This is a genomic window from Rathayibacter sp. PhB151 (assembly GCF_004366415.1).
GTDB classification, from domain to species: Bacteria; Actinomycetota; Actinomycetes; order Actinomycetales; family Microbacteriaceae; genus Rathayibacter; species Rathayibacter festucae.
The window spans coordinates 399598-457268 of sequence record NZ_SOEN01000008.1 but is presented as its reverse complement, the minus strand read 5'-3'; the positions used below and the strand labels follow the sequence as shown (position 1 = coordinate 457268).

Here is a 57671-nt window from a genome sequence, read left to right as displayed (position 1 = left end):
CCTTTCGCACGATGACAGGCAGCCCCGCGGTGCGTAGCGTTCCCCCGTGCCGCACACTCCGCTCGCCCCCGTCCTGACGGGACTGCGCGCGGGACTGCACCTCCTGGTCGGCGGCCTGCTCGCCCTGGTCGCCGTGCGCACGGTCGTCGAGCCGGCGCCGCGCACCCCGGCGGTGCTCCTGCTCTGCCTCCTCCTGCTCGGCGCGTACCTCGCCGGGCCGCGCTGGACGGCCCGCTCGCGCCGCCGCGGGATGCTGTGGCTAGCGGGAGTGAACCTCGCCTGGGCCGCTCTCGTCCTGCTCGAGTCCGACGCCGCCTACCTCGCGTTCCCGCTGTTCTTCCTGGCGATGCACGTGCTGCCCCCGCGAGCGTCGATCGCCGCGGTGCTCGGGCTCACCGGCATCGCCGTCGCCGCCCTCGGCTGGGACGGCCGCTGGAGCATCGGCGGGGTCGTCGGCCCGGTGATCGCCGCCGGGATCGCGATCCTGATCGGCCTCGCCGCGCGCGCCCTCGCCCGGGAGGCGCGCGAGCGGGAGGAGCTGCACGCCGAGCTGCTCGCCACCCGCGACCGGCTCGGCGCGAGCGAGCGCGCGGCCGCCGTCGCCGAGGAGCGCTCGCGGCTGGCCCGCGAGATCCACGACACCGTCGCGCAGGGCCTGTCGAGCATCCAGATGCTGCTGCATGCGGCCGAGCGCGCGGACCCCGGGCGGCCGGGCATCGAGCACGTCCGTCTCGCCCGGGAGACGGCCGCGGCGGATCTGGACGAGACCCGGCGCTTCATCCGCGAGCTCGCGCCGCCCGCGCTCGACGACGAGAGCATCGACGGAGCGCTGCGGCGACTGGCCGCCACGCACTGGGAGCGCTCGGGAGTCGTCGTGACGGTCGACGCCGAGGACGGTCGCGCGCTGCCGATGCAGACGCAGACGGCGCTGCTCCGGCTCGCCCAGGGCGCGGTCGCGAACGCGCTGCAGCACTCGGGAGCGAGCACGGTCGCGCTGACGCTCCGCAGCGACGGGCGCACCGCCCGCCTCGAGATCGCCGACGACGGGACCGGCTTCGATCCCGAGGCGGACACTCCCTCGGCGCGACCCGACTCCTTCGGCCTGCGCGCGATGCGCGAGCGCGCCGAGCAGCTCGGCGGGCGGCTGGACGTCGACTCGTCGCCGGCCGGGACGACGGTCCGCGCCGCGCTCCCCGCGGGAGGCGCCCCGTGATCCGCGTGCTCCTCGTCGACGACCACCCCATCGTCCGCGCGGGGCTGCGCGCGCTGATCGGCGCGGAGGACGGGCTGACCGTGGTCGGCGAGGCCGGCTCCCCCGCGGAGGCGATCGACGCCGCCGCCCGCCTGCTCCCGGACGTGGTGCTGATGGACCTGCGCTTCGGCACCGACCGCGAGACCGGCGTCGACGCGACGCGGGCGCTGCGCTCCTCCCCCGAGCCGCCCTCCGTCCTCGTCCTGACGACCTACGACACCGACGCGGACATCCTGGGCGCGGTGGAGGCCGGCGCGAGCGGCTACCTGCTCAAGGACGCGCCGCCGGAGGAGCTGCTCGCGGCGATCCGCGCGGCCGCCGCCGGCGAGAGCGCACTCGCCCCCGCCGTCGCCGCGCGACTGTTCGAGCGGCTCCGCTCCCCCGCCCCGCGGCTCAGCGCCCGCGAGACCGAGGTGCTCGCCCTCGTCGCCCAGGGCCTCAGCAACACCGAGGTCGCCGCCCGTCTGTTCGTGACCGAGACCACCGTCAAGTCGCACCTCGCCCACGTGTTCGCGAAGCTGGGCGTCGCCTCCCGCACGGCGGCCGTCTCGGCGGCCCGCGGCCTGGGGATCGTGCGCTGAGCCGTCCGCTCCGGAGGCGTCTCGCGACACTCGCGGAGCCGCGATCCGTTGACACCGCCCTGCGCGGCTCCTTAGTGTGTGCTCAGATTGAAGCGCTTCAGGACTTCGATCGACTCAATGGTGAGGATCAGCACATGCAACTGAAGCCCCTGCGACCGATGAACGTGCCGCGCCCCGCGCGCCGGCGGGGACGGTGGGCGCTCGTCGCCGCCACCGCGCTCGCCCTGACCGCTCCGACCTTCGTCGGCGCGACCGCCCCCGCCGCCGCCGTCGACTGCTCGAGCGTCCCGTGGATGGACGCCTCGAAGACCCCCGAGCAGCGCGCCGACGCGCTGCTCGCCGCGAGCTCGCCGCAGCAGAAGTACCGCTGGCTGGTGGAGCAGCCCGCCAACGCGCCTCAGCAGACGGTCTTCTCCGGGGTCGAGTACCCGGTGCAGGTGCCGTGCACCCCGCTCGTCACGTACACCGACGGCCCCGACGGGGTCCGCTTCACCGAGGGCGTGACCGCCTTCCCCGCGCCGATCTCGGTCGCAGCGACCTGGAACACGGCGCTCGCCGAGCAGAAGGGCGCGGCCCAGGGCGCCGAGGCCTTCGACAAGGGCAAGAACGGCGTGCTCGGCCCCGGCCTGGCCGGTGGGCGCGACCCGCGCTCCGGACGCACGCCGGAGTACTTCGGCGAGGATCCGCTGCTCACCGGTCTGCTCACGGCCGCGACCGTGAACGGCCTCGAGGACGGCAACCCGGACAAGCCGGTGATCTCGGACCTCAAGCACTACGTCGCGAACGAGCAGGAGCTCGACCGGCAGACCAGCTCCTCGAACGCCGACGAGCGCACGCTCAAGCAGGTCTACGAGCTGCCGTTCGAGATCGCCCTGAGCAAGAGCTCGCCCGAGAGCGTCATGTGCTCCTACAACCAGATCAACGGCGTCTACGCCTGCGAGAATCCGCTGCTGACCACGAACCTCAAGGACGACCTCGGCTTCGACGGCTACGTGGTCTCGGACTTCGGTGCCGTGCACTCGACGGCGGCCTCGCTCGTCGCCGGACTCGACCAGGAGCTCAACCGGCCGCGCTTCTACACTCCCGCCCTGCTCGACGCCGCGCTCGCGGCCGGCGAGATCACCCAGGACCACATCGACGCGGCGGCGAAGCGGGTCGTCGCGGCCTACGTGCGCGGCGGGCTCTTCGACAACCCGGTGCCGACGACGCCCGTGGCGGACGCCTCCACCGCGGAGCACAAGGCCGTCGCCCGGACGCTCGCGGAGCAGGGCACGGTGCTGCTCAAGAACGACGGCGTCCTGCCCCTCTCGGTCGAGAAGGGCGCCACGATCGCCGTCATCGGCGCGACGGCGTCGAGCACGGTCACCGACGGGATCAGCGCCGCCTCGGTCTGCAGCATGGCCTGGCGCTTCAACAACGCCGGCACGCTGAACTGCGAGGACCTGGTCTCCCCCGAGACCGCGATCCGCGAGCGGGCCGCCGCGGCCGGCGCGAGCGTCGTCTTCGACCCGGGCACCGATCCGGCGAGCGCCGCCGCGACCGCTGCAGCCGCCGACGTCGCGATCGTCTTCGGCTACCAGCGGATGGGCGAGTTCAACGACCTGGCCGACCTGCGCCTGGCCGGCAACGGCGACGCGCTGATCGAGACCGTCGCCTCGGCGAACCCGTCGACCGTCGTGGTGCTGAACACCGGCTCCGCGGTGGAGATGCCCTGGCTCGACAGCGTCTCGGGCGTCTTCGAGGCCTGGTACGGCGGCGAGCAGGTCGGCCCGGCACTCGCGGGCCTGCTCTTCGGCGACGTGAACCCCTCGGGCAAGCTGCCGATGACGTTCCCGAAGTCGCTCGCGGACGTCCCCGCGAGCACTCCCGCGCAGTACCCCGGCGTCTTCGCCGACGGATCGACGGAGCGCCCCGCGGGGAGCACCGAGATCCGCCAGGTCGACTACGCCGAGGGACTCGCGGTCGGCTACAAGTGGTACGAGTCGCAGGGGATCGAGCCGCTCTTCGCGTTCGGCCACGGCCTCTCCTACACGACCTTCGACTACGCGAAGGCGAAGCTGACGCCGACGATCACGTTCGACAGGTCCGCGAAGTTCGGCATCAAGGACATCGGGATCGACATCTCCTTCCGCGTGACGAACTCGGGCGACCGGGCGGGCACCGAGGTCGCGCAGGCGTACCTCACCCTCCCGAGCTCGACCGGTGAGCCGGCGCAGCGCCTGGTCGGCTTCGAGCGGGTGACCCTGCAGCCCGGCGAGTCGAAGACCGTGAAGGTCTCGCTCTCGGCCAAGGACGTGGCCGACCTGCGCCTCCTGCAGTACTGGGACGTGAAGAGCGACTCCTGGGTCGCCGCCCGCGGCACGTACACCGTGTCGGTCGGCGGCTCCGTCGACGCGTCGCGCACGACCACGGTGCGCATCCCCTAGGCGCTCCCGCCACCACGGCCCGCGGTCGGGATCGCTCCCGGCCGCGGGCCTCGCCGTGCCGAGCGCGCTGATACCGTGACCTCCGACCGCCGGACGGCGGACGCGACGGAGGCAGGGATGACCGCGGCAGAGAGCTCGCCCGCGCGGCGCCCGCCCGCCCGCATGCAGGACGTCGCCAGCCTGGCGGGAGTCGCACTCGGGACCGTCTCGAACGTGGTGAACCGACCGCTGCTGGTCGCGCCGGCGACGCGCGAGCGGGTGCAGCGGGCGATCGACGAGCTCGGCTTCACCCCCAACCGCGCGGCCCGCGCGCTGGCCGCGGGGACGAGCAGCACCGTCGGCTTCGTCGTGATCGACCTCAGCAACTCCTTCTTCCTGGACATGGCGCGCGGTGCCGAGCACGCCGCCGAGGCCGCGGGGATGAGCGTCGTGCTCGGCAACGCCGACATGCGCGCGGCCAAGCAGGGCACCTACCTCGATCTCTTCACCGAGGAGCAGGTCGCCGGGATCCTCCTGGCCCCGCTGCCGGGGACGGCGCCCGACGTCGTCGCCGAGCGCCGCGGCGGGCGACGGGTCGTGCTGCTCAACGACGCCGCCGTCGACGGCGCCTGCACGGTCAGCGCCGACGACGAGCACGGCGGCTACCTCGCCGCGCGGCACCTGATCGACCTCGGCCGCCGCCGGCTCGCCTTCGCCGGTGACCCGAGCATCGCGAACCCCGTCCGCGAGCGCCTGCGCGGGGTCGAGCGCGCGATCGCCGAGACGAACGGCGCGGTCTCGCTCGAGCTGGATCCGACCGCCGAGGTGCAGGTGGAGGACGGCCGCCGCTTCGGCCACCTGATCGCCGCCCGCGCACCGGAGGACCGCCCGGACGGCATCGTCGCGGCGGCGGACCTGCTCGCGCTCGGCATCGTGCAGTCGATCCTGTCGGAGTCGGACATCCGGCTCCCGGTCGATCTCGCCATCACCGGCTACGACGACAACCGCTCCGCCTGGGACAGCCTCGTGCCGATCACGACCCTGGCTCAGCCCGGCGAGGCGATGGGGGCGGCCGCGATCCGGCTGCTGCTGGACGAGCTGCTGCACGGGCCGGAGCACGAGCACCGGCACGAGGTGCTCGAGCCGACGCTGATCGTCCGCGGCAGCACGGTCGAGGGAGCCCGCGGCAGCCGCTGACCGGCGCCGACGGGGCGCCCGCGGCGGGCCCCGAGTAGACTCCCCTACCGTGACCGACGAGACCCGCCTCCCCCGAACCACCGTCAGCAAGCTCGCCGCCCTCGAGGACGGCCCGGTGCGCGTCGCCGGCTGGGTCGAGACCGTGCGCGACCAGAAGAAGGTGCAGTTCGTCGTCCTCCGCGACGAGTCCGGCGCCGTGCAGCTGGTGAACCCGGCCGTCCGCGAGGCGGTCGAGGGCGACGACGCCTCCGCCGCGAAGCTCGCGATCACCGAGGCGATCTCCGGACTCGCGCAGGGCTCGTTCGTGAGCGTGACCGGTCAGCTCAAGCACGACGAGCGCGTCAAGCTCGGCGGCCTCGAGGTCAAGCTCGAGTCGCTCGAGATCGTCAGCGCGTCGATCCCCGAGGCGCCGATCGCGGCCGACTCCGGCATCGACAAGCGGATGGACTGGCGCTTCCTCGACCTGCGCCGCCCCGAGCAGAACCTCATCGCCCGGGTGCAGACCACGTTCGAGCACGCGCTGCGCACGTACTGGATCGAGCACGACTTCATCGAGATCCACACCCCGAAGCTGATGGCGAGCGCCTCCGAGTCGCGCGCCGAGCTCTTCGAGGTCGAGTACTTCGAGACCAAGGCGTACCTCGCGCAGAGCCCGCAGTTCTTCAAGCAGATGGCGCAGCCGGCCGGCTTCGGCAAGGTCTTCGAGGTCGGGCCCGCGTTCCGCGCCGACCCCAGCTTCACCTCCCGGCACGCGACCGAGTTCACGAGCGTCGACGCCGAGGTCTCCTGGATCGACTCGCACGAGGACGTGATGGAGCTGCACGAGCAGCTCATCGTCGCCGGCCTCACCGCGGTCGTCGAGAAGCACGGCGAGGCGATCAAGGCGCTCTTCGACATCGACCTGCGCGTGCCGACCACGCCGTTCCCGCGCATCCCGCTCGCCGAGGCCAAGCGGATCGTCGCCGAGCGCGGCTACGAGGTGCCCCGCGCCGACGACGACATGGACCCCGAGGGCGAGCGCCGCATCGCGGCCTACGTGCAGGAGGAGTTCGGCCACGACTTCGTCTTCCTGACCGACTACGCCTCGAGCATCCGGCCGTTCTACCACATGCGCCGCGAGGGCGACGGGACGATCACCAACAGCTACGACCTCATCTACAACGGCGTCGAGATCTCCACCGGCGCGCAGCGCGAGCACCGCGTCGACGTCCTCGTCGAGCAGGCGCGCGAGAAGGGCCTGGAGCCGGAGGAGCTCGAGTTCTACCTCGACTTCTTCCGCTACGGCGTCCCCCCGCACGGTGGCTTCGGCATGGGCCTCTCCCGCGTCATCATGCTGATGCTCGGGCAGGCCAACCTCCGCGAGGTCACCTACCTCTTCCGCGGCCCGACGCGCCTGCTGCCGTAGGCGCCGGGGTCTCGTCCCCTGCTGATCGAGTAGCCCTCGCAGAGGGCGTATCGAGATCCGCGCGTCAGCGGGGCAGGCGCTCGTACGGGACGCGGCGGCTGAGCCAGGCGAGCAGGCCGGCGACGAGCGCCGCGACCGCCGCGGGGACGAGCAGCAGCCAGAGCGCCGACGTCACGGCGACGAGCGCGAGCGCCACCGCGGCGACGCCGGCGCCGATCGCGAAGTTCCAGCGCACGTCCGTCGCCACCCCGGCCTCGGGTCGTGCCCAGAGCACGACGAGCGCCGTGGCGATCGGGCCGAGCAGCAGCCCGAGCACGAACCAGCGCCAGCGCGAGCGGCCCTTCTGTTCCGCGAGACCGGCCGTGACGATCGCGAGTCCGAACCAGAGCCAGCCCGAGTCCTGGGTGAGAGTCATGCCCGGAGCCTACGGCGCGGGCAGGATCATCAGGTCGAGGTAGTCGGTCAGGCAGGCCACCATGTCGACCGCGTCGTTCTCCAGCAGCCACTGCAGCTGGATGCCGTCCCAGAGCGCGATGATCGACGCGGCGACCCGGTCCGGATCCGCGCCCTCGCGCAGCCGGCCCGCGGTGCGCAGCTCCCGGAGCTGGCCGGCGTAGTCCGCGCGCAGCCGCTGGAAGCGCGACGCGAAGAAGTCGCGCCCCGGGTGCTCGTCGGTCGTCGACTCCCCGCAGAGCACCGCGTAGAGCTCGATCACGCCGGGCGCCGTCTCGTTGTAGCGGGTCTGGCGGACGATGCCCTCGACGAGCCCCTCCTCGGGATCGACAGGGGTCGAGCCGTCGCCGGTGATCCGGTCGCGGTGCTGCAGCACGGCCAGCAGCAGGTCGGTCTTGGACGGGAAGTAGTGCAGCAGGCTCGTCTGGCTGAGCCCGACGCGGTCGGCGACGTCCTGCAGCGAGCCGCGGGCGTAGCCGCGGGCGGCGAAGACCGCGTGCGCCGCCTCGATGATCGCGCGCCGGCGCTCGGCCGACTTCGCGTAGGGGCCGCGGCGCGCGCTCCGGGTGGTGCCCGCCTCCGCCATCGGCCGCTCCTCGCCCTCGAAGTGCCGGCTGCGCAGCCGGTCGATCGCCCAGCGTAGCGCGCGCTCGGAGCGACCGAGCGATGCCGCCCACCAATTTCGAGTACGCACTCGAAATTGTGGTAGCGTCCGGATCAGCCGGGCGGACTGGTCCCGGACTCCACCACGATGAAGTGAGGGACACATGCATCCGTTCACCCGGCGACAGCTGCTCGCCGCGGGCCTCGGCACCGCGGCACTCGGCGGCCTCACCGCCTGCTCCACGCCCGGCACCGTCTCGGTCAACGCCGGCGCGGCGATCCCGGCGGCCAGTGGGCCGATCCGGCTCCAGTACTGGGCCTGGCTCAAGGACCTGCAGAAGGTCTGCGACGTCTGGAACGCCTCGCACCCCGAGGTCCAGGTCGACGCGGTCTGGATCCCCGGCGGCAACGCCGGCGGCTATCAGAAGCTCTACTCGGCCCTCGCGGCCGGCGGCGGCCCCGATCTCGGCCAGGTCGAGATGCGCTCGCTCCCCGAGTTCCTGCTCGTCAACGGCCTCGTGGACCTCAACCGCTACGGCGCCGAGGAGTACGCCGACCGCTACGACCCCACTCTCTGGGGCCAGGTCAGCTACACCGGCGGCGTCTACGGGATCCCGCAGGACAGCGGCCCGATGGCGCTGTTCTACCAGCCGGAGATCTTCGACAGCGTCGGCGCCGAGACGCCCACCACCTGGGACGACTGGGCCGCGGTCGCGACCGAGCTGCGCGGCGTCGACTCCTACATCGACTGCTTCCCGCTCGCCGACGCCTCCGTCTTCGCCGCCTTCGCGACGCAGGCCGGCGCGCAGTGGCTGAAGGCGGAGGAGGACGGCTGGGTCATCGACATGACCGACGAGGCCACGACGAAGGTCGCCGCCTTCTTCGACACCGCGATCGACCAGGACCTGGTCGAGGTCGGCTACGGCGCCTACTCCCCCGCCTGGTTCGCGGCCGCCGCGAACGGCGGCATCGCCTCCTGCACCACCGCGAGCTGGGGCGATGCGCTGATCGAGGGCGTCAGCGGCGGCGCCGGCAAGTGGCGCGCGGCGCCGATGCCGGTCTGGGAGGGCGCGGGCTACGGCTCGAGCTTCCTCGGCGGCTCGACGGCCGCGGTCTTCGCGAACAGCAAGCACCCGAAGGAGGCCCTCGAGTTCGCCGTCTGGATGACCACCTCGCAGGAGGGCATCGACGCGATGATCGCCAACAGCGGCATCGGCTGGTCCCCGGCGGTCGGCGAGATCGGCTCGGTCCGGAAGGGTCCGAGCGACTTCTTCAGCGGCCAGAACTACAACGAGGACGTCTTCGTCCCCGCGGCCACGGAGCAGAACCCGGACTGGTCCTGGTGGCCGGTGACGCAGCAGTCGTTCAACATCCTCAGCGACGGCTTCCGCAAGAAGGCGTCCGGGCTCTCGCTCGTCGACGCCGTCGCGCAGGCGGAGCAGCAGATCATCACGGTCTTCCAGAACAAGGGCCTCAGCATCAGGAAGGCCTCCGCATGACCACCACGACCTCCCCCGCCGCCGCCGCGGTCGCGGCCACCTCGAAGGCGCCGGGCGCCTCGAAGCGGAGCCGCTCCGTCACCCGCGCCCCGTGGATCCTGCTCGCGCCGTTCCTGGCGCTCTTCGTCCTCACCTTCATCATCCCGATCGTCGTCGCCATCGGCTCGAGCTTCACGAAGGTGACCCGTTCGGGCCTCTTCGGCGAGGCGGGCGTGACCAGCGGCTTCGCCGGCTTCGACAACTACGCGCAGGCCCTCGCCGACGGCAACTTCATCGCCTCGATCGGCCGGATGTTCCTCTTCGGCATCGTGCAGGTGCCGATCATGATCGCGCTCTGCACGGTGCTCGCCCTGATGCTCGAGTCCGCCTCCGCGCGCTTCCCCGGCTTCTTCCGCGCCGCGTACTTCCTGCCCTACGGCGTGCCCGGCGTCATCGCCACGATCCTGTGGTCCTTCCTCTACGTGCCCGGGCTCAGCCCGATCATCGACGCGGCGAACGTGGTCGGCCTCGACCCCGACTTCCTCGGCGCGAACTCGGTGCTCTGGTCGATCGCGAACATCTCGCTCTGGAGCTACACCGGCTACAACATGCTGATCATCGTCGCTCAGCTGAAGTCGATCCCGGTCGAGCTCTACGAGGCCGCGAAGGTCGACGGAGCCTCCACCTGGCGGGTCGCGCGGAGCATCCAGCTCCCGCTGATCCGCCCGGCCCTGGTGCTCACGACGATCTTCTCGATCATCGGCACGCTCCAGCTCTTCGCCGAGGCGCAGGTGCTGAAGACGGTCGCGCCCGCGATCGACAGCCAGTACACGCCGAACCTCAGCGCGTACACCACCGCCTTCGCCTACAACGACTACAACGTCGCCGCCGCGCAGGCCGTGCTGATCGCGCTCGTCGCGTTCGCCCTCTCCTTCACGTTCCTCTCGATCTCGAACAGGAAGTCCTCATGAGCACGACGGAGCGCGCCACCGCCGATGCGCCCACGACCACCGGCATCGTCACCGCAGAACGGCCCGCGAAGGCCGGCCGCGGCCCCGACCGCTCGGCCGGGCGCAACCGCGCCTCGACGATCATCGTCACCGCGATCCTCGTCGTCGTCGCGATCTACTTCCTGATCCCGGTCTACTGGGTCGTCGTCGCCGCGACGAAGACCACGGGCGACCTCTTCGCCACCTACGGCTTCTGGTTCGCACCGACCTTCGCGCTCTGGGACAACCTGGGCCAGGTGCTGACCTACGACGGCGGCATCTTCGTCCGCTGGTTCCTCAACTCCGTGCTCTACGCGGGCGTCGGCGCACTGCTCGCGACCTACCTCGCGGCCGCGGGCGGCTACGCGCTGGCGAAGTACGAGTTCAAGGGCAGCAAGCTCGTCTTCGGCACGATCCTCGCCGGCGTCCTCGTCCCCGGCACCGCCACCGCGCTCCCGCTGTTCCTGCTCTTCAGCCAGATGGGCATCGCCAACACCTACTGGAGCGTGCTGATCCCCTCGCTGGTCTCGCCGTTCGGCCTGTTCCTCTGCCGGATCTACGCGCAGGCGACGGTCGACACCGCGATCATCGAGGCGGCCAGGATCGACGGCCCGAGCGAGCTGCGGATCTTCCACACCCTCGGGCTGCGGATCCTCACGCCGGCGCTGGTCACCGTGTTCCTCTTCCAGCTGGTCGGGATCTGGAACAACTACTTCCTGCCGCTCGTGATGCTCTCGGACACCGAGCTCTTCCCGATCACCCTCGGCCTGAACAACTGGCTCAGCCAGGTGGACCGGCTGCCCGAGTTCTACGAGCTCACGACCGGCGGCGTCCTGCTGTCGATCATCCCGCTCGCCATCGCCATGATCGTGCTGCAGCGCTTCTGGCGCGGCGGCCTGACCGAAGGATCCGTCAAGTGACCCTCGCCCCGACGTCCTCCCACTACCTCACCGATACCGGCCCCGGCTCCGGCCGCCGCCGCGCCGCCCGCTCGTGGCTGCACACCGACGCACCGACGCTGTCGCTCGACGGGGACTGGCGCTTCCGCCTGCTGCCCGCGGCGCCGGGAACGCCCGGCGGCGCCGATGCGCTGCCCGTGGGCGAGGGGGTGGACGACGTCGGGGCGGAGTCCTTCGACGACTCCGGCTGGGACGTGCTGCCCGTCCCGTCGCACTGGGTCCTCCAGGGCGACGGGCGCTACGGACTCCCCGCCTACACGAACGTGCAGTTCCCCTTCCCGACCGAGCCGCCGTTCGTCCCGGACGAGAACCCGACCGGCGACCACCGCCGCAGCTTCGAGCTGCCGCAGTCCTTCGCCGGCGCCGAGGCGGTCGTGCTCCGCTTCGACGGCGTCGAGTCGCGCTACCGCGTCTGGGTCAACGGCGTCGAGATCGGCATCGGCTCGGGCAGCCGGCTCGCGCAGGAGTTCGACGTCACCGAGGCGGTGCGGCCGGGTGAGAACCTCGTCGTCGTCCGCGTGCACCAGTGGTCCGCCGCGAGCTACGTCGAGGACCAGGACCAGTGGTGGCTGCCGGGGATCTTCCGCTCGGTGCACCTGATCGCCCGCCCCGTCGGCGGCGTCGAGGACGTCTTCGTGCGCGCCGCCTTCGACGCCGGCGCGGGCCGGATCGAGACCGAGCTGACGGCGGGCGACGCGGCCTTCCCGGTCACCCTCCGCGTCCCCGAGCTCGGCATCGAGACGGTCTGGGCGAGCGCCGGCGAGGTCGCTCCGATCGAGGTGCCGGCCGTCGAGCCGTGGTCGGCGGAGGCGCCCCGGCTCTACGACGCCGAAGTCGCCTCCTCGGGAGAAACGGTCTCGCTCCGCCTGGGCTTCCGCACCGTCGAGATCCGCGGCGACCGCTTCCTGGTGAACGGCGAGCGCGTCGTCTTCCACGGCGTCAACCGCCACGAGACGCACCCCGACCGCGGCCGGGCCTTCGACGAGGAGTTCGCCCGCGCGGACCTCGCGATGATGAAGCGGTTCAACGTCAACGCGATCCGCACCAGCCACTACCCGCCGCACCCGCGCCTGCTCGACCTCGCCGACGAGCTGGGCTTCTGGGTGATCCTCGAGTGCGACCTCGAGACCCACGGCTTCGAGCGCTACGGCTGGAAGGGCAACCCCAGTGACGACCCGGCCTGGCGCGAGGCCTACCTCGACCGGATCGAGCGCACCGTCGAGCGCGACAAGAACCACCCGAGCATCGTGATCTGGTCGCTCGGCAACGAGGCCGGCACCGGCGCGAACCTCGCCGCGATGTCCTCCTGGGTGCACGGCCGCGACCCCGAGCGCCCCGTGCACTACGAGGGCGACTACACCGGCGCCTACACCGACGTGTACTCGCGGATGTACTCGTCGATCCCCGAGACCGAGCAGATCGGCCGCGACGACTCGCGCACGCCGCTGCTCGGCTGCTCGGCCGGCGAGTCGGCGCGCCAGCGCTCGAAGCCGTTCCTGCTCTGCGAGTACGTGCACGCGATGGGCAACGGGCCCGGAGCGATCGACCAGTACGAGGACCTCGTCGACCGCTACCCGCGGCTGCACGGCGGCTTCGTCTGGGAGTGGCGCGACCACGGCCTGCGCGCTCGCACGCCCGAGGGCGTCGAGTACTACGCCTACGGCGGCGACTTCGGCGAGGTCGTGCACGACGGCAACTTCGTGATGGACGGCATGGTCCTCTCCGACGGCACGCCGAGTCCGGGGCTGTTCGAGTGGAAGCAGATCGTGGCGCCGGTGCGCGTCACGGTCGAGCCCGACGCCGTGCTGGTCGAGAACAGGCGTCACGACGCGTCGACCGCCGACCTGCGCTTCGCGTGGCGGGTCGAGCTCGACGGCCGGGTCACCGCGGAGGGCGTGCTCGACGCTCCCGCGATCGCGGCCGGCGGCTCCGCGCGCCTGGCGCTGCCCGTCTTCGACGTGCCGACCGGCGGCGAGGCGTGGCTGACCGTCGACGCGGCGCTCGCGTCGAGCACCGTCTGGGCCGAGGAGGGGCACGTGATCTCCACCGGTCAGCGCCGTCTCTCCGCGCTCGCACCGATGCCCGCTTGGGCCCGCTCGCCCCGCGGCGGCGCTTCCGTCGAGGGCGCTCTGGGGCTCGCGAGCTTCCGGAACGGCCGGCTCACCGCGCTGGCCGGGCTGGCGGTCGACGGACCGCGCGCCGAGCTCTGGCGCGCCCCGACCGACAACGACGAGGGCGACGGCTTCCCCGCCTACACCGAGGGCGACCCGCGCACCGGCAACGGCAACGGCGTGCCTGCGCCGTCCTCCGCGTCGCGCTGGCGCGAGGCGGGACTGGACCGGCTGGTCGGCCGGGTCGAGTCGGTCGACACCTCGGCGGGAGTCCGCCGGCGCACCCGCTGGTCCGCCGCCGACCTCGACGCGGCGCTCCTCGTCGAGGAGCACTGGAGCCTCGACGGCGACGGGGTCGTCCTCCGCGTCGACCTGGTGCCGACCCGCGGTTGGGGCTCGGTCTGGCCGCGGCTGGGCATCCGGCTCGACCTCCCGGCGTCGGTCGACGGCGCGGAGTGGTTCGGCACCGGTCCGCGGGAGTCATACCCCGACAGCATGCGCGCGACCAGGGTCGGCCGCTTCTCGGCCGGCATCGACGAGCTGAAGACGGAGTACGCGCGCCCGCAGGAGAACGGTCACCGCAGCGCCGTGCGGGAGCTGGTCCTCAACGAGGGCGGGTCCGCTCGCCTGCGCATCGAGGCGGCGGCCGACCTGCACGGCCGGCTCCCCGGCTTCACGCTCGCGCGCCACACCGCGCACGAGCTGACGGCGGCGGGTCATCCGCACGAGCTGCCCGCCTCGACCCGCTCGGTGCTCACGATCGACGCCGCCCAGCACGGCCTCGGCTCGCGCGCCTGCGGCCCGGACGTCTGGCCCGACTTCCAGCTGCGCCCGGAGGCCCGAACGATCCTGCTGCGCTTCACCGCCGCCGCCTGACCGCGCACCGGGCAACGCCTCCGTGAGCAGCCCGCGCAGCTCATGCAGCTCAAGCGGCCGGCGCGGCTCATGCTGATCGAGTAGACCTCGCAGAGGGCGTATCGAGATCCACCCACCGAACTACCGTGGGTCTCGATACGCCCCTGCGGGGCTACTCGACCAGCATGGGTACGCACCTGCGGGGCTACTCGACCAGCATGGGTACGCACCTGCGGGGCTACTCGACCAGCAGGGAGACGCCCGTGCGGAGCTACTCGACCAGCATGGGCAGGCCCTGCGGGGCTGCCCGACCAGCAGGAAAGGTGCCGGCTCGTCGAGCGGAGCCGACGCCCTCTTCCGGACATGTCCGCAAGCGGCGCTTGCGGCGGGGAGGCCCGACTCCGGACACTGGGGACTGCCTGGTCGGCGCAGACGACCACTGGGGGCGACCCGAACCCTCCCCGAGTGGTCGGGACCTTCTCGGCACCTGGGCCGGGAAGCCCGGACCGGAGCCGCGCCGCTACTGCTCGGCCGGTCCCTCCGGGGCCGCCCGGCCCTCCTCCGCCGACCAGGCCGCTCCCAGGGCGAAGAGAGTCGGAGCGCCGTAGTGCTCCATCGCGGCGGAGATGCGGCGCCGGCCCGTGCGCGGGTTGATCCCCAACCGGTGCGAGGCCGTCTCGAGGGTGAGGCCCGTCCGCATCAGCCGGAGCAGCGACGTCCAGCTCTGCTCGGCCGCATCGACCGGCAGCGCCTGCCGCCACAGCTGCTCGAAGTACGCGCTGACGAGTCCGGCGAGCGCCTCGTGCCGCACGCCCAGCACGCTCGTCGGCCGGGTCTCGCCCCACTCGAACGGCACGGCCAGGTACTCGCCGTCGACCCAGAACCAGCTCGGCATCGTCTCGAGCAGGCGGTACTCCACCCCGGCCTTCTGGTACGCCTCGATCCGGGCGAGCACCCGCGGGTCCCGGACGCCCTCGGCGGGGATGATGACCCGCACCCGGTCCTTCGCCGCCAGCGCCTGGCCGAAGCGCAGCGCCCGCTCGGTCGGCGGATCGAGGAAGCGCTGGACGTCCGGGAGCACCGCGATCAGCGTCCCGGAGTCCCTGCGGACGAGGTCGAACCAGAGGTCCTCCGAGGCGTGCGGCCCGTGACGCTGCAGCGTGGGGACGAGATCGTCGGCGGCGGCACCGACCGACCACGCGCCGAGCAGCGAGGGCAGGTCGCCGATGAGGCGCTCGATGCCGTCCAGCGCCTCGAGCGTGGCGCGGCGAGCCGCCACGGTGTGCCGGAGGACCGCGTCGGCCGCCCAGTCGGCGGGCGGGACGTAGGCGATCTCCTCGCCCTCGCCGCCGAGGAGCCCCAGAGCGCGGAACCGGTCGACGGCGATCCGCACGTCGCCCGGCGCCAGGTGGACCAGCTCCGCCGCCGCCGCGATCGTCCGAGGACGACCGCGGTGCAGCGCCGCGATCAGACTGTCGTCACGCACCGGGCGCAGCGCCTCACTGCTCCGTCGGGTGCGGGAGCGGTCCGCCGATGAGCAGGTCGTCGTTCTCGCGGCGACGGCGCAGGACGACGGTGGTCACCAGGCCGGCGATGAGCAGCGCGACGAGCACGCCCGCGCCGATGGTGAGCCCGACCCCGGCCGAGAGCCCGCCGGTGCTGGAGGCTGCGGGCGGCACGGTGCCGGCCTTGGCGGAGGTGATCGCGATGCCGCAGACCTGCGCGGCGTCGGGAGCCGTCGCGGTGGAGCCCTCCGCCGGGTAGGCGACCGTGACCGCGGCGGTGCGCTTGCTGATCGAGCCGACCGCGACGATGCAGTAGACCTCGGCCGTGGGCTCCGCGACGACGGCCTCGCCGAGGTCGAGGTCGGACCAGCCGAGCGCGTCGACGCGGACCGCGAGGTCGCCCGCCGCGAGGTCGGCCTGGACGCCGGCGGTCGTGTACGCGCCGACGGTGACGCTCTCGACCGGACCGAAGCCCCAGACCGCGCCGCGCGGCATGGCCGCCTCGGCGCTGGAGGACTCGCGCGGCTCGACGAGGATGCCGGGAGCGGAGGAGGCGGTCAGCCCGAAGGTGCTGGTCGCGGACGAGCCGCGGTCGCCGCTGATCGTGACCGTGTAGGTGCCGATGGAGAGGAGTGCCGCGGTGGGCACGGTGGCCGATCCGGTGCTGGTCGACTCGCCGTCCTGGCGGTTCTCGACCGTCAGCGCGGTCTCCGTCCCGGCGGGAGCGCGCAGCGTCGCCGTGGCGTTCTCCTCGCGCTGGAACCCGGCGTAGGCGACGCCCACCCCGTAGAAGCGGGCGAGATCGACGGTCAGCGATCCGGGGTCGACTCCGGCGTCACGCGTGAGGAACACCGAGACGGCGGGAGGGCTGCCGACGGTCTCCGCACCGGGGACGGGTGCCGCGGCGGGGTCGGCCGCGGAGGTCGAGAGCAGCGTCCGTCCGGGCGCGGAGGCGCGCGGCGCCGTCGTGCCGGCCTCGGTGGTCGCGGTGCCGCGGGAGTTGCCGCCGCCACCACTCGAGCCGCTTCCAGTGCCGCCGCTTCCGCCGGTTCCGCTGCCGCCGTTGCCGCTGCCGCTGCCGCTGCCGCCGTTGCCGCCGCCGTTTCCGCCGTTCCCGTTGTTGTTGCCCGGAGCGGGAGCACCCCCTCCTGAGCTCGGCGTGGGGTCGGACGTCGCAGGGGATCCAGTGCCGGACGTGGGCTGCGTTCCCGGCGAGGGGCTCGTCTCGGGCGAGGCAGTCGTCTCAGGCGAGGGGTCCGGTGTGCCGACAGGCGGGTCGGTGGTCTGCTCGGGCTCCGGGACCGGATCGGTCGTCGGCTCACCGGTGCCCGGGCTGGTCGTGGGAGGCGGCTCCTCGGTGGGCGTCGTATCGATCGGGCCCGGCTCGGTCACGACGGGCACCACCGGATCGGTCAACACGGGATCCGGCGGTGCCGGCTCGCTGGTCGTCGGAGAAGGGTCGGGCAGCGGCTCGGCCTGGGCCGAGGCGGGCAGCGCGAGCCCGGCGAGGAGCAGGGCGAGCGCGAGCGCGGACGCCGTGGAGCGGCGACGCTGCTGCAGCAGACGCTGTCGAGTCATGGAAGTTCCTCCCCCGCGAGACGCCGAACGCACCCCGAACGCGGGGAGCGAGCCTCCCCGTGAAGAGACTATGCGCGAACCGGCACCGCTCGACAGCAGTCCAGTCCCCCGTCCGAGGGGCCTTCTACAACATTCGCATCACGGCGGAAGCCCACCGATGCGCGGCGGTCAGGCGCGCTCGAGCAGGGCTCGGCGCAGGCGATCTGGCTCGACGCGCCAGTAGGTGTGCACGCGTCCGTCGATCAGGACGACCGGGATCTCCTCGACGAACCGCTCGTGCAGCTCGGCGTCGTCCAGGATCGAGGCCTCGGCGAGCGAGACGCTCGGAGCTCCGGGCACGTCCGCGAGCTCGGCGAGGACATGCTGCACGACGGCGCGGGCGTCGTCGCAGAGATGGCAGCCGGGCTTGCCCACGAGAGTCAGTGCCACATCCACCCGGTCAGTGTAGACGCGTCGCGGCGAGCCGATCGGGCCGGGGAGCGCACGGCGCGAACGCAGACGGCCCGAACGCCGAAGGGCCCGGAAACGCAGACGAGCGCCCGACCCCAGAGGGGCGGACGCTCGAAGGGTGAAGAGGCGCGAGCCTACTTCTTGTTGCGACGCTGGTGACGAGTCTTGCGAAGCAGCTTGCGGTGCTTCTTCTTCGCCATACGCTTGCGACGCTTCTTGATGACAGAACCCACGAAGACCTCACAACGTTCAGGGGGTCGACCGCCCGACGGACGGCCGCTTACGAAAAACTGGCTCCCGCGAGCTTACACGACGCGGCCCCCCACGAGAATCCGCGCCGTCGCGCCACCCCTGGCGGCGACCGACGCGGCCTCACTTGCGGATGCGCAGCGCCTCCGCGACCTTCGTCGCTCCCTCGCTCACGCCGCGCTGGATGTCCTGCACCACCGCGCTGACCTGGTGCGTCCGGTCGGCGAGCGCCCGCCCGAGCGACTCGGCTCGGGCGGCCGCGGCCGCGTCGAGCACAGCGGCGCCCTCGTCGGCCTCGTCCGCCGCGCCGAACGGCAGCAGCCAGTCCTCGACGGCGACGAGCGGCCCGTACTGCAGTGCGTAGATGCGGTGCTGCCCGCTCTCGCGGACGGTGACGAGCCCCGCCTCGCGCAGCACCTTGAGGTGCTTGGACACCGTCGGCTGGCTGAGCTCGAGCTTCGCGACGATGCGCGAGACGCTCATGCCGCCGGCGCCCCCGGCACCCTCGATCCGCTGCTCCAGGAGGAGCGAGAGGATGTCGCGGCGGGTGCCGTCCGCGATCACCGCGAAGATGTCAGCCATCCCCCCAGGGTAGTCAGCGCCCTCCGCCGCGGGCAGGGTGTCGCCCGTGCGTATGCCGCGCGGCGCATGGTGTCCGGGCGCCCCGGGAGCCGACCGGCGAGCGGGTAGCATGGCCGCGATCGAGTGGAGGGCCCGCCGTGGTGGTTCGGCAGCAGTTCCGCAGCCCCGTGGGCGTCTCGCCGGCCTCGCCGTGGTCGAGCTTCGCCCGGGCCCGCGACCTCGTCGACGACTTCGCCGGCCGGTCGCCGTCGCGCTTCGCGATCATGATCTTCTCGGGCCTGATCCTCGTCTTCACCCTGCTCTTCTCGCTGCCGGTGTCGAGCACGACCGGCACCGTCACCCCGCTGCACGACGCCTTCTTCACCGCGATGTCGGTGATCTGCGTCACCGGCCTCGCCACGGTCGACATGGCCACGCACTGGTCCGCGTTCGGCCACTCGATCGTCTTCATCGGCGTGAACATCGGCGCCCTCGGCGTGCTGACGCTCGCGTCGATCATGGGCCTGGCGATCTCGCGCCGCCTCGGGCTCCGCGCGAAGCTGATGGCCGCGAGCGACTCGAACCCGCTCCGCATCCACTCCGGTCCCGTCGCCGAGGGCCAGGCCGTGCGGCTCGGCGAGATCGGCGGTCTGCTCGCGACGGTCGCCATCAGCGCCGCGGTGATCGAGATCGTGGTCGCCCTCCTCCTCTTCCCGCGGATGCTGATCGACGGGATCCCGATCGGCGAGGCGATCTGGCACTCCTTCTACTACTCCGCGATGGCGTTCACGAACACCGGCTTCGCCCCGAACGCCGCCGGCCTGACGCCGTTCGAGGACGACTACTGGTTCCTCGGGATCCTGATGATCGGCGTCTTCCTCGGCTCGATCGGCTTCCCGGTGATCTACGCCTTCTCGCGCGGCTGGCGGCGCCCGCGCAAGTGGTCGGTGCACGTCAAGCTCACGCTGGTCACCTCGCTGATCCTGCTCGTCGCGGGCGCGGTGCTCTACATCGTGCTCGAGTTCGACAATCCGACGACCTTCGGCACCCTCGACGCCGGCGACACCGTCTTCCAGTCCTTCTTCCTCTCGACGATGACGCGCTCGGGCGGGTTCTCGACCATCTCGATCCCCGATCTCAACGGCTCCAGCCTGCTCGTCACCGACATGCTGATGTTCATCGGCGGCGGCTCGGCCTCGACGGCCGGTGGCATCAAGGTCACGACGCTCGCGATCCTCTTCCTCGCGGCGTTCGCCGAGGCGCGCGGCAACAACGACATGGAGGCGTTCGGCCGCCGGATCCCCAACGACGTGCTGCGCCTCGCGGTCTCCGTCGTGCTCTGGGGAGCCACCACCGTCGCCGTCTCGTCGGTCCTGATCCTGCACATCACCAAGGCGCCGCTCGACCACGTCCTCTTCGACGTGATCTCGGCGTTCGCGACCTCCGGTCTGTCGACGGGGCTCACCGCCGAGCTGCCGACCTCCGGCGTCTACGTGCTGGCGCTGACGATGTTCATGGGCCGCGTTGGTACCGTGACTCTCGCTGCCGCGCTCGCCGCGAGCCAGCGCAGGCAGTTGTTCAGACGACCGGAAGAGAGGCCCATCGTTGGTTGACCGCATCAGGTACGACGCCCCGGTGCTGGTGATCGGCCTCGGTCGCTTCGGCGCCGCGACGGCCGGCCAGCTCGACCGGCTCGACCGCGAGGTGCTCGCGATCGACGCCGACGCCGGGCTCGTGCAGAAGTGGTCGGAGCGGGTCACCCACGCGGTCCAGGCCGACGCCCGCTCGCTCGACGCCCTCGCCCAGATCGGCGCGCAGGACTTCCAGGTCGCCGTCGTCGCCGTCGGCTCCTCGATCGAGGCGTCGGTGCTGATCACCGCGAACCTCGTCGACCTCAAGATCCCGCAGATCTGGGCCAAGGCGATCTCGCGCTCGCACGGCAAGATCCTCGAGCGGATCGGCGCGAACCACGTGATCTACCCGGAGGCCGAGGCGGGCGAACGCGTGGCGCACCTGGTCTCGGGCCGGATGCTCGACTTCATCGAGTTCGACGACGACTTCGTGCTGGCCAAGATGTACCCGCCGAAGCCGATCCGCGGTCTGACCCTCACCGAGTCGGGCGTGCGCCGCAAGCACCGCGTCACCGTCGTCGGCGTGAAGAGCCCGGGCAAGCCGTTCACCTACGCGACCGAGCAGACCGTCGTCTCCAACCACGACCTCATCGTCGTCAGCGGCACCCCCACCGACATCGAGCGCTTCGCGGCCCTCGGCTCCTGACCCCCGCGCGGGTCCGACCCCCTCCGCGAGATGCCACTTATGAGCTCCCGTCACGGCGTGTCGGGCTCATAAGTGGCATCTCGCGGAGGAGCGGCGGGCGTCAGGAGGCGGCGAGCTCGCGGGCGCGGGCCAGGGCCGCGTCCGTCGCGCGGGTGAAGAGGGCGGCGAGGTCCGCCTCCTGCAGGACGGCGATCGCGCGCTCGGTCGTGCCGTTCGGGCTGGTGACCCGGCGGCGCAGCTCGGCCGGCTCCTCGCCGGAGTGCACCAGCAGCTCGGCGGCACCCCGGAAGGTGCCGGTGACCATCGTCGCCGCCTGCTCGGGCGTGAAGCCCTTGGCGAGCGCCGCGGCGGTCAGCTCCTCGACCAGGAGGAAGACGTAGGCCGGGCCCGATCCCGAGATCGTCGACAGCGCGTCGAGCTGCGACTCCGGCACCTCCACCACCTCGCCGACGGTCTCGAACAGCCGGCGCACCAGCGCCAGGTCGTCCTCGCTCGAGCGGGTGCCGGCGCTCAGGCCGGTGACCGCGCGGCCCACGACGGCCGGGGTGTTCGGCATCGAGCGCAGCACGGACACCGAGGCGGGCAGGTGCGCCTCGAACGTCGCGACCGTCACGCCCGCCGCGACGCTGACCACGATCGTCCCGGGGGCGAGGGCGTCGGCGATCTCGTCGAGCAGCGCGGGCACCATGTGCGGCTTCACGGCCACCAGCACCACGGCGGCGCCGTCGACCGCGCGCCGGTTCGCCTCCGGGTCGTCGGCGGTCGCGAACGCGGTCACCACCGGGTGGCCGCTCCAGCGCGCCGCCTTCTCCGCGTCGCGGTTGGTCACGCGGACACCGCCCTGCACCTCCACGCCGGGGGCGAGCAGTCCACTGAGGATCGCGCCCCCCATCGAGCCGAGCCCGAGGACGGCGATGGACGGGAGCTGCACGGGTGCGTCGGTCATCCGCCCATCGTACGAAGGCGATCTCCGCGCAAGGGGCACGACTCGGTCGACGGCGGGAGCCTGCTGCCCGGCGCACGCCTCCTAGGATGGGCCGACCACCCCCGAGCACCAGCACCCCGACGAGTCACCCCGAGGAGACCCCGTGAGCGCATCCGGAGGCGGTTCCGCCATCATCGCGGCGCTGGCCGCGAACCTCGGCATCGCGCTGACCAAGCTCGTCGCCTGGTTCTTCTCGGGCTCGGCCTCGATGCTGGCCGAGGGCGTGCACTCGCTCGCCGACTCCGGCAACCAGCTGCTGCTCCTGCTCGGCGGCCGCAAGTCGCGGAAGGCCGCCGACGAGGAGCACCCGTTCGGCTACGGCCGCGAGCGCTACGTCTACGCCTTCGTCGTCGCGATCATCCTCTTCTCCGTCGGCGGCGTGTTCTCGATCTACGAGGGCGTCGAGAAGATCGCCGAGCCGCACGAGCTCGAGAACGCCTGGCTGCCGATCCTGGTCCTCGTCGTCTCGATCTGCCTCGAGGGCTACTCGCTGCGCACCGGGGTCAAGGAGTCGAACAAGGTCCGCGGGCAGCAGTCCTGGCTGCAGTTCATCCGCCGGGCGAAGGCGCCGGAGCTGCCCGTCGTGCTGCTGGAGGACGTCGCCGCGCTCACCGGTCTCGTCTTCGCGCTGCTCGGCGTCGGCCTCTCGGTGATCACCGGGAACACGGTCTTCGACGCGATCGGCACCATCATGATCGGCACCCTGCTGGTCGTCGTCGCGATCGTCCTCGGCGTCGAGACCAAGAGCCTGCTGGTCGGCGAGGGCGCGACCCCGGCCGACGCCGCGGCGATCCGCACGGCCATCGAGGCCGGTCCGGACGTCGAGCGCGTCATCCACATGAAGACCCTCTACCTCGGTCCGGACGAGATCCTCGTCGCCGCCAAGCTCGCCTTCCCCGCCGCCGAGACGATGGCCGAGCTGGCCGCGGGGATCGACGCGACGGAGAAGCGCATCCGCGACGCGGTCCCGGCCGCCCGCGTCATCTACCTCGAACCCGACGTCGACCGCGGGGCGCAGCCGCCCTCGGCGGAGCCGACCGCCGCCGCCGGGAGCGCCGGCTGATGCGCCGGGTCCTCGCGATCGTCAACGAGCGCGGCGCCGGACTCGGCGCCCTCGAGCCGATGCTGCGCGACCGGGGCTTCGCGGTCGACGCGGTCGCCGGCACCGACCTCGACTCCGTCGACATCCTCGCGCCCGACCTCGTCGTCACCCTCGGCTCGAGCGCCGGCGTCTACGAGACCGCGCGGCACCCCTTCATCTCGCCCGAGATCGCCCTGCTGCAGGACCGGCTGCACCACCGCCGGCCGACCCTCGGCGTCTGCTTCGGCGCGCAGCTGATCGCCGCCGCGCTCGGCGAGGAGGTCCGCCCCGGCCCGACCCGCGAGGTCGGCTTCCGCGGCATCGTCGCGACCGAGGCGGGGCTCCGCTCGCCGCTGCGCCACCTCGCCGAGGTCCCGGTGATGCAGTGGCACAGCGACACCTTCGATCTGCCGGCGGGGACGACCCTGCTCGCCTCCTCGCCCTCCTACGCCGTCGAGGCCTTCGCGATCGACGGCTGGCTGCTCGGCGTGCAGTTCCACCCGGAGCTCACCGGCGAGCTGGCCGGGCGCTGGCTCGAGGGCGACGCCGAGTACGCCGCGGGAGCGGGATACGGGCACGAGCAGCTCGAGGACGACGTGCGCGAGGGCCGCTTCGAGCGGATGCGGACGGCGACGGAGGCCGCGCTCGGCGAATGGGTCGGCGCGCAGGGCTGAGTCGCGTGCTCCGGAGTCTCGCGCTCCGGGCCGCTCAGCGCTTCGCCGCGAAGAAGTCGAGCAGCAGCCGCGCACCCTCGTCGGCCCGCAGCCCCGGGTACACCTCGACCACGTGGTGCAGCCGGCGGTCCCGGAGCAGGTCGTGCACCGAGCCGGCCGCGCCCGCCTTCTCGTCCCACGCCCCGAAGACGACGCGCTCGAGCCGGGCGGCGAGGATCGCCCCGGCGCACATCGCGCACGGCTCGAGGGTGACCACGAGGGTGCAGCCCGCGAGCTGCCAGTCTCCGCGGGCGGCAGCGGCCTCCCGCAGTGCGACCACCTCGGCGTGCGCCGTCGGATCCGTGCGCAGCTCGCGCTCGTTGCGGCCGCGCCCGATCACCGCACCGTCGGGGTCGACGACCACCGCGCCGACCGGCACGTCGCCCCACCCGGCGGCCCGGCGGGCCTCGTCGAGCGCGAGCCGCATCCAGGCGTCCGCCTCGGGAGGGAGGGGGAGGTCGCTCTCGCGCATCGCGCCCCCTCGTCCGGCTCCGGCCGGCTCCGACCGGCAAGTAGATTGAGCTTATGCGCGTCCACGTAGCCGACCACCCGCTGATCACGCACAAGCTCACCGTGCTGCGCGACAAGCGCACCCCCTCCCCCACCTTCCGGCAGCTCGCCGAGGAGCTGATGACCCTGCTCGCCTACGAGGCGACCCGCGGCGTCCGCACCCGCACCGTCACCATCGAGACGCCGGTCACCACGACCACCGGTCTCGCGCTGAGCGACCCACAGCCTCTGGTCGTGCCGATCCTGCGCGCGGGCCTCGGGATGCTCGAGGGCATGGTCAAGCTCATCCCCACCGCCGAGGTGGGCTTCCTGGGCATGGCACGCAACGAGGAGACCCTCGAGCCGACCACCTACGCCGAGCGCCTGCCCGACGACCTGTCCAACCGCCAGTGCTTCGTGCTCGACCCGATGCTCGCCACCGGCGGCTCGCTGATCGCGGCCATCCAGTTCCTCTTCGACCGCGGCGCCGAGGACGTCACCGCCGTCTGCCTGCTCGCCGCCCCCGAGGGCCTCGCGGCCGTGGAGAAGGCGTTCGTCGGCAAGGACGTGACCATCGTCCTCGGCTCGCTCGACGAGAAGCTCAACGAGCTCGGCTACATCGTCCCCGGGCTCGGCGACGCGGGCGACCGCCTCTACGGGCTCGCCGGCTGAGCCGTTCCGGGCGCCCGGCGCGGCGCCCGGAACGTGCCAGTCCGGGCGGATCTGTTGACGGGGTCCGCCGCCATCCGCTTTACTTTCGGACATGACTGACAACGCGCACGCCCTGACCTCCCTTGAGGCCATCGGGGATGCCGGCATGATGATGGCCGGCGGCCTCGTCCTGCGCTGTCGAATGTGCGCCTGAGGAATGACCCTCGCCGGTTCTCCGCACAGCCTCCGCCCCCGATCGCACTGATCGAGCCGATCCTCTGATCGGCCGGGCGTCGCAGGCGCGGTGAACCCCTGGATGCCCCGCATCCGCCCCTGCCGGCCCGCACCTCGTGCACCGGCTCTCGCGCGCACACCCGGATCCGCTCCCGGACACTCGTCCCGGATCCGACCAGCCCAAGGATTCGTCATGTCCCTCCTCCACGCCCGTCCCGTCTCCACTCCCGTCGCCGCCCCCCGCCTGCAGGCCGCCCTCGAGGCGGCGCCCGCCGCTCCCCGGCTCCGCGCCGTGCCGCAGGGCACCGAGGCCCGCGGCTTCGCCCTCTACGTCGGCATCGACGAGGCCAAGGCCCGCGCGGCCGGCATCGACCTCGGCCGCCTGGTCGAGGAGCTCAAGCGCGTCACCGCCGAGTTCGCTCCCGACGCCGAGACCTACGCCTCCGTCGCCCTCGCCCCGCAGGGCGCCGGCGGCCGCGACGTCGACGTCGTCCGCCTCGCCCTCCAGGACCCGGCCGCCGTCGCCCGCCGCCGCTCCGAGACCGAGCCCGACCTCGACCGCGCCCCCGGCGGCGTCGTCATCGACATCTCGCGCAAGCGCGTCATCCTCGACGACGAGACCACCGCCCTCACCTACAAGGAGTTCGAGCTGCTGCAGTACCTCGTCCTCCGAGAGGGCCGCACCATCGAGCGCGCCGAGCTGATCTCCTCGCTCTGGGGAGCCGCCGACGACGACGCCCCGAACGAGCGCACCATCGACGTGCACGTCCGCCGCCTCCGCGCCAAGCTCGGCCGCTACGAGGACATCGTCCGCACCGTCCGCGGCGTCGGCTACCGCTTCGACCGCCACGCGGACGTCGCCATCCGCTACGCGTCCACCCCTAGCCCCGATCTGTTCTGAATTGCTGCGCGAGCGCGAGCGCTCGCTCCGCCGCGGTCGGCTCCTCAGGTGGTCGCGTTCCATAGAGCGTCCTGCGTACGGCTCGTGGAAAACGCTGACACGCGTTTTCCACCTGACGCCTCGCGGGCGGCCGCTGGTCGTTCGGCCCGAGTCGGACGAGGGGTCGGCGGCACCACATGCTGGTCGAGTAGCCGCGGGACGCGGCGTATCGAGACCCACGCCTCTGCGGTGGGGGGATCTCGATACGCCCGCGGAGCGGGCTACTCGATCAGCATGAAAGGGACAGCGGCGCTTCGCGCGTCCGCAAGCGGCAGCGCTCCGCGTGCCTGCGGGTCCCGCGCTCGGTCGACGGAGGCCGCGCCATCATGCTGGTCGAGTAGGCGCGGGACGCGGCGTATCGAGACCCCGCCTCCGGGGCGACGCGGGGTCACAGGGAAACTTCAGGAAATCGGTCCTTGCGGCGTTATCGATCCGTTATATAGTTCAAGTGCGTCGACCGTTTGCTGTGGCGGGAAGCGCAAGAAGTGATTGCAGGACACTCTTGGTGCAAGGGAATGAAGGCCGGCCGCTCGCCTCAGCGGCCGGCCTTCTGTCGTTCCAGGACTGAGCACCGCCTCCGCGCGACACCCGCCGGACGACCCCGCGCCCCGGGCGCCGGACGACCGTCGAGACGCCGTATCCTGAACGGAACACAAGGAGGATGCGTGAGCTCGAGACGTGCGGTCGCCGCGTGGGAGTCGCTGTTCCGAGCGCAGGTGCACGTGATGCGGGCGCTGAGCACCGACTTCCCGTCGAAGGAGATCTCGCTCAACGAGTACGACGTCCTCTTCAACCTCACGCTCCAGCCCGAGCGCCGGGCCCGGCTCCGGGACCTGAACAAGCACGTCCTCCTGACGCAGCCGAGCGTCAGCCGCCTGATCGACCGCCTGGTCGCCCGCGGCTGCGTGACCAAGAGCGAGGACCCGACCGACGCCCGCGGCACGGTCATCCAGATCACCGACGAGGGCTACGCACTCTTCCGACGGGTGGCGATGACACACATGCAGACGATCTCCGACCACGTCGGCGCGGCGCTCGACGACGACGAGCTGGACCAGCTGACCGCCCTCTGCGACAAGCTGCGCGAGCGCGTCGCCTCGGCCTGAGAGCTCCCGTCCTCCGCTAGCACGCCCCGCCGCCGCGCGGCCAGCACTTCGCAGGGGCGCCGCGCTCGCGGATCATGGAGGCACCATGAGCAGCTCCTCCCCCACTCTCGTCTGGCTCCGCGACGACCTGCGTCTCGCCGACAATCCGGCACTCCGGGCCGCGATCGACCGCGGCGGCCCCGTCGCCGTCTGCTACGTGCTCGACGAGGAGTCCGACGGCATCCGACCGCTCGGCGGAGCGGCCCGCTGGTGGCTGCACGGCAGCCTGCTCGCGCTCGCGAGCGACCTCGAGGAGGCGGGAGCGTCCCTGATCCTGCGCCGCGGACCGGCCGAGGCCGTCGTGCTGCAGCTCGCCGAGGAGCTGGGCGCGGGCGCGGTGCACTGGAACCGCCGCTACGGCAAGGCCGAGCGGACCGTCGACGCCGCGATCAAGGAGGCGCTGCGCGACCGGGACGTCGAGGCGGAGAGCCACCAGGGCTCGCTGCTCTTCGAGCCGTGGACCGTACAGACCGGCGGCGGCACCCCCTACTCCGTCTACACCCCGTTCGCGCGCGCCTGCCGCAACCGGGACACTCCGCGCGCACCGCTGCCGCGACCGCGCGAGATCGACGGGATCGCCACCGAGGCGGCCTCCGACGTCCTCGACGACTGGCAGCTGCTGCCGACCAGCCCCGACTGGGCCGGCGGGCTCCGCGAGCGCTGGGTGCCGGGCGAGAAGGCGGCGGCGAAGCGGCTGCGCGCGTTCCTCGCCGAGCAGCTCGACGACTACGCCGACGACCGGAACCTGCCGGCGCGCGACGCCACCTCGAACCTGTCGCCGCACCTGCGCTGGGGCGAGATCAGCCCGTTCCAGGTCTGGCACGCCCTGGAGGAGGCGCACGCGAGGGGGCAGCACCGCGGTGAGGGCAGCGACCGCTTCCTCGCCGAGGTGCTCTGGCGCGAGTTCTGCTACCACCTGCTGTTCCACTGGCCCGACCTCGCGACCGCCAACTTCGACTCCCGCTTCGACTCCTTCCCCTGGGGCCACCCGGGCGAGGACAGGATCGACGCCTGGCACCAGGGCCGTACCGGCTTCCCGCTCGTCGACGCGGGGATGCGCGAGCTGTGGAAGACCGGCTACATGCACAACCGGGTCCGGATGGTCACCGCCTCGTTCCTGATCAAGAACCTGCTGGTCGACTGGCGGGTGGGCGAGGACTGGTTCTGGGACACCCTCGTGGACGCGGACCCGGCGAGCAACGCCGCCAACTGGCAGTGGGTCGCGGGGTCCGGCGCCGACGCGTCACCGTTCTTCCGCGTCTTCAACCCGGTGACGCAGTCGAAGAAGTTCGACCCCGAGGGCGGCTATCTGCGCGAGTACGTGCCGGAGCTGGCCGAGCTCGACCGCACCGTGATCCACGAGCCGTGGACGCTCGGCGACACGCTGACGCCGGAGGCGGACGGCTACCCCGCACCGATCCTCGACCTCAAGGAGACGCGGGCGCACGCCCTGGACGCGTTCGCGGTGATCAAGAGCGCGAAGCGCGACATCTCGCGCCCCGACGACGACGACTGACGACGCCGCACCCCGCCGCTAGATGTACATGGCGGGGTCGATCCAGAAGGCCGGATCCGCCAGCGCGTCCTCGGCCCGGCCCAGCGCACGCAGGTCGCGGGCGGGGATCCCGACCAGCACGGCGTGGTCCGGGGCGTCCTTCACCACGACCGCGTTCGCGCCGACGCTGACGTCCGAGCCGAGCACGATCGGCCCGAGGATCACGGCCCCCGCGCCGACGACCACGCGGTCGCCGAGCGTCGGGTGGCGCCGCTCGCGCTTCGCCGACTTCCCGCCCAGCGTGACCGAGTGGTAGAGCATGCAGTCGTCGCCGATCCGCGCCGTCTCGCCGATCACCACGCCCATGCCGTGGTCGATGAAGAGCCGGCGGCCGATCGTCGCGCCGGGGTGGATCTCCACCCCGGTCGCGGCACGGGCCGCCTGCGCGAGCAGCCGCGCAGGCAGGCGTGCGCCGCGCCGCCACCACCGGTGCGCGAGGCGGTGCACCCAGACCGCGTGCAGCCCGGGGTAGGCGAGCACCACCTCCGCCGCGCTCCGGGCTGCGGGATCGCGCAGGCGCGCCGCCGCCACGTCCTCGCGGAGGCGCGCGAGGGCCGTGAGGCGTCCCGTCGTGCCGCGGCGGGGTCCGGCGGCGCTCAGCTGCGGAGGTCCTCGTAGAGGACGGTCGAGATGTACCGCTCGCCGAAGTCGCAGACGATCGCGACGATGGTCTTCCCCGCGTTCTCGGGGCGCTTCGCGACCTCGAGCGCCGCCCACATGATCGAGCCGGAGGAGATGCCGCCGAGGATGCCCTCCTGCGCGGCCATCTCGCGTGCCACGCGCACGGAGTCGTCGAGGGTGACGTCGATGATCTCGTCGTAGACGTCGCGGTCGAGGTTGGCGGGCACGAAGTTCGCGCCGATCCCCTGGATCTTGTGCGGGCCGGCCGTGCCCTGCGTGAGCAGCGGCGAGTCGATCGGCTCGACGCCGATGATCTGCACGCCGGGCTTGCGCTCCTTGAGGACCTGGCCGACGCCGGTGATGGTGCCGCCCGTGCCGATGCCGGCGACGAAGACGTCGACCTCGCCGTCGGTGTCCTCCCAGATCTCCTCGGCCGTCGTGCGGCGGTGCACCTCGGGGTTGGCGGCGTTCTCGAACTGGCGGGCGAGCACGGCGCCGGGGGTCTCGGCGACGATGGCCTGCGCCCTCTCGACCGCGCCGCGCATGCCCTCGGAGCCGGGGGTCAGCACGATCTCGGCGCCGTAGGCGCGCAGCAGGACCCGGCGCTCGGTCGACATCGTCTCCGGCATGGTCAGGATCACCTTGTAGCCGCGGGCCGCGCCGACCATGGCCAGCGCGATGCCGGTGTTGCCGCTCGTGCCCTCGACGATGGTGCCGCCGGGCGGGAGCTCCCCCGACGCCTCGGCGGCGTCGACGATCGCGACGCCGATGCGGTCCTTCACGCTGTTCGCGGGGTTGTAGAACTCGAGCTTGGCCAGGACGACGGCGCTGTCCGCTCCGTCGAGGCGGTTGATGCGGACGAGCGGGGTCCTGCCGACGAGCTGCGTCACGTCGTCGTGGATGCGTGCCATGGTGTGTGCTTTCTGCCGGGGCCGACCGCCCCGGGGCCCCGGGGCGACTGGTGGTGCGGTGATGCCGACGCTCCCCTCGCGGGGACGCACCCTCCACGATACGGAAGCGGCGTGCCCGGGGGCGCCTTCCGACGGTCACGCGCGCCGGATTCCCACCTCCGGGTCGCCTCCGATCAGAAGGTCGCGGACGGCTCGTCACAGGTGCATCTCGTCCTCTCGGAGGACCCCCTCCTCCCGGGCGCGTCGCGTACCATGACCGAGGGGGATCGCACGACCGGCGCGACGACCCGCCACCCTGCATTCGCGCGGCATCACCGCGCCGGAAGGACCTCCCGCTCCATGGCTCTCCCCACCGCATCCCGCAGCTCCGCTCGACCGCTGGGGATGTCGTTGCGGGCAGTGCTGGGCTTCATCGGGATGAGCGCCGTGGCGGGCGTCCTGATCACCGTCGGCGTCACTCCGGCCCTCGCGCTGACGGGCCTCGCGACGAGCAACACGATCGGCATGTTCCAGAACCTGCCCGGCTACCTCGACGCCGGCCAGCTGATGCAGCGCACCAACATCTACGCGGGCGACGGCACGACCCTCCTCGCCTCCGTCTACAACCAGAACCGCGTCGAGGTCGGCTGGGACGAGGTCGCCCAGACCGCGAAGGACGCCGCGGTCGCCGGTGAGGACCCGCGCTTCTACGAGCACGGCGGCATCGACCTGCAGGGCACGCTCCGCGCGCTCGCGGTCACGCTGACCGGCGACGACCTGCAGGGCGGCTCCTCCATCACGCAGCAGTACGTCAAGAACGTGCTCGTGCAGAAGGCCGAGTCGATCACCGACGAGGCCGAGCGCGACGCCGCCTACAAGCTCGCGACCGACCCCACCCCCGAGCGCAAGCTCAAGGAGATGCGCCTCGCGATCGGCCTCGAGAAGGAGACGTCGAAGGACGACATCCTTCTCGGCTACCTCAACATCGCGCTCTTCGGCGGCACGGTCTACGGCATCGAGGCCGCGGCCAACTACTACTACGGCATCCCCGCGAGCCAGCTCTCGACCTCGCAGGCCGCGTCACTGCTGGCGATCGTCAACAACCCGTCGAAGTTCCGCTTCGACGACCCGACCGACGAGGCCAACGGCGCCGCGAACGGGTACGCCGCGACCAAGGAGCGCCGCGACTACATCCTCGGCGAGGAGCTGAAGTACTCGAAGATCAGCCAGGAGGTCTACGACGCGGCGATCGCCGAGCCGATCACGCCGAACATCACGGAGCCCTCCACCGGCTGCGCCACCGCCGGCGACGCGGCGTACTTCTGCGAGTACGTGCTCAACGTTCTGCGCAACGACGAGGCGTTCGGCGCCGACGACGACGAGCGCTACCAGCGGATCCGCCAGGGCGGCTTCGACATCGTCACCACCCTCGACCTCGACATCCAGCAGGTCTCGCAGGCCGCGATCAACGCCTACATCCCGTCCTACGACTCCCGCTTCCAGGTCGGTGCCACCGCCGCCTCGGTCCAGGCCGGCACCGGCCGCGTGCTGTCGATGGTGCAGAACACGAAGTACAGCCAGGACGAGGAGTTCCTCGCCGCGAACCCCGGCTTCAGCGCGATCAACCTCAACGTCGACGTCGACATGGGTGGCACCGCCGGCGTGCAGACCGGCTCGACCTACAAGGTCTTCACGCTCGCGCAGTGGCTGCAGGCGGGCCACACCCTGAACGAGTCGTTCCCCTCGCCGACCTCGGGCTTCCGCTCGTACCCGATGAAGTGCAATGTCGCGAACGACGGCTACTACTCCGGCGAGCGCTTCACACCGAAGAACGACACTCCCTCCGAGGACGCCTCGTCGATGACCGCGATCCAGGCCACGGCGAACTCGATCAACACCGGCTTCATGGGCATGGCCAACCAGCTCGACGTCTGCGACATCCGCACCACCGCGGAGTCGTTCGGCATCCATCGCGCCGACGTCAAGGAGCTGGAGAGCAGGCCTGCGTCAGTTCTCGGCACCAATCCGATCGCGCCGCTCACCCTCGCCAACGCCTACGCCGGCATCGCGAACGACGGGGCGACCTGCGACACGATCGTCATCGACCGGATCACGGACAGCACCGGTGCAGCGGTCGCGCCGCCCGCCTCGTCCTGCACGCCGTCCGTCACCCCCGAGGTCGCGCGGGGCATGCAGTACGCGATGCAGCGGGTCATCACGTCCGGCACTGCCACCGCCTCGGATCCGCGCGACGGCATCGAGCACATCGCCAAGACGGGCACCACCGACGACGCGGCCGACGTCTGGACGGCCGGCGCCAGCAGCGCCGCGTCGCTCGCCGTCTGGGTCGGCAGCATCAAGGGCTTCGAGGACGAGACCAAGCAGAACCTGCGCCGCACGACGCTGACCGGCGAGAAGGGCTCGATCAGAGCAGCGGACGCGCGCCACGCGATCTGGAAGCCGATCATGACGGCGCTCGATCAGAAGTACGGCGGCGACGACTTCATCGCCCCGCCCGCCTCGATGCTCGCGTCGTCTCCGCGCACCGCCACGCTGACCGAGGTGCCGGATGTGACCGGACTGACGGTCGCTGCGGCCACCGCCACGCTCACCGCCGCGGGCTTCACCGTCGGCAGGAGTGAGCCCGTCCAAGTGGCGAGCATCCCCGCGGGCTCCGTCGTCTCGACCACGCCCAGCGCGGACGAGACGGTTCTCCGCGGAGCCATCATCCCGCTGCAGGTCAGCACCGGCGAAGCGCCGACGAACGTCAACGACATCGCCGACCTCAAGGGAGACCTGCTCGAGTAGGGACGCCGGTGGGCAGGCCGCGCCTGACGACGCGCGCCATCCGAGCGGGCGTCTCATGCCATCGGTGACCATGCAGGACGACGGCAACCTCGTGTTCACGAGCGATACGCCTGGTGACTTCACGAGTCCGCACCAGTACACGGTGAGATGGTCGTCTCGCGGCGGCACCGTGCGCAACTGATTCCCGCCCGTGGTCGGGCGTGTTCCGCGCCGCGCGGGAGGAGTCCGGGCGCGCCTGGGCGGGGATGTCGGAGACGTCGCCTAGGGTGCTGGTGCACCGAGAGGATCCATCCTGAAGCGTCCGAACGTCCCCGTCTTCCAGCCCCGTCGCACCGTCCACGGGGCTCTCGGCGCGCTGTTCGGATTCGTGATCGTCAGCGTGCTGGCCGGACTGCTCGCGACCGTCGTGGTGGCCCCGGCCTTCGCGCTCACCGGGGCCGCCACCTCGAGCACGATCTCGGCGTTCCAGTCGCTGCCGAGCTACCTCGAGGTCGGCGAGCTGATGCAGAAGACGGACGTCTACGCGGGCGACCCCGACGACCCGACGCTCCTCGCCTCCTTCTACGACCAGAACCGCATCGAGGTCACCGCCGACCAGATCGCGGCGCCGGTCTTCGACGCCCTGGTCTCGAGCGAGGACCCGCGCTACTACGAGCACGGCGGCATCGACCTGCAGGGGACCCTGCGCGCCGTCGCCAGCACCTACCTCCTCGACGCGGCGCCGCAGGGCGGCTCCTCGATCACCCAGCAGTACGTCAAGAACGTCCTCGTGCAGAAGGCCGAGTCGATCAGCGACGAGAGCGAGCGCGATGCGGCCTACACGGAGGCGACCGCGACGACGCCCGAGCGCAAGCTCAAGGAGATGCGTCTCGCGATCGGGGTGGAGAAGGAGTACTCGAAGGACGAGATCCTCCTCGGCTACCTCAACATCGCGCTCTTCGGCGGCACCGTCTACGGCATCGAGGCCGCGGCCGAGTACTACTACGGCGTCCACGCCGCCGACCTCTCGGTCGGGCAGTCGGCCGCGCTGCTGGCGATCGTCAACAACCCGGAGAAGTTCCGCTTCGACCGCCCGGACGACCCCGACAACGGCGAGGCGAACGGCTACGCGCTGACCACGAGCCGGCGCGACTACATCCTCGACCGGATGCTCGAGTACGGGAAGATCGACGCCGCGACCCGTGACGCCGCGCAGGCGGCGCCGATCGAGCCGGTCATCACTCCCCCGTCGACCGGCTGCCAGACCGCGGGCAGCGCCGCCTACTTCTGCGACTACGTCTCGCACGTGCTGCGCGACGACCCCGCCCTCGGCGACACCGCCGACGAGCGCTACGCGGCGCTCAAGCGCGGCGGGCTCAAGGTCTACACCACGATCGACCTCGGGCTGCAGGAGACGGCGCAGGCGCTGATGGACGAGCAGATCCCCGCCTCGGACCCGCGCTTCGACGTCGGCGCGACCGCCGTCGCGGTGCAGACGGGGACGGGGAAGGTGCTGACGATGGTGCAGAACAAGCGCTACAGCCAGGACCCGGACGTCATCGCGAGCGGGCAGGAGTACTCGGCGATCAACCTCAACGTCGACGCGGACATGGGCGGTGGCAACGGCTTCCAGCCCGGTTCCGGCTACAAGGTCTTCACCCTCGCGGAGTGGCTGAGGTCCGGGCACACGCTGCTCGAGCAGTTCGACTCGAAGCGGAAGAACTGGACCGGCTTCACGGACAGCTGCGAGGGGAGGCAGGACTACGCCTCCTACAACCCGAAGAACGCCGGCGACGGCGCCTACTCCGACACGCAGACCGCGCTGAACTCGACGATCTGGTCCTTGAACACGGGCTACACCGGGATGTCGCACCTGCTCGATCTCTGCAGGATCCGCACGACCGCCGAGTCGTTCGGCATCCACCGGGCGGACGGCGGTGAGCTGAGCCAGTCGGCCGCGTCGGTCATCGGCACGAACGAGGTCGCGCCGATGACGATGGCCGTTGCCTACGCGGCGATCGCGGACGACGGGACGCGCTGCACCCCCGTCGTGATCACCGAGATCACCGGTCCGGACGGCGTCTCGATCCCGCCGAGCGAGTCGGAGTGCACGCGGGCGGTCTCGTCGTCGGTCGCCCGGGCGATGCAGTACGCGATGCTCAGGGTGACCGCGGAGGGCACCGGCACGCAGGCCGACCCGAAGGACGGCGTCCAGCACATCACCAAGACCGGGACCTCGGACAACTCCGCCGACACCTGGGCGCTCGGCGCCTCGAGCTCCGTCTCGCTCGCCGTCTGGGTGGGCAGCATCAAGGCGCAGGACAGCGGCTCGCGGGTGAACCTGGAGTCGATCGACTTCGCGAGCGGCTGGGCGCCGAGCGCGCGCCACCGGATCTGGAAGCCGCTGATGACCGAGATCGACTCGCTCTACGGCGGGTCGGACTTCGCCGCCGCCGATCCGGCGATGATCGCGGCGCCGCAGGTCGTCGTGCCCGACCTCGCGGGCCGCAGCAGCGACAGCGCGACCCGGACGCTCACCGACGCCGGCTTCACGGTCGGGTCGATCACGCAGGTGGACTCGACCCAGCCGCAGGGTGCGGTCGCCGGCACCGTCCCCGCGGCCGGCACGACGGTCGACAAGGGCTCCGTCGTCGGCGTGACCCTCAGCACCGGCACTCCGCCCCCGGCCGACTCGCCCCCGCCCGCCTCGCCCCCGCCCGCCGCCGCGCCGCCCACCGGCTGAGGCCGACCGGCCGCCATCACCTCGACGAGGAGCGGACCCGCGACACGCCGTCGCGACGGAGGGAACCGTTCCGCCCGATCGGACATCTCTGAGCATGACCGCTTCCTCACCGCCTCGAGAAGCCGGAGTGTCGTGGGCGACCGCGCTCTCAGGTGACCCCGACGACTTCGGCCGCCTCTACGACGCCTTCCGGCAGCGCGTGTTCTGGCACGCGCTCCGCCACACCCGCGCCCTGCACGACGCCGAGGACGTGACGGCGCTCGTCTTCCTGGAGGCGTGGCGCCGCCGGGCGTCCGTCCGGCTCGTCGACGGGTCCCCGCTCCCCTGGCTGCTCGCCACGACGAACAACGTCGCCCGGAACGCCGGACGGTCGGCACGCCGGCACCGGCTGGCTCTCGGGCGCCTGCCCGAGCCGGAGCACCAGGACGACTTCTCCGGCGACTCCGACCGGCGGATCGACGACGAGCCGCGACGCGAGGCGATCCGCCTGGCGTTCGGAGTCCTCGGCCTCCGCGACCAGGACGTGCTGTCGCTGTGCGTCATCGCCGAGATGCCCGTCGCCGACGCCGCCGCGGTGCTCGGCGTCCCCGAGGGAACGGTCAAGTCCCGGCTCTCCCGGGCCAAGGGGAAGCTCGCAGGGCTGATCTCCGATCTCACCGCCGACGCAGCCACCGATGGAGGTGCACGATGAACGACAAGCCCGTGATCGATCCGGAGCGCGACCGCGCCTTCCGTCGCATGATTGTCGAGAACGCCCGTGCCGACCGGGCTCGGCGGCCGCTGCGCCACCGCGCCTCCTTCCTCGTCGGCCTCGTGACGGCGGCCGTGCTGCTCTCCGGCGGCGGGGTGGCGGTCGCCCTGACCGGCGCGTTCGACCCTCCGGAGCCGGCGCCCGTCGAGACGGCGGCGCCGGAGCCCGTCCCGACACCGACCGAGACGCCGACGGCCACGGCCACGGCCACCGCCGCGCCCGTGCCGGCGCCGACCCCCGTGCCGACGGAGACCGCGGCGACCGCCGACCTGTCCGCCTGGGTGATCGGGTTCGACGGCATCGGGCCGATCGCGTTCGGCGGGAGCAGCGAGTCCGCCTCCGCCGCCCTCGACACGACCGCTCTCGTGCCGTACGACTTCGGGATCGAGGAGTGCCGCTCCGATCGGCGGGGTTCCGCGGAGAACCCCCAGGCCTGGATCATGGCGGTCTCCGACGAGCCGGGCAGGGTCACCCTCCTGAACGTCTTCGGCTACGGGGTCGACGCGACGCGGGCAGCCGCCGCGTTCCCGCGCACGGCGGAGGGGATCGGGATCGGCTCGACCGAGCAGGAGCTCCTGGCGGCCTACCCGGGGATCACCCCGGCGGATCCGGTCGCCGGTGACGACCTCTACGCGCTGAGCGACGGCTCCGGGCGGACCCTCTGGTTCCGGATCGCCGCCGACCAGGGGACCGTGGTGGACATCACGCTGAACGAGCAGCCGGTGCTGACGATCGGCGGCTGCGGGGCGTGAGGCCGGTGGCGGTGCGGCTCGAGGTCGGAGCCGCACCGCCGCGACGCGCCGGAGCCGGCGCTGCGCCCGTCGGCTCTCAGTGGTGGAAGCGGTGCACGACCGCGTGGCCCTTGCCGCGGCCGATCAGCCAGCGGTTGACCGGGGTGGTGACCACGAAGGCCAGGGCGAGCGAGCCGGCGAGAGAGCCCCAGAAGAGGCCGGTCGCGAGTCCCGCGTCCATCGCGCCGGGGATCGCCAGCATCGCCGTGTTGTCGATGACCTCCATCACGGCGATCGAGACGGTGTCGGCCGCGAGGGCGATGCCGACGGCGGCGCGCCAGGAGACCCCCGCGCGGAGCACGCCGCGCATCGTCAGGGCGTAGCCGAAGGCGAAGGCGAGCACGAGGGAGAGCACGACGGTGCCGAGGTTGTGCAGCCCGAGCGCGGTGCCGAGCACCATGCCGAGGACCTCGCCGATGGCGCAGCCGGTGAGGCAGTGCAGAGTCGCCGTGGCGGCGGTCCGCCAGGACGTCGCGGCGGAGGCGGAGTGGGTGCTGTGGTCGTGCGCGGCGTCGGTCATCGGTGCTCCCTCGGTGTCGGTCACCGTGGTGCAACATACCCCCAGGGGGTATATTCCCGAGGCGGGCGATTCCCTGCGACCGAGGGGGTCAGAGCTGGACGGCGGCGGCCGGCAGGAGGCCGAACTCGACCAGCTCGGCGTCGGTGAGGAGGCGGCTGCGGATCATGAAGCGCTTGCCCTCGGGCGCCTCGACGCTGAAGCCGCTCCCCCGCCCGTCGACCAGGTCGACGGTGAGGTGGGTGTGCTTCCAGTACTCGAACTGGGTTCGCGACATGTAGAACTCGATCGGCTCGAGGCCGTCGACGTGCAGCGTCTCGACGAGCACGTCGGACGCCCCCGTGCGGAACATCCCGACCGGGAAGCACATCGGCGAGCTGCCGTCGCAGCAGCCGCCGGACTGGTGGAACATCAGCGGGCCGTGCAGCTCGCTCATCCTCCGCAGCATGCCGGCTGCCGTCTCGGTCACGTCGACGCGCGTGCTGTCCATGTGCAGTGTCCTCTCGGGGTGGTGTGTCGGCGGTGGTCTCGATACGTCCGCTGCGCGGGCTGCTCGACCAGCATGTCCGCGTGAAGTGCGAAGCGGAGCAAGGGGTGCGTGCTGCCGCAACTGCGGGAGGACGTGGGTCTCGATACGCCCGCTCCGCGGGCTACTCGACCAGCATGTCCGGCAAGGGAGAGCGCGGAGCGCGAATCCGCGTGCCAGCGGATTCGCGTAGCGCGACGCTCCCCGCTCCACTCAGCGCAACCACCTCGGTCAGCCGACCGCGGCGGTGATGACGAGCGGAGCGAGGAATCGCCGCAGGAGAGCACGGCGCGTGCCAGCGGATTCGCGGAGCGCGACGCTCCCCGCTCCACTCAGCGCAACCACCTCGGAAAGCCGACCGCGGCGGTGATGACGAGCGGAGCGAGGAATCGCCGCACAGCGGCTCAAAAGAAGCCCATGGGCCCTTCCGCGTAGCTGACCAGGAGGTTCTTCGTCTGCTGGTAGTGGTCGAGCATCATCTTGTGGTTCTCGCGGCCGATGCCGGACTGCTTGTAGCCGCCGAAGGCTGCGTGCGCCGGGTACTGGTGGTAGGTGTTGGACCAGACGCGGCCGGCCTCGATGGCGCGGCCGGCGCGGTAGAGCTGGGCGCCGTTGCGGCTCCAGACTCCGGCGCCGAGGCCGTAGAGGCTGTCGTTGGCGATGGCGATGCCGTCGTCGAAGTCCTCGAACGAGGTGAGAGCGAGGACGGGGCCGAAGATCTCCTCCTGGAAGATGCGCATGGAGTTGCGCCCCTCGAAGACCGTCGGGTTGACGTAGTAGCCGCCGCTGAGGTCGCCGCCCAGGTCGGCGCGGTCGCCGCCGATGAGCAGCTTCGCGCCCTCCTGCTTGCCGATGTCCATGTAGGAGAGGATCTTCTCCAGCTGGTCGTTGGAGGCCTGGGCGCCGATCATCGTCGAGACGTCGAGCGGGTTGCCCTGCTTGATCCGGCCGACGCGCTCGAGTCCGTCGCCGACGAAGTCGTCGTAGATGGAATTCTGCACGAGAGCGCGGGAGGGGCAGGTGCAGACCTCGCCCTGGTTGAGGGCGAAGAACGAGAAGCCCTCGAGCGCCTTCTCGTAGAAGGAGTCGCGCTCGGCGGCCACGTCGGCGAAGAACACGTTGGGGCTCTTGCCGCCGAGCTCGAGCGTGACCGGGATGAGGTTCTCGCTCGCGTACTGCATGATCAGGCGGCCCGTGGTCGTCTCGCCGGTGAAGGCGATCTTGCGGATCCGCGGGTGCGAGGCGAGCGGGGCGCCGGCCTCGATCCCGAAGCCGTTGACGATGTTGAGGACGCCGGCGGGCAGCAGGTCGTGGATCAGGTCCATCAGGACGTGGATCGAGGCGGGGGTCTGCTCGGCCGGCTTGAGGACGATGCAGTTGCCGGCGGCGAGCGCCGGGGCGAGCTTCCAGACCGCCATCAGGATGGGGAAGTTCCAGGGGATGATCTGGCCGACCACGCCGAGCGGCTCGTGGAAGTGGTACGCGATGGTGTCGTGGTCGATCTCGGAGACACCGCCCTCCTGGGCGCGCAGGGCACCGGCGAAGTAGCGGAAGTGGTCGATCGCGAGCGGGATGTCGGCGGCGAGGGTCTCGCGCACCGGCTTGCCGTTCTCCCAGGTCTCGGCGACCGCGAGCATCTCGAGGTTCGCCTCCATCCGGTCGGCGATGCGCAGCAGCACGTTGGAGCGCTCGGCGGGGCTGGTCTTGCCCCAGCTCGGGAACGCCTTCCAGCCGGCCTCGACCGCGCGGTCGATGTCCTCAGCGGTGCCGCGGGCGATCTCGCAGAACGGCTTGCCGGTGATCGGGGTGATGTTCTCGAAGTACTGGCCCTTCGCGGGGGCGACGTACTCGCCTCCGATGAAGTGGTCGTAGCGCGAGCGGAACGAGGCGACGGATCCCTCCGTGCCCGGGTTGGCGTAGACCGTGGACTCCGGTTCCTTCGGTGCCTGGTCGGCTACCGGGTCGGCGTACAGCGTCATGTGGACCTCCATCGACGTCGTTGTCGGGTGAGTGCGGGGTGTCGCGCTCGATCCGACCGTACGTCGCGGGAGGTTGCACGCCGTTGCACGGCCGCGCGGCGCCGGAGGCGGCGGCCGGGTGCGGGTCAGCGCTGCTCGGCCTCGAGCTCCTCGAGGTGCGCGACGATGCCGGCGCGACGGGGCGAGCGGCGTGGCAGGATCCGCAGCAGCTCGGCCCAGACCTCCGCGTCGTCGTGGCCGTCCGGCCCCTGCGCGTAGGCGAGCAGCGTCTCGGCGGCGGCGCTGGTGAGCACGGTGGCGCGGACCCGGGCGCGCAGCTCGTCGGCGATGGCGCGGACACCCGGGGCCTCGGAGCCGGGGAGCGGGGCGCCGGCGTAGGCGTCGAGAGCGAGCCGGTGCGCGCCGCGGTCGAGCAGGCCGACCACCTGGCGCGCGTCGAGGTCGACCGGGCTGGCGAGGCGGTACGGGCGCGAGAGCGGCACCAGCCGCGGGAGGCGCGGCTCGAGGATCCGGCGCAGGCGCACCATCTCGGCACGCACGGTGACCACCGCGTCCTCCCGCCCGTAGAGCAGCTCGGCGAGCGCCTCGGCGGACAGTCCCGCGCGGTGCCAGGCGAGGAGGGTGAGGATCTCGGCGTGCCGGGTGGAGAGCTCGAGCTCGACGCCGTCGGCGGTGACGACGCCGGTCTCGCGGCCGAGGACGCGCAGGCTCGGCGCGCGGGCCGCCGCGGGCCGGGGTGGCGAGCGGCGGGGCTGCGCGCGGCGGGGGCGCTGCAGCCGCTGCACCATCAGCTGGCTCTCGACGGCCGCCGCGGTCGCCTCCATCAGCGGGAGAGTCTGCGGGGCGACGACCTCGGCGCCGCCGGTGATGTCGATCACGCCGAGGATCTCGTGGGTCTCGGGGTCGTGGATCGGCACCGCCGTGCAGCTCCACGGGTGGACGAGCGAGGCGAAGTGCTCGGCGCCGTGGATCTGCACGCCGTGGTCGAGGACGAGGGCGGTGCCGGGGGCGGAGGTGCCGACGTCGGGCTCGGCCCAGGCGGCGCCCTCGACGAAGAGCATCCGCTCGGCGGAGCTCTTCAGCGCCTGGTCGCCGTCGATCCAGAGCAGCCGCCCCAGCGCGTCGCCGACCGCGACGAGCACGCCGCTGTCCTCGTCGGCGTCGCGGACCAGGAGGCGCCGGATGACGGGCAGCACGGAGGCGAGCGGGTGGCCCATCCGGTAGTCGCGCAGCTCGTCGCTCGAGAAGGACAGCGGCGCGGTGAGCCGCTCGGGGTCGAGACGGTGGCGGCGCGCCCGCTCCCAGGAGGCCTCGACCAGCGGGCGGCGGCGACCGCTGCCGGGCAGGGCGAGCCAGGGGTTGGTCATCGGATCCGCCCCCTCGTCGTCGATCGGTGAGGCGCTCAGGCGCCGCGGCAGGGCAGAGGCTACTCCGCGAGGCTCGACGGCGCCTCAGGCGCGACGACCTCGGGCCTCCTGCGGCGCGCACTCCCCCGGCGCGCGGGCACCGCCAGGAGCAGCACGGCGAGCACGAGGACGGCGATGCCGGCGACCGCGTCGGGGGTCAGCCGCTCGCCGAGCAGCGCGACGCCGAGGAGGGTCGCCGTGGCCGGCTCGACGAGGGTCAGTGTCGAGACCGTGGCGGCGGGCAGGAGGCGGAGGCCGCGCGCGAAGAAGGTGTAGGCGATCGCGACGGTCACCACGCCGAGCCAGAGCACGGCGGGAAGGGACCCGGCGAGGCGCCCGGGGTCGCCCGCCAGGAGGATCGGCAGCGCAAGCAGCGCGGCCGTGCCGAACTGGGCGCCCATCGCGGCAGCCGGGCTGAAGCCGCGCTCGAGCAGCAGCTTGCCGCAGACCGCGTAGAGCGCGTAGGCGGCGCCCGCTCCGGCCGAGCCGGCCAGACCCGGCACGGAGACTCCGCCCGCGGCGCCACCGGTCAGCAGACCGGCGAGCAGCACGACGCCGACCGCGGCGAGCGCCGTCGAGACGAACCAGCGCGGGCTCGGGGCGGTGCGCAGGACGAGCCACTCGAGCAGTCCGGTGAAGGCGGGGGCGGAGCCGAGCGCGACGATCGTGCCGACCGCGACGCCGTTCTCGGCGGTGCCGGTGAAGAAGGAGGGCTGGTACGCGGCGACGCCAGCCGCGCCGAGGAGCACGAGCAGCACCGTCGAGACGCGCGGCCTCCGGGCGGCGCGGCGGGGAGCGCGCGCCGTCTCGACGCCGAGCAGGGCGGCCAGCAGCGCCCCGCCGAGCACGATCCGGGCGGCGCCGAGCAGCAGCGGATCGACGCCCTCCGCGCCGAGCGACTGCGCGGTGCCGGTGGTGCCGAAGCAGACCGCGGCGAGGAGGATCGCGGCGACCGCGGACCCGCGAGACCCCATCTCCGCCCCGTCCCGCGGCCGGGCGGCGCGCGGGCTCCAGTCTGGCAGCGGCGGACCTTCCGCCGTTCAGGTTCCGGGCCCGGGATGGCGGTACGGTCGAGGCGAAGGCGGGTGGAGCATGGGCATCGCGGAACCGTTCGACGTGGAGAGCTATCGGCGCAGCGCGCACGGCAGCCTCCACGACCACTTCTCGATCCGCGAGTTCGAGGAGGCGCCGCTGGATCGCGAGGCGATCGTCGCGTCCGCCTACCTCCGTGCTCTCGAGCACGCGGCCGTCGTGCGGGTGCTGCCGCTCGCGCGGGCGCACCCCGACCCGCGGGTGCGGTCGTTCGCGACGACCTGGGCCGCCGAGCGGCACCGGATCGCCGACGCGCTCGGCGAGGTGCTGGCGGCCTCGCCTCGGATCCGCGGTGTCGAGACCGGACCGGCCGAGCCCGTGGTCCGGAGCCGGGTGCTGCGCGACCGCTCGTCCCGGCTGCTCGCGGGGCCCGTCGCCCTCGCGCTGGCGGTCGACGCGCAGATCGCGCTGCACGCCTACCGCCGCCTGGCGCGGTTGTCGCTGCACCCCGAGATGGAGCGCCTCGCCGAGACCGTCGCCGCGATCCTCGAGCGGCACGCCGACTTCTTCGGCGAGCTCGCGGCGGACACGATCGGCCGGCCGCTGCGCCGCCGGATCGTCGCCGCCGCCGTGCTCGCCGCCGTGCGCCTGCCGGTCGGCGAGGCGGCGCTGCCCGAGGAGCTGGCCCGCGAGGGACGCGAGCTGGTCTTCGGCCGCGACGACGGCGGACTCGACGGGATCGACGCGGGCGTCGTCGCGCTCTACGCGCTGCCCTGCACGGCGGCGCGGCGACTGCTGCGGCCGCATCAGACGCTGCCGCTGCGCGCGGCGGTGCAGGCGGGGCGCGTCGGTGCGGATGTGGTCGCGGGAGTGCGGGAGCTGCGGTCGCTGGTCGCGGACTGAGCGGGCGGCGACCCTGAGAGCCGCGCTGTGCGAGGACGCCCTCCGCGCTAGGCGGATTCCCGCTGGACGAGGCTCACGGGCAGGATCCGCTGCCGGTCGACCTCGCGTCCCTGCAGGACGGCGACGACGGTCTCGGCGGCGATGCGGCCCATCTCCGCGAGGGGCTGGCGGATCGTCGTGATCGGCGGGTCCGTCGTGGTCGCGATGACGACGTCGTCGAAGCCCACGACCGAGACGTCCGTCGGCACGCGCCGCCCGGCGGCCCGGAGGACGTGGATCGCGCCGTGCGCCATCAGGTCGGAGGAGGCGAAGATCCCGTCGAGATCGGGGTAGCGCTGCAGGAGGCGCACCATCGCGGTCACGCCGCTCTCGACCGTGAACGCACCGTGCGCGAGGGGCGTGTAGTCGATGCCCAGGTGCTCCAGTTCGTCGCGCCAGCCGCGCAGCCGCTCACGGGCGGGCTTCATGTCATGGGGGCCCGCGATGATGCCGAGTCGCCGACGGCCGGACTCGGCCAGCACTCGCGCGGCGAGCCTCCCTCCCCCGTAGTTGTCCGCATCGATCACGAGGGCGTCGTCCGCGAGGGCGACCCGCGGGCGTCCCACCCAGGCGATCGGGGCCGGAGAGTCCGCCAGCTCCTGGGTCACCTGGGTCATCTCGTTCTGCAGGATCACGACGGCCCCGTCGACCGCGCGCGTGCGGAGGAGCCGGGCGACCCGGCCCCTGTCGTCGTAATCCGCGGGCAGTAGGACCGGCTGGATTCCCTGCGCGTGCAGGCTCGCCGCGGCGCCCTTCAGGACCGCCGTGAGGATCGTCCCGGGCAGGCGGTCGAGATCCTCGAAGGCGACGATCAGCGCGATCGAGCCCGCGCGTCCCCCGCGCAGCATGCGGGCGGCGCCGTTCGCCTCGTAGCCCAGCTGCTTCGCGGCGCGCTCCACGGCGGCGGCCATGCCGGCGTCGACGTTGGTCCTGCCCGCGAGCACCCGAGCGGCGGTCGCGCGGGACACCCCCGCGATGCGCGCGACGTCCACCAGTGTCGGTTCAGCCATCGCCTGTCCTTCTGTCGAGGAGGAGCGACCGCCATGGCGTCGCGGGAGCGCCACGAGTCACCGTGCTGTGCTCCGAAGACACAGGATGTCAGAGTTCGGTCCACGCACTGCCAGCTGCGATCGGGGGCTTGCGGGCGCCGCGGGACGCGGTGCGCGTGATGCCGGAGTCCCTATCCGCCGAAACACCCGTGTCACCTGCCTGGGGTACGGTGACCGCCGGGGTTCGCGAGGAGACGCATGCAGGGAGCAGGACGGCTGGCACGGCGCCTCGGCGTCGGCGCCCTCGCCGCGCTCGTGCTGGCGGTCGGCGCCGGGATCCCCGTCTACGTTCTGCCCGCGATCGATCCGGTGCCGGAGCACGCCGACGCGGTGCTCGTCCTCGGGCCGCCCACCCGCGCGCGCACCGAGCTCGGCCGCGACCTCGTCGAGGCGGGCGTGGCCGACACCCTGGTGATCTCGGTCTGGGCGTCGGATCTGGCCGCGGCTCCGGGCGAGAACGACGTCGTGGCCTGCGACGAGCCGGACATGGAGGTGATCTGCTTCACCGCCGACCCCGGGACGACTCAGGGCGAGGCGCGCGCACTCGCCGACGACGCGCGGGCGGACCACTGGGACAGCGTCGTCGTCATCACGCAGACCCCGCACATCGCCCGGGCGCGGCTGCTGCTCGGCCGCTGCTTCGACGGCGAGCTGTCGATGGTGTCCTCCGGCGAGCCGTACACGCTCGGCGACTGGGCCTACGAGTACGTCTACCAGACCGGCGCGTTCGTGAAGGCGCTCGCGGACCCGGCCTGCTGACCGGACCCGCGCCGACCGGACCCGTGCCGACCCGGCCCGCTCAGCCCAGCAGCTCCCGGACGTCCTCCGCGGTGATGCCGCCGGTCGCCGCCGCGCCGTCGTCGGACATGACGGCCGCGAACAGGGCGGCCTTCGCCTCCTTGAGCGCCATCACCTTCTCCTCGATGGTGTCCTTCGCGACGAGCCGGTAGACCATCACCGAGCGGGTCTGGCCGATGCGGTGGGCGCGGTCGACGGCCTGCGACTCCGTCGCCGGGTTCCACCACGGGTCGAGCAGGATGCAGTAGTCGGCCTCGGTGAGGTTGAGACCGAAGCCGCCCGCCTTCAGCGAGATGAGGAAGACGCCCGCCTCGCCGGAGCGGAAGCGGTCGATGACCTCGTCGCGCTTCTTGGTCGCGCCGTCGAGGTAGGCGTACTCGACGCCGGCCGCGTCCAGCCGGCCGCGCACCCGGGCGAGGAAGCGGGTGAACTGGCTGAAGACCAGCACCCGGTGCCCCTCGGCGAGCGCGTCGGCGAGCAGCTCGTCGAGCAGGTCGAGCTTGGTCGACGGCACCGTGGCGTGCGCCTCGTCGACCAGGGCCGCGTCGAGCGCGACCTGGCGGAGCACGGTGAGGGCGCGGAAGATCGCGAACCGGTTCTTCTCGAAGTCGCCGATCAGGCCGAGCACCCGCTGACGCTCGCGGGCGAGGTAGGTGTCGTAGACCTTGCGCTGGCGGGTGCCGAGCTCGACCTCGATGGTCTGCTCCTGCTTGGGCGGCAGCTCCGTCGCGACGAGCTCCTTGGTCCGGCGGAGCATCAGCGGGCGGATGCGGCGGCGCAGCTGGCTGAGGCGCTCGGTGTCGGCGTCGCGCTCGATCGGCTTCTGGTAGTACTCGGCGAAGCCGGCCGGCGAGGGGAAGAGGCCCGGAGCGACGATCGACAGCAGCGACCAGAGCTCCATCACGTTGTTCTCCATCGGCGTGCCCGTGATGGCGAGCTTGAACGGCACGTCGAGGCGCCGGGCGAGCTGGTGGGTGGCCGACTGGCGGTTCTTGACGAACTGCGCCTCGTCGAGCAGGAAGCCGGACCACTGGATCCCGGCGTAGGACTCGTAGTCGAGGCGGAAGAGGGCGTAGGAGGTGACGACCAGCTCGGCCTCGCCGATCATCGTCGACAGCGCCTTGCGCTTCTTCTTCGAGGTCTCGTCGATGCCGACCACGCGCAGGTCGGGGGCGAAGCGCTTGGCCTCGCCGACCCAGTTGGGCACGACGCTCGTCGGGGCGACGACGAGGAACGGGCGGGGCGAGGTGCCCGCGCTCTCGGCGGCCGCGCGCTGCTCCTGCATCACCCGGGTGACCAGCGCGAGCGACTGCACGGTCTTGCCGAGACCCATGTCGTCGGCGAGGACGCCGCCGAGCTGGTTGTCGTAGAGGAAGGAGAGCCAGTCGTAACCGAGCTGCTGGTACGGACGCAGCTCGACGGCGAAGCCCTCCGGGAGGGCGCGGGACTCGAGGGCGCCGGTCGCGGTGAAGCCGGAGAGGCCCTCGACCGAGCGGCGCCAGGCGGCGGCCTGCGCCTCGACGACGCCGAGCTCGACCAGCTCGTCCCAGAGCGAGGACTGGAAGCGGCTGATCCGGAGCGTCTCACTCGGGTCGTCGGAGAGCTCGCGCGCCTCGGCGATCAGCTCGCGGAGACGGCCGAAGCGCTCGTCGTCCAGCGCGAAGTAGACGCCGCTCGGCAGCACCATGTACTCGTCGCCGCGGGCCAGGGCGAGGAAGATCTCGGCGAGCGGGACCGCCTCGTCGTTGACCGTGACCGAGATCTCGAGGTTGAACCAGTCGCGGCTGTCCGGCTGGGCGACCGTCTGGACGGCGACGACCGGGGCCGTCTCCGCCTCGCGGTACTCGACGCGCTGGCCGATCTCCTCGATCTCGACGGTGCCGAGCTCGCGTAGGCGCTCGACCTCGCCGGTGAGGAAGCCGACGGTCTGCATGCCGCGCAGATCGAAGGTGGGGCGGAGGCGGCGGCTCGACGGCGAGACCAGGGCGGGGGTCGACTCCGGGTCGATGCCGGCGCCGCCGAGCGAGTCGAGGATCCGCTGCTCGGCCTCGGCGTCGCGGTAGCCGGACTCGTCGTCCAACCGCAGCGGGAGACGCTCGGCCTCGGTGCCGCGACCGCCCTCGATCCCGTAGCGCCACCACCAGGAGCCGCGCAGGCCCGCGCCCTCGGTGTGCTCGAGGGTGAGGCCGAGCCGCGGCTCGGGGACGGGCGGCGCCTCGAAGGAGCCGTCGCGCGAGACGATGTCGAAGAGGCGGTGCAGGCGCTGGTAGTGCTCGGTGAGGAAGGCCGACTCCTCCTGCTCCGGGATGCGGATCGGCTCGTTGCTCCAGAGGAACGTGCGCGCGGAGGAGACCAGCGGCGCCGCGAACGGCACGAGCGTGACGGCCTTGCCGCGCAGCTCGTCGCCCTCGTCCCAGGTGTAGAGGCCGACGGCGGGGTCGCCGATGAAGCCGAAGTGCTCCGGAGCCGGGTGGTCGCCGATCGCGACGAGCGAGCGCAGCTCGAGGCCGGCCGGGGTGCGGGTGACGTCGATGGACGCCGTGGCGGTGGTGTCCAGGATCTTCAGCGGGGTCTGGTCGCGGTCGCCCATGACCAGGCCGATGCCGGCGCGGACGGCGCCGTGCAGGGCCGCCCAGATCGCCTCGCTCCGGCACTGGTCGAGGTAGAGCCAGGTGTCGGGCGAGTAGTAGCTGGAGGCGCTGTGCCCGGAGAGCAGGCCCTGCATCTCGCGGACGACGTCGATCTGTCGCTCGTCGTAGTCGTGGCTGTAGTGCAGGTAGCCGAGGTCGCGCCAGCTGGTGCCGGTGCGGACCCAGCGGTCGCGGTCGCCCATCCGCACCGGGCGGACGCCGAGGCGCGGGCGCGGCTCGGGCGGCGGCCGGTAGCTGTTGTAGCGGCCGGGCGGGCGGCGCACGGGCTCGCCGGGGAGGAGCTCGAACTGGAGGCCGAGCGGGATGCCGGAGTGCGAGCGCTCGGCGCCCGCGAGCAGCGGCGCCAGGGCGCTGCGCCACTCCGGGACCGCGTCGACGGCGGCCTCGCCGGGGAACGGGCCGCTCAGGGCGCCCTCGCGCTCGCGGCGCAGCGCCTCGATCAGCACCGCGGCGACGTGCTTGCACTCGTGCTTGACCGGGCAGCTGCAGGCGCCGCCGAGGAGGATTGAGTGGTCGCCCTCGTCGCGCAGCTGCACGCTCACGGCGTAGGGCGAGCGGCCGGAGCCGCGCACCTGGCCGAAGAGCCGGGTGCGCCCGCCGAACCACTGCAGCTCGGCGACGCGGCCCTCGTCGGCGTAGGCGACGCCCTTCTCGAGGGCGGCGGTGCCGACGAGTCCCCGGATGTCCTGCTCGCTGAAGGGTTCGCGGCCCTCGGCCCCGGGCGCGGCCGAGGGGGGCAGCACCTCTTCGGGGGGACTCTGGCGGGCCATGGACCTCACGCTCTCCGCGCACCGACCGGAGCGCATCCGTCCATTCAACCCGATTCCGGAGGCGCCGGGAGCCGCGGGGCGGGATCCGCGCCCTCCGCGCCCGCTCCTACGATGGACGGATGCCCCGCCTGTCGATCGTCTCGGCGCACACCTCGCCCCTCGAGCAGCCCTCGACCGGCGACGCCGGCGGGATGAACGTGTACCTCGCCGGGGTGCTACCCGAGCTCGCGGCGCTCGGCTGGGAGGTCACCGTGCTCACCCGCGGCGAGGGCGTGCGGCGGCTCGCGCCGGGGGTCTCGGTGGTCGGCGTGCCGGTCGAGGCGGCGGACAAGTACGCGCTGGCGGCCTCCGCGCCCGCGTTCGCGGCGGCGGCCGAGGGTGCGGACGTCGTGCACTCGCACTACTGGGTGTCGGGGCTGGCGGGGGCGCTCACCGGCGCTCCGCACGTGCACTCGATGCACTCGAACTCGCTGGCGAAGAACGTGCGGCTGGTGCCGGGCGACGTGCGGGAGCCGGAGGAGCGGATCCGCGCCGAGCGCTCGGTGCTGGGCTCGGCCGACGCTGTGGTCGTCGCGGGGGCGTCGGAGCGGTCGGACGTCGTGGACGGCTACGGGGTGGATCCCGCACGCGTGCTGGTCGTGCCGCCGGGGGTGGATGCGCGGTTCTCGCCGGGTGACGGCGAGCGCGCGCGGGAGATCGTGCTGCTCGGGCGGGTGCAGCCGCTGAAGGGGCAGCTGCTCGCGGTGCAGGCGCTCGCGCGGATCCCGGTGGGCGAGCGGCCGCTGCTGCGGCTGGCGGGCGGGCCGGCGCCGGGACGCGAGGGATACCTGGAGGAGGTGCGCGCGGCGGCGCGGGAGCTCGGCGTGGACGAGTGGGTGCGCTTCGAGGGCGTGGCCGACCGGGAGACGGCCGCGGCGCTGCTGCGCGGCGCGCGGCTGGCGCTGGTGCCGTCGGCGGCGGAGACGTTCGGGCTGATCGCGCTCGAGGCGGCGGCGAGTGCGACGCCGGTGCTCGCGCGGCGGACGACCGGGCTGGTCGACGCGGTGCGCGACGGCGAGAGCGGCGTGCTGATCGACTCCGGCGACCCGGCGGTGTGGGCGGCGGAGATCCGCCGGCTGCTCGCCGACGACGCCGAGCGCGCGCGTCTCGGCCGCGGCGGCGTGGAGTGGGCGGCGGCCCACACCTGGGCGGCCGCGGCGGCGCGCCTGGACGCGCTGTACCGCGGGCTGCTGCGGACGCGCGCCGCCTCCTGCTGATCGAGCAGCCCTCGGAGAGGGCGTATCGAGCGGAGGGGGCGCCTTCGGCGCCAGCGCAGGGCGGGGAAAGGATCTTGTGGCTGGCTCGTTGTGGTTGGACGATGGAGGGGTCGCGGTCGAGGCCGATGGATCTTGATGCTTCGAGCTTGTTATCGAGCGTGGCCTGGAGGGCGTCCGCGGGAACCGCGGATTGGTGCCTATCCGGCTTTCGTGCCGGTGGAACCCGACAAGTAGATTCATCACTCTGATCCCTGCTCTCCCCGCGACACTCGTCGATGCCGGCCGGCGCCGATGAAGTCGATCGGAGGGTGTCATGGATGTCGTTTACGAACGTGCCGCGGGCTTGGATATCTCTAAAAGAGATGCGAAGGTCTGTCTGCGGCTCCCGGCAGGGCGGCGGAATCAGTTCACGAAGACCGTGACGACGTATGGGTCCACGGTCTCCGAGATAGAGCGACTGCGGCAGGACTTGGAAGCGGCCGAAATCGAGGTCGTCGTGATGGAAGCGACGGGTGATTACTGGAAGCCGTTCTTCTTCACGCTCGCGGAGACATTGAACGTGGAACTCGTGAACGCCCGGCAGGTGAAGAACATGCCGGGCCGGAAAACGGATGTCCTGGACGCGCAATGGCTCGCCGAACTCGCCGCTCACAACATGCTTCGCAGCTCGTTCGTGCCCCCGGAACGGATCCGGGAGCTCCGCGATCTGACCCGCACCCGCCGCCACCTCGGGCAGGAGCAGCACCGCGAGTGGGCTCGGCTGGAGAAGAACCTCGAGGACTCCGGCATCAAGATCAGCTCCGTCCTCTCCACGCTAGGCAGCCAAACAGGCCGGCGGATCCTGGACGCCCTGGTCGCCGGGGAACGGGACCCGGAGGCCTTGGCCGCGCTCGCGCACGCATCTTTAGCGAAGAAGACGCCGGCGTTGATCGAATCCCTGCGAGGCAGATTCCGGGATCATCACGCTTTCATGGTGCGATTGCACCTTTGCGCCGCATCGACGCGATCACCGAAGATATCGCAGCGATCACCTCTCAGATCGAGAGGGTGATCGAACCCTTTCGAGGAACCCGGGAACTCCTGATGACGATCCCGGGCATCAAAGAAAACGCAGCAGACACGATCATCGCCGAGATCGGCGCGGATATGAGTGTCTTCCCCACCGCAGGACACCTCGCCTCCTGGGCAGGAGTCGCACCAGGTCTCCATCAATCAGCAGGCCGCATCAAATCGGCGCACATCAATCCCGGCGACGCCTACCTCAAAGCCGCTCTTGGAATCGTCGTCTTCACCATCATCCGCTCCAAGAACGGACGCCTCTACGCGAAATACCGGCGAGTGAGCTACCGAACCGGCGGACTCAAAGCTGTGGTCGCCATCGAACACACTCTTCTCACCATCATCTGGAACATGCTCCGCAACGGCGTTCCCTACGACGAACTCGGATCCGACTACTACCGCCCTCGCCACCCTGAACGCACCCGAGACAACGCCCTCCGAACCCTCGCTGCCCTCGGCTACGACACCACCCTCACCCCCAGAACCGCGTGAAAGGTCACCATCCCTTTCCAAGTAGATCCACTGTCATTCGGTGGGCGGGTCTCGATACGCCGCTGCGCGGCTACTCGACCAGCATGCAGGGGGCGGTCAGTCGGCGATGGCCGGGGTGCCCGGGTCGAAGTGGGCGCCGCGGGTGGAGCGGTACCAGGGGGCGAGGCGGTCGGGCGAGACGGCGACCATGGCCGCGCCGGTGAAGCCGGCGTCGTTGCCGAAGCGGGCGGAGACGATCTCGGTGCCGAGGTCGAGGAAGCGGGCGAACTCGTCGAAGACGTGCGCGGCCGCTCCGCCGATCACGAAGAGCTGCGGCGAGAGCAGCATCTCGAGGTGCCGGTAGTAGACGTTGAGGCGGCCCGCCCACTCCTCGAGGGTGATGCCCTCGCGGCGGACGGCGGAGAAGCCGACGCGCGGCTCGAAGTCGGGACCGTCGATGTGCACGTGGCCGAGCTCGGAGTTGGGGATGACCTCGCCCTCGTAGACGAGCGCGGTGCCGATCCCGGTGCCGAGCGTCGTCAGCAGGCAGAGGCCCTCGCGGTCGCGCATGGCGCCGAACTCGCGCTCGGCGACTCCGGCCGCGTCCGCGTCGTTGACGACGACGACGTCGACGCCGGTCGCCTCGGACAGCAGGGCCTGCGCGTCGATCCCGACCCAGCGCTGCGAGACGTGGGTGGTCTGCCGCACGACGCCGCCGCGGACGATGCCGGGGAAGCCGACGCCGACGGGCGTGCCGGCGATCGGCGAGACGTCGCGGACGATGCCGGCGATGGCCGCGGCGAAGTCCTCGGGCTCCTTGCCGACGGGGTTCGCGACGGCGAAGCGGCGGGCGGCGCGCTCGCCGGTGGTCACGTCGACGAGGGAGGCCTTGATCGAGGTGCCGCCGATGTCGACGCCGACGGCGAAGCGCGGGAGGAGGCCGTCCTGGGGCTGGGTCACGGATGCTCCGTCTGGGAAGTGGTGGCGAGGGCTGACCTCGGGCTCGCGGGAACGCGCACGGCTCGCCGGATCACAGGATCCCGACGAGCATTGGACGAGTCTACGAGCCGGAGGTCCGAGCGGGCTCGGAGGTGGCGTCGAGGCCGTCCAGGAGGTAGGCGATCACCGGCTCGTAGAGGTGCACGGCGAGGCCGTCGTCGATCGGGACGACCACCTCGATCGAGCCCTGCGCCTCGGCGACGAAGACGGCGGGATCGTTGCAGTCGGCGATCGCGATCGTCGGGAGGCCGCGCCGCCCGGCCGCGCCCGCCCAGCCGTGGTCGGCGACGACGAGGTCGGGGCGGATGCCGAGCTCCTGGAGCTCGTCGAGCAGGGCGTTCATCGGCTCGGCCGAGTGGGTGTGCTGCAGGCTGCCGCCGCGGTAGGCGCAGGTGACGCCGCCGGTGCACCAGAGCCGCTGGTGCTCGTCGGCCAGAGTGACCCGGATGCCGTCAGGGCGCGCGAACGGGAGGGTGTTCACGTCGATCACGCGGGCGCCCGCCGCCGTCGCGGCCGCGGCGAGCCGGCGGTAGACGTCCAGCAGGGTCGCGGGGTGCGCGGTGGCGAACAGGATCAGCGCGCCCTCGCGCACGGCGCGGGCGAAGCGGTCGCGGTAGGTGTCGAGCGCGGCGACGGTGAGGGCGGCGTCGATCCGGTCCTGGCCGTGCTCGAACGCGGGGTCGGTGCTGATGCCGACCCGCTCCCCCATCAGGGCGAGCAGGCTCTCGACGTCCCAGTGCTCGGCGACGTCGACGCCGTAGAGGTGGGCGGGCTCACGGGCGGCCAGGCGGCGGAGGTTGCCGAGGTTGCTCGCGCGGCCGGTGAGGACGGCGCCGGTGAGGAGCGACTCGTCGAGGAGCGCGGCGAGGGCGGCGGCGGACAGCGGCATGCGGAGGGGCCTTCCGGTGGGGGTCCCTCGAGCGTAGTTCGAAACTCGTGCTTGACGAGTGACAGTCGCCGATATATCGTTAATAAATCGCCGACAGATCGTGAGCACTCGCTCCGACGGGCGAGACGGATTTCGAGAGGAATCCCCTGACACGAGAAGAGACACCATGAACACCAGGAACTCCTTCCACGACCACAGCGACCGCTTCGACCGCTCGCACGGCGACCACGGCCACGGCGGCCACGGCGGCCACGACCAGCCCGGCCGCCGCGAGCGCCGCGGCCCCGGCGGACACGGCCGCGGCTTCGGTCCCGGCTTCGGCTTCGGCCCGGGCTTCGGCGGCTTCGGCCCCGGCTTCGGCGGCCCCGGCTTCGGCCGCGGCGGCGGACGGGCCCGACGCGGCGACGTCCGCGCCGCCCTGCTCTCCCTCCTCGCCGAGAAGTCCTCGAACGGCTACGGCCTGATCAAGGCGATCGCCGAGAAGACCAACGGCTCGTGGCGCCCCAGCCCCGGCTCGGTCTACCCCACGCTCCAGCAGCTCGTCGACGAGGGCCTCATCACGGCCGTCGGCGAGGGCCGCGGCACCGAGTACCAGCTCACCGACGCGGGCGGCACCTACGTGCGCGAGCACGCCGACGAGCTCGCCGCCGCCTGGGAGGCCACTCCCGGCGCGAGCGACGCGGACCGCGAGTTCGTCGAGAACATCGGCAAGCTGATGGGCGTCGTCCAGCAGTTCCGCGGGGCCTCGGAGGCGCAGCGCGCCGCCGCCTCCGCGAAGCTCGACGAGACCCGCCGCGCGCTGTACCTGATCCTCGCCGACTGACGAGGCTCGGCCGCCGGATGCCGGTCGAGCGGCCCTGCCTCATGCTGGTCGAGCAGCCCCGCCTCATGGTGGTCGAGTAGCCCCGCAGGGGCGTATCGACACCCGACGTTGTCAGAAGGGCGGGTCTGCAGACTCGACTTCTAGCGGTGGGGGATCTCGATACGCCCGCTGCGCGGGCTACTCGATCAGCAGGGCGGCGATCAGCAGGCTTGACGACGGACGCCCCTCGCGCACTCGCGCGGGGGGCGTTCGTCGCGTCAGCGGTAGGAGGCGGCCAGGCGGGCGAGGCCCTCGTCGAGGGTGACCGCGGGCGTCCACTGGAGGTCGGCGCGGGTCGCTCGCTGGTCGAACCAGTGCGCGGTCGAGAGCTGCTCGGCGAGGAAGCGGGTCATCGGCGGCTCGTCCTCGCCCGGGCGCACCGCCCAGACACGCTCGACGAGGGAGCCGGCGGCGCGCGCGACGCCCGCGGGCACCGACCAGCTCGGCGGCTGCACGCCGGCGGCGCGGCAGATCCCGGCGAGCAGCTCGGCGACCGGCCGCGGCTCGCCGTTGGTGACGACGTACGCGCGGCCGTGCACCGCCTCCGCCCGGCCGAGCGCGGCGACGATCGCCGAGGCGGCGTTGTCGATGTAGGTGGAGTCGATCAGCGCCTGGCCGTCGCCGAGCAGCGGCAGCCGGCCGGTGCGGGCGCGCTCGACGATGCGCGCCACGAGCTGGGTGTCGCCCGGCCCCCAGACCAGGTGCGGGCGCACCGCGACCACGGCGAAGCCCGGCGTATCCGCGGCCAGCGCCAGCAGCTCGGCGCGCGCCTTGGTGCGCGCGTAGTCGCCGCGGGCGCGCTCGGGATCGGCGGGCTCGGCGCCCTCGCCGATGATCGAGGCGCCGGAGTGCGCGACCGACGGCGACGACACCTGGACGAAGCTCCGAACGCCGGCCTGCGCGGCCGCCGCCAGCAGATCCTGGGTCCCGTCGACGTTCACCCGGACGAAGTCGGCGGGATCGCCCGCGAGCGACACCTTCGCCGCGAGGTGCACGACTCCCTCGCAGCCCTCGACCGCGGCCTCGACGGCGCCCGCGTCGGCCAGCGAGCCGCGGACGTCCTCCACCCCGCTCACTCCCGAGGGACGGCGCTGGAACGTGCGGACCTCGTGCCCCTCCGCGACGAGTCGCGCCGCGACGGCGCCGCCGAGCAGCCCGCTCGCGCCGGTGACGAGGACCCTCACGGCGCGACCACCCGGCCGCCGGCGAGGATCGACTCCGCCCAGCGCGCGAGCGCGGCCCGGTCGATCTTGGAGTTGTGCCGGATGTCGGTCGGCAGCGCCGGCACGACGAGCACGGCCGCGACCGGTGCGCCCACGGCCGCGCGGACCTCGGCGGCGAGCTCCTCGGAGGCGAGCTGCGTGCGGCGGGCACCCTCGTGCCGCTCGACGACGGCGACCAGCTGCGCGACTCCGCGGGGCCCGACGCCGACGATCGCGGCACGGGAGACCGCGGCGACGCGCGCCTCGATCCGCTGCTCCGGCCCGACGGGCGTGACGACGCCCTCGGCGGTGACGATCACGTGCGGCAGCCGGCCCTCGACCCAGAGTCGGCCGTCGGCGTCGATCCGCCCGACGTCGCCGGTGCGGTGCCAGCGCTCGCCTGCGACGGCGCCTCGGCGCGCGGCGCGGTCGGTCAGCCAGAGCCGCTCGTAGTGGTCCTCGACGTGCCCGGCGGAGACGACGATCTCGCCGGTCACCCCGACGAGCTCGGCCAGCTCGGGAGCGGCCTGTCCGTCGTCGTCGAGCGGAGCGATCCGGAGGCGGACGCCCGCGGCGGGAACGCCCACGCAGACTCCCCCGCGCGGATCGTCGTCGGCGGCGGCCGCGCGGATGCCCTCGAGCGACGCGTCGGTGAGCAGCAGGCCCTCGGTCATCCCGTAGGGCGTGCGGGCCGAGGCGTTCGGCATCAGCGCCTGGGCCTGCGCGAGCAGCCCCTCGGCGACGGGGGCGCCGGCCGAGAGGAAGGTGCGGACGCCGGCGAGCGCGCGGTGGTCGTCGGCGTCGAGGTCACCCGCGGTGGCGACCACGTTGGCGAGCGCGGCCGGCGAGAGGAAGAGGACGGTCGCGTCGACGCGCGCCGCCGCCGCGGCCACGGCGCGTGCGGTGAGCGTCCGCGGCGAGGTGACGTCCATGTCGGGCGTCGCGGAGCGGGTGCCGAGTGCCGGGCCGAGCAGGGCGAACGGCGCGAAGCCGGCGACGAGTCCGGTCCCCGGTCCGATGCCGTACTGCCGGGCCAGGGCGTCGCGCACCCCGGCGAGCTGGCGGTGCGTGTAGACGACGCCCTTCGCGGGGCCGGTCGAGCCGGAGGTGAAGAGGATCGCGGCGGTCGCGTCGGCCGCGGGCGCCTCGCCGAGCGCGTCGGCGGAGGCGTCGAGCTCCGCGCGCCCGAGCTCGATCAGCTGCCCGAGCGAGGTGTCCACGCCGAGCGCGCGGGCGGAGGCGCGCGGCAGGGTCTGCGTGGAGACTCGGCCGCCCGGCCAGCCGAGCGCGCGGGCGACGGCGAGGCCAGGCAGTGCGCCGACGACGAGGTCCGGCCAGGCGCCGCGGACCGCGCGGGTCAGCCCGCGCAGGCCCAGTCCCGCGTCGGCGACGACCACGACGGCCCCGATCCGCAGGCAGGCGTAGAGCAGGGCGGTGAGGTCGGCGCCGGGTGGCACCAGCAGCGAGACGCGGTCGCCCGGAGCGACGCCCGAGGCGCGGAGCCCCGCGGCCAGCTCGCGGACCCGCTGCGAGAGCAGCCGCCAGGACACCGAGCGCGGGCCGCCTCCCCCGGGCGGAGCCATCTCGACCAGCGCGAGCGAGTCGTCCTCGACGCGCTCGTCGAGGTGCCGCCAGAACGGCTCGATCGGCACGGTCGGGCGCTGCACATCGGGCGCCTGGACACCGGCGGTGACGTCGCCGAGCCAGGTCAGCACCGCGGCGGAGTAGTCGACGTCCTCCGCGAGCAGGTGGCCGGTGCCCTCGAAGCGGTGCACCTGCGCGTGCGGGAGGCGGTCGACGAGGTCGTCGAGGTAGCGGTCCGAGAAGATCGGGTCGAGCGGGCCCCAGAGCAGCAGCGCCGGGGTCTCCAGAGCGCGGACGCCCGCGGCGATCCGCTCCAGCTCGGTGTGGCTCGGGTGCGCGGGGCCGACCGGGATGTCGGCGACGAACCCGCCGACGCCGCCCCGTCGCTCCGCCGA

General features: G+C 72.5%; 47 protein-coding genes and 1 pseudogene (1 of these 48 running past the window's edge). 26 read left to right on the top strand and 22 right to left on the bottom strand.

Features of this window, described 5'->3' with window-relative positions; all coding sequences use genetic code 11:
• Nucleotides 1-46 precede the first annotated feature (46 nt).
• The 5 genes from EDF35_RS15785 (at nucleotide 47) to aspS (ending at nucleotide 6840) form a co-directional block, all read left to right on the top strand.
• Nucleotides 47-1213 (top strand): sensor histidine kinase, encoded by a 1167-nt coding sequence (locus tag EDF35_RS15785; protein ID WP_133963010.1) that lies wholly within the window; start codon nucleotides 47-49, stop codon nucleotides 1211-1213.
• Complete coding sequence (locus tag EDF35_RS15780; protein ID WP_133963009.1) at nucleotides 1210-1833, top strand: response regulator transcription factor; 624 nt, start codon at nucleotides 1210-1212, stop codon at nucleotides 1831-1833. The genes EDF35_RS15785 and EDF35_RS15780 overlap by 4 nt, the downstream gene beginning before the upstream one ends.
• 134 nt (nucleotides 1834-1967) lie before the next feature.
• Entirely contained in the window at nucleotides 1968-4259 is a 2292-nt protein-coding gene (locus EDF35_RS15775; RefSeq protein ID WP_208323083.1) for a glycoside hydrolase family 3 C-terminal domain-containing protein, read from the top strand.
• Nucleotides 4260-4376: 117 nt separating this feature from the next.
• A complete protein-coding gene (locus EDF35_RS15770; protein ID WP_123705358.1) occupies nucleotides 4377-5435 on the top strand; it encodes a LacI family DNA-binding transcriptional regulator in 1059 nt (352 codons plus the stop codon).
• Nucleotides 5436-5484: 49 nt separating this feature from the next.
• A complete protein-coding gene (gene aspS, locus EDF35_RS15765; RefSeq protein ID WP_243615965.1) occupies nucleotides 5485-6840 on the top strand; it encodes an aspartate--tRNA(Asn) ligase in 1356 nt (451 codons plus the stop codon).
• A 64-nt stretch (nucleotides 6841-6904) separates the two neighbouring features.
• On the opposite strand, the gene EDF35_RS15760 is transcribed toward aspS, so the two are convergent.
• The gene (locus EDF35_RS15760) at nucleotides 6905-7255 is read right to left on the bottom strand and encodes a hypothetical protein (protein WP_123705359.1); all 351 of its coding nucleotides are present in this window, start codon (nucleotides 7253-7255) and stop codon (nucleotides 6905-6907) included.
• 9 nt (nucleotides 7256-7264) lie between these two features.
• The gene (locus EDF35_RS15755; RefSeq protein WP_243840014.1) at nucleotides 7265-7987 is read right to left on the bottom strand and encodes a TetR/AcrR family transcriptional regulator; all 723 of its coding nucleotides are present in this window, start codon (nucleotides 7985-7987) and stop codon (nucleotides 7265-7267) included.
• 73 nt (nucleotides 7988-8060) lie between these two features.
• Between EDF35_RS15755 and EDF35_RS15750 the strand changes: the two genes are divergently transcribed.
• From EDF35_RS15750 to EDF35_RS15735, 4 genes are read left to right on the top strand one after another with little or no spacing between them, the layout of a single operon-like run.
• On the top strand, nucleotides 8061-9395 hold the full coding sequence (locus EDF35_RS15750; RefSeq protein WP_123732827.1) for an extracellular solute-binding protein: 1335 nt from the start codon (nucleotides 8061-8063) through the stop codon (nucleotides 9393-9395).
• Nucleotides 9392-10345, top strand: coding sequence for a sugar ABC transporter permease (locus tag EDF35_RS15745; RefSeq protein ID WP_123732826.1), 954 nt, complete (start codon nucleotides 9392-9394; stop codon nucleotides 10343-10345). Before EDF35_RS15750 ends, EDF35_RS15745 begins: the two co-directional genes overlap by 4 nt.
• Nucleotides 10342-11283, top strand: a complete 942-nt coding sequence (locus tag EDF35_RS15740) for a carbohydrate ABC transporter permease (RefSeq protein ID WP_133963008.1) — start codon at nucleotides 10342-10344, stop codon at nucleotides 11281-11283. The genes EDF35_RS15745 and EDF35_RS15740 overlap by 4 nt, the downstream gene beginning before the upstream one ends.
• Nucleotides 11280-14309, top strand: coding sequence for a glycoside hydrolase family 2 TIM barrel-domain containing protein (locus tag EDF35_RS15735; protein WP_133963007.1), 3030 nt, complete (start codon nucleotides 11280-11282; stop codon nucleotides 14307-14309). Before EDF35_RS15740 ends, EDF35_RS15735 begins: the two co-directional genes overlap by 4 nt.
• A gap of 499 nt (nucleotides 14310-14808) precedes the next feature.
• Here the strand turns inward: EDF35_RS15735 and EDF35_RS15730 are convergent, their stop codons facing one another.
• From EDF35_RS15730 to EDF35_RS15710, 5 genes are all read right to left on the bottom strand, one after another.
• The gene (locus EDF35_RS15730) at nucleotides 14809-15774 is read right to left on the bottom strand and encodes a hypothetical protein (protein ID WP_133963006.1); all 966 of its coding nucleotides are present in this window, start codon (nucleotides 15772-15774) and stop codon (nucleotides 14809-14811) included.
• A 13-nt stretch (nucleotides 15775-15787) separates the two neighbouring features.
• Nucleotides 15788-17371 carry a hypothetical protein gene (locus EDF35_RS15725; protein WP_133963005.1) on the bottom strand — a complete coding sequence of 528 codons (1584 nt, stop codon included), beginning with the start codon at nucleotides 17369-17371 and terminating at the stop codon, nucleotides 15788-15790.
• A 168-nt stretch (nucleotides 17372-17539) separates the two neighbouring features.
• On the bottom strand, nucleotides 17540-17806 hold the full coding sequence (locus EDF35_RS15720) for a glutaredoxin family protein (protein ID WP_133963004.1): 267 nt from the start codon (nucleotides 17804-17806) through the stop codon (nucleotides 17540-17542).
• A 149-nt stretch (nucleotides 17807-17955) separates the two neighbouring features.
• Nucleotides 17956-18054: an AURKAIP1/COX24 domain-containing protein gene (locus EDF35_RS15715; RefSeq protein ID WP_003792170.1), complete on the bottom strand. Its 99-nt coding sequence runs from the start codon at nucleotides 18052-18054 to the stop codon at nucleotides 17956-17958.
• 139 nt (nucleotides 18055-18193) lie between these two features.
• Nucleotides 18194-18652, bottom strand: a complete 459-nt coding sequence (locus EDF35_RS15710; protein ID WP_133963003.1) for a metalloregulator ArsR/SmtB family transcription factor — start codon at nucleotides 18650-18652, stop codon at nucleotides 18194-18196.
• Nucleotides 18653-18912: 260 nt separating this feature from the next.
• On the opposite strand from EDF35_RS15710, the gene EDF35_RS15705 reads away from it, so the two are divergent.
• Nucleotides 18913-20244 (top strand): potassium transporter TrkG, encoded by a 1332-nt coding sequence (locus EDF35_RS15705; RefSeq protein ID WP_243587915.1) that lies wholly within the window; start codon nucleotides 18913-18915, stop codon nucleotides 20242-20244.
• On the top strand, nucleotides 20237-20908 hold the full coding sequence (locus EDF35_RS15700; RefSeq protein ID WP_123446620.1) for a TrkA family potassium uptake protein: 672 nt from the start codon (nucleotides 20237-20239) through the stop codon (nucleotides 20906-20908). Before EDF35_RS15705 ends, EDF35_RS15700 begins: the two co-directional genes overlap by 8 nt.
• Nucleotides 20909-21008: 100 nt before the next feature.
• On the opposite strand, the gene proC is transcribed toward EDF35_RS15700, so the two are convergent.
• Nucleotides 21009-21854, bottom strand: coding sequence for a pyrroline-5-carboxylate reductase (proC, locus tag EDF35_RS15695; RefSeq protein ID WP_123736764.1), 846 nt, complete (start codon nucleotides 21852-21854; stop codon nucleotides 21009-21011).
• A gap of 142 nt (nucleotides 21855-21996) precedes the next feature.
• Here proC and EDF35_RS15690 point away from each other — a divergent pair, with 142 nt between their 5' ends.
• Both EDF35_RS15690 and EDF35_RS15685 read left to right on the top strand, forming a co-directional pair.
• The gene (locus EDF35_RS15690; RefSeq protein ID WP_133963002.1) at nucleotides 21997-22956 is read left to right on the top strand and encodes a cation diffusion facilitator family transporter; all 960 of its coding nucleotides are present in this window, start codon (nucleotides 21997-21999) and stop codon (nucleotides 22954-22956) included.
• Nucleotides 22956-23648, top strand: a complete 693-nt coding sequence (locus EDF35_RS15685) for a gamma-glutamyl-gamma-aminobutyrate hydrolase family protein (protein ID WP_127887434.1) — start codon at nucleotides 22956-22958, stop codon at nucleotides 23646-23648. Before EDF35_RS15690 ends, EDF35_RS15685 begins: the two co-directional genes overlap by 1 nt.
• A 34-nt stretch (nucleotides 23649-23682) precedes the next feature.
• Here EDF35_RS15685 and EDF35_RS15680 read toward each other — a convergent pair whose 3' ends face one another.
• Complete coding sequence (locus tag EDF35_RS15680; RefSeq protein ID WP_243840013.1) at nucleotides 23683-24159, bottom strand: nucleoside deaminase; 477 nt, start codon at nucleotides 24157-24159, stop codon at nucleotides 23683-23685.
• A 53-nt stretch (nucleotides 24160-24212) separates the two neighbouring features.
• On the opposite strand from EDF35_RS15680, the gene upp reads away from it, so the two are divergent.
• From upp to EDF35_RS15660, 4 genes are all read left to right on the top strand, one after another.
• Complete coding sequence (gene upp / locus EDF35_RS15675; RefSeq protein ID WP_123446624.1) at nucleotides 24213-24848, top strand: uracil phosphoribosyltransferase; 636 nt, start codon at nucleotides 24213-24215, stop codon at nucleotides 24846-24848.
• Between the two features lie 406 nt (nucleotides 24849-25254).
• On the top strand, nucleotides 25255-25962 hold the full coding sequence (locus EDF35_RS15670; protein ID WP_133963001.1) for a winged helix-turn-helix domain-containing protein: 708 nt from the start codon (nucleotides 25255-25257) through the stop codon (nucleotides 25960-25962).
• Between the two features lie 764 nt (nucleotides 25963-26726).
• Complete coding sequence (locus EDF35_RS21280; protein ID WP_123736825.1) at nucleotides 26727-27107, top strand: MarR family winged helix-turn-helix transcriptional regulator; 381 nt, start codon at nucleotides 26727-26729, stop codon at nucleotides 27105-27107.
• 85 nt (nucleotides 27108-27192) lie between these two features.
• Complete coding sequence (locus EDF35_RS15660) at nucleotides 27193-28662, top strand: deoxyribodipyrimidine photo-lyase (protein ID WP_133962999.1); 1470 nt, start codon at nucleotides 27193-27195, stop codon at nucleotides 28660-28662.
• An 18-nt stretch (nucleotides 28663-28680) separates the two neighbouring features.
• On the opposite strand, the gene epsC is transcribed toward EDF35_RS15660, so the two are convergent.
• Nucleotides 28681-29232: a serine O-acetyltransferase EpsC gene (gene epsC / locus EDF35_RS15655; protein ID WP_243840012.1), complete on the bottom strand. Its 552-nt coding sequence runs from the start codon at nucleotides 29230-29232 to the stop codon at nucleotides 28681-28683.
• Nucleotides 29233-29297: 65 nt separating this feature from the next.
• On the bottom strand, nucleotides 29298-30233 hold the full coding sequence (gene cysK, locus EDF35_RS15650) for a cysteine synthase A (RefSeq protein ID WP_133962998.1): 936 nt from the start codon (nucleotides 30231-30233) through the stop codon (nucleotides 29298-29300).
• A 384-nt stretch (nucleotides 30234-30617) separates the two neighbouring features.
• Between cysK and EDF35_RS15645 the strand changes: the two genes are divergently transcribed.
• The 4 genes from EDF35_RS15645 to EDF35_RS15625 all read left to right on the top strand — a co-directional run bounded on the left by EDF35_RS15645 (nucleotide 30618) and on the right by EDF35_RS15625 (nucleotide 37245).
• A complete protein-coding gene (locus EDF35_RS15645; protein ID WP_166674133.1) occupies nucleotides 30618-33020 on the top strand; it encodes a transglycosylase domain-containing protein in 2403 nt (800 codons plus the stop codon).
• A gap of 367 nt (nucleotides 33021-33387) precedes the next feature.
• Nucleotides 33388-35742, top strand: a complete 2355-nt coding sequence (locus EDF35_RS15640; RefSeq protein ID WP_133962996.1) for a transglycosylase domain-containing protein — start codon at nucleotides 33388-33390, stop codon at nucleotides 35740-35742.
• 127 nt (nucleotides 35743-35869) lie between these two features.
• On the top strand, nucleotides 35870-36433 hold the full coding sequence (locus EDF35_RS15630; protein ID WP_243840011.1) for a sigma-70 family RNA polymerase sigma factor: 564 nt from the start codon (nucleotides 35870-35872) through the stop codon (nucleotides 36431-36433).
• Nucleotides 36430-37245, top strand: coding sequence for a hypothetical protein (locus tag EDF35_RS15625; RefSeq protein WP_133962994.1), 816 nt, complete (start codon nucleotides 36430-36432; stop codon nucleotides 37243-37245). Before EDF35_RS15630 ends, EDF35_RS15625 begins: the two co-directional genes overlap by 4 nt.
• Nucleotides 37246-37321: 76 nt before the next feature.
• On the opposite strand, the gene EDF35_RS15620 is transcribed toward EDF35_RS15625, so the two are convergent.
• The 5 genes from EDF35_RS15620 to EDF35_RS15600 form a co-directional block, all read right to left on the bottom strand.
• Nucleotides 37322-37828 carry a DUF4396 domain-containing protein gene (locus tag EDF35_RS15620; RefSeq protein WP_243840010.1) on the bottom strand — a complete coding sequence of 169 codons (507 nt, stop codon included), beginning with the start codon at nucleotides 37826-37828 and terminating at the stop codon, nucleotides 37322-37324.
• A 64-nt stretch (nucleotides 37829-37892) separates the two neighbouring features.
• On the bottom strand, nucleotides 37893-38291 hold the full coding sequence (locus EDF35_RS15615; protein ID WP_123732813.1) for a DUF779 domain-containing protein: 399 nt from the start codon (nucleotides 38289-38291) through the stop codon (nucleotides 37893-37895).
• Nucleotides 38292-38731: 440 nt separating this feature from the next.
• On the bottom strand, nucleotides 38732-40306 hold the full coding sequence (locus EDF35_RS15610; protein ID WP_133962993.1) for an aldehyde dehydrogenase family protein: 1575 nt from the start codon (nucleotides 40304-40306) through the stop codon (nucleotides 38732-38734).
• A 125-nt stretch (nucleotides 40307-40431) separates the two neighbouring features.
• Nucleotides 40432-41673 (bottom strand): helix-turn-helix domain-containing protein, encoded by a 1242-nt coding sequence (locus EDF35_RS15605; protein ID WP_243840009.1) that lies wholly within the window; start codon nucleotides 41671-41673, stop codon nucleotides 40432-40434.
• Nucleotides 41674-41732: 59 nt separating this feature from the next.
• Entirely contained in the window at nucleotides 41733-42686 is a 954-nt protein-coding gene (locus EDF35_RS15600; RefSeq protein WP_133962991.1) for an EamA family transporter, read from the bottom strand.
• A gap of 118 nt (nucleotides 42687-42804) precedes the next feature.
• Between EDF35_RS15600 and EDF35_RS15595 the strand changes: the two genes are divergently transcribed.
• Nucleotides 42805-43647 carry a ferritin-like domain-containing protein gene (locus tag EDF35_RS15595; protein ID WP_133962990.1) on the top strand — a complete coding sequence of 281 codons (843 nt, stop codon included), beginning with the start codon at nucleotides 42805-42807 and terminating at the stop codon, nucleotides 43645-43647.
• Nucleotides 43648-43694: 47 nt separating this feature from the next.
• On the opposite strand, the gene EDF35_RS15590 is transcribed toward EDF35_RS15595, so the two are convergent.
• Nucleotides 43695-44696, bottom strand: coding sequence for a LacI family DNA-binding transcriptional regulator (locus tag EDF35_RS15590; RefSeq protein ID WP_133962989.1), 1002 nt, complete (start codon nucleotides 44694-44696; stop codon nucleotides 43695-43697).
• 237 nt (nucleotides 44697-44933) lie between these two features.
• Between EDF35_RS15590 and EDF35_RS15585 the strand changes: the two genes are divergently transcribed.
• Nucleotides 44934-45494: a hypothetical protein gene (locus tag EDF35_RS15585; protein WP_133962988.1), complete on the top strand. Its 561-nt coding sequence runs from the start codon at nucleotides 44934-44936 to the stop codon at nucleotides 45492-45494.
• A 40-nt stretch (nucleotides 45495-45534) separates the two neighbouring features.
• Here the strand turns inward: EDF35_RS15585 and EDF35_RS15580 are convergent, their stop codons facing one another.
• The gene (locus EDF35_RS15580) at nucleotides 45535-48954 is read right to left on the bottom strand and encodes a DEAD/DEAH box helicase (RefSeq protein WP_133962987.1); all 3420 of its coding nucleotides are present in this window, start codon (nucleotides 48952-48954) and stop codon (nucleotides 45535-45537) included.
• 119 nt (nucleotides 48955-49073) lie between these two features.
• Here EDF35_RS15580 and EDF35_RS15575 point away from each other — a divergent pair, with 119 nt between their 5' ends.
• A complete protein-coding gene (locus tag EDF35_RS15575) occupies nucleotides 49074-50210 on the top strand; it encodes a glycosyltransferase (RefSeq protein WP_133962986.1) in 1137 nt (378 codons plus the stop codon).
• Nucleotides 50211-50523: 313 nt separating this feature from the next.
• Nucleotides 50524-51761, top strand: a pseudogene (locus tag EDF35_RS15570) (IS110 family transposase).
• A 96-nt stretch (nucleotides 51762-51857) separates the two neighbouring features.
• On the opposite strand, the gene EDF35_RS15565 reads toward EDF35_RS15570, so the two are convergent.
• A complete protein-coding gene (locus EDF35_RS15565) occupies nucleotides 51858-52700 on the bottom strand; it encodes an ROK family protein (protein WP_133962985.1) in 843 nt (280 codons plus the stop codon).
• 100 nt (nucleotides 52701-52800) lie between these two features.
• The gene (locus tag EDF35_RS15560) at nucleotides 52801-53628 is read right to left on the bottom strand and encodes a phosphatase (RefSeq protein WP_133962984.1); all 828 of its coding nucleotides are present in this window, start codon (nucleotides 53626-53628) and stop codon (nucleotides 52801-52803) included.
• Between the two features lie 166 nt (nucleotides 53629-53794).
• On the opposite strand from EDF35_RS15560, the gene EDF35_RS15555 reads away from it, so the two are divergent.
• Nucleotides 53795-54451 (top strand): PadR family transcriptional regulator, encoded by a 657-nt coding sequence (locus EDF35_RS15555; protein ID WP_133962983.1) that lies wholly within the window; start codon nucleotides 53795-53797, stop codon nucleotides 54449-54451.
• Nucleotides 54452-54708: 257 nt separating this feature from the next.
• On the opposite strand, the gene EDF35_RS15550 is transcribed toward EDF35_RS15555, so the two are convergent.
• Together EDF35_RS15550 and EDF35_RS15545 are read right to left on the bottom strand one after the other, a co-directional pair.
• Nucleotides 54709-55674, bottom strand: coding sequence for an NAD-dependent epimerase/dehydratase family protein (locus EDF35_RS15550; protein ID WP_133962982.1), 966 nt, complete (start codon nucleotides 55672-55674; stop codon nucleotides 54709-54711).
• On the bottom strand, nucleotides 55671-57671 hold the 3' portion of the coding sequence (locus EDF35_RS15545; protein WP_243840008.1) for an alpha/beta fold hydrolase. The gene runs 696 nt beyond the window's last position; only the last 2001 of its 2697 coding nucleotides appear in the window; the start codon falls outside the window, past its right edge; the stop codon is at nucleotides 55671-55673. Before EDF35_RS15545 ends, EDF35_RS15550 begins: the two co-directional genes overlap by 4 nt.

Coding starts and splice junctions, on each gene's coding strand:
- EDF35_RS15775 (WP_208323083.1), top strand. CDS start 1,968: ATGCAACTGAAGCCCCTGCGACCGATGAACGTGCCGCGCCCCGCGCGC.
- EDF35_RS15770 (WP_123705358.1), top strand. CDS start 4,377: ATGACCGCGGCAGAGAGCTCGCCCGCGCGGCGCCCGCCCGCCCGCATG.
- EDF35_RS15760 (WP_123705359.1), bottom strand. CDS start 7,255: ATGACTCTCACCCAGGACTCGGGCTGGCTCTGGTTCGGACTCGCGATC.
- EDF35_RS15750 (WP_123732827.1), top strand. CDS start 8,061: ATGCATCCGTTCACCCGGCGACAGCTGCTCGCCGCGGGCCTCGGCACC.
- EDF35_RS15745 (WP_123732826.1), top strand. CDS start 9,392: ATGACCACCACGACCTCCCCCGCCGCCGCCGCGGTCGCGGCCACCTCG.
- EDF35_RS15740 (WP_133963008.1), top strand. CDS start 10,342: ATGAGCACGACGGAGCGCGCCACCGCCGATGCGCCCACGACCACCGGC.
- EDF35_RS15725 (WP_133963005.1), bottom strand. CDS start 17,371: ATGACTCGACAGCGTCTGCTGCAGCAGCGTCGCCGCTCCACGGCGTCC.
- EDF35_RS15710 (WP_133963003.1), bottom strand. CDS start 18,652: ATGGCTGACATCTTCGCGGTGATCGCGGACGGCACCCGCCGCGACATC.
- proC (WP_123736764.1), bottom strand. CDS start 21,854: ATGACCGACGCACCCGTGCAGCTCCCGTCCATCGCCGTCCTCGGGCTC.
- EDF35_RS15685 (WP_127887434.1), top strand. CDS start 22,956: ATGCGCCGGGTCCTCGCGATCGTCAACGAGCGCGGCGCCGGACTCGGC.
- EDF35_RS15680 (WP_243840013.1), bottom strand. CDS start 24,159: ATGCGCGAGAGCGACCTCCCCCTCCCTCCCGAGGCGGACGCCTGGATG.
- upp (WP_123446624.1), top strand. CDS start 24,213: ATGCGCGTCCACGTAGCCGACCACCCGCTGATCACGCACAAGCTCACC.
- EDF35_RS15670 (WP_133963001.1), top strand. CDS start 25,255: ATGTCCCTCCTCCACGCCCGTCCCGTCTCCACTCCCGTCGCCGCCCCC.
- EDF35_RS21280 (WP_123736825.1), top strand. CDS start 26,727: ATGCGGGCGCTGAGCACCGACTTCCCGTCGAAGGAGATCTCGCTCAAC.
- EDF35_RS15660 (WP_133962999.1), top strand. CDS start 27,193: ATGAGCAGCTCCTCCCCCACTCTCGTCTGGCTCCGCGACGACCTGCGT.
- cysK (WP_133962998.1), bottom strand. CDS start 30,233: ATGGCACGCATCCACGACGACGTGACGCAGCTCGTCGGCAGGACCCCG.
- EDF35_RS15645 (WP_166674133.1), top strand. CDS start 30,618: ATGTCGTTGCGGGCAGTGCTGGGCTTCATCGGGATGAGCGCCGTGGCG.
- EDF35_RS15625 (WP_133962994.1), top strand. CDS start 36,430: ATGAACGACAAGCCCGTGATCGATCCGGAGCGCGACCGCGCCTTCCGT.
- EDF35_RS15615 (WP_123732813.1), bottom strand. CDS start 38,291: ATGGACAGCACGCGCGTCGACGTGACCGAGACGGCAGCCGGCATGCTG.
- EDF35_RS15610 (WP_133962993.1), bottom strand. CDS start 40,306: ATGACGCTGTACGCCGACCCGGTAGCCGACCAGGCACCGAAGGAACCG.
- EDF35_RS15605 (WP_243840009.1), bottom strand. CDS start 41,673: ATGACCAACCCCTGGCTCGCCCTGCCCGGCAGCGGTCGCCGCCGCCCG.
- EDF35_RS15600 (WP_133962991.1), bottom strand. CDS start 42,686: ATGGGGTCTCGCGGGTCCGCGGTCGCCGCGATCCTCCTCGCCGCGGTC.
- EDF35_RS15595 (WP_133962990.1), top strand. CDS start 42,805: ATGGGCATCGCGGAACCGTTCGACGTGGAGAGCTATCGGCGCAGCGCG.
- EDF35_RS15590 (WP_133962989.1), bottom strand. CDS start 44,696: ATGGCTGAACCGACACTGGTGGACGTCGCGCGCATCGCGGGGGTGTCC.
- EDF35_RS15585 (WP_133962988.1), top strand. CDS start 44,934: ATGCAGGGAGCAGGACGGCTGGCACGGCGCCTCGGCGTCGGCGCCCTC.
- EDF35_RS15580 (WP_133962987.1), bottom strand. CDS start 48,954: ATGGCCCGCCAGAGTCCCCCCGAAGAGGTGCTGCCCCCCTCGGCCGCG.
- EDF35_RS15575 (WP_133962986.1), top strand. CDS start 49,074: ATGCCCCGCCTGTCGATCGTCTCGGCGCACACCTCGCCCCTCGAGCAG.
- EDF35_RS15560 (WP_133962984.1), bottom strand. CDS start 53,628: ATGCCGCTGTCCGCCGCCGCCCTCGCCGCGCTCCTCGACGAGTCGCTC.
- EDF35_RS15555 (WP_133962983.1), top strand. CDS start 53,795: ATGAACACCAGGAACTCCTTCCACGACCACAGCGACCGCTTCGACCGC.